This window comes from Mycobacterium sp. E796 (assembly GCF_001672815.1).
Classification (GTDB): domain Bacteria; phylum Actinomycetota; class Actinomycetes; order Mycobacteriales; family Mycobacteriaceae; genus Mycobacterium.
In genome coordinates this window covers 1-56,818 of sequence record NZ_LZKK01000165.1, presented here as the reverse complement: position 1 = coordinate 56,818, position 56,818 = coordinate 1, and the positions used below count along the sequence as shown (strand labels likewise).

53 protein-coding genes (1 of these 53 cut by a window edge) are annotated in these 56,818 nt (G+C 69.5%); 24 read left to right on the top strand and 29 right to left on the bottom strand.

The window, feature by feature from the left end; all coding sequences use genetic code 11:
* A protein-coding gene (gene otsB, locus A5706_RS12215) for a trehalose-phosphatase (RefSeq protein WP_068130745.1) crosses the window boundary here: on the bottom strand, positions 1-1,979 show its 5' portion. 1,717 nt of this gene lie to the left of the window's left edge; only the first 1,979 of its 3,696 coding nucleotides appear in the window; its start codon is at positions 1,977-1,979; the stop codon falls past the left edge of the window.
* Between the two features lie 102 nt (positions 1,980-2,081).
* Between otsB and A5706_RS12210 the strand changes: the two genes are divergently transcribed.
* The 5 genes from A5706_RS12210 to A5706_RS12190 all read left to right on the top strand — a co-directional run bounded on the left by A5706_RS12210 (position 2,082) and on the right by A5706_RS12190 (position 7,576).
* Complete coding sequence (locus A5706_RS12210; RefSeq protein ID WP_068130791.1) at positions 2,082-2,969, top strand: universal stress protein; 888 nt, start codon at positions 2,082-2,084, stop codon at positions 2,967-2,969.
* A 38-nt stretch (positions 2,970-3,007) separates the two neighbouring features.
* Positions 3,008-4,480 carry a bifunctional aminoglycoside phosphotransferase/ATP-binding protein gene (locus A5706_RS12205; protein ID WP_231985223.1) on the top strand — a complete coding sequence of 491 codons (1,473 nt, stop codon included), beginning with the start codon at positions 3,008-3,010 and terminating at the stop codon, positions 4,478-4,480.
* 110 nt (positions 4,481-4,590) lie between these two features.
* The gene (locus A5706_RS12200; protein ID WP_068130742.1) at positions 4,591-5,595 is read left to right on the top strand and encodes an NAD(P)H nitroreductase; all 1,005 of its coding nucleotides are present in this window, start codon (positions 4,591-4,593) and stop codon (positions 5,593-5,595) included.
* A 15-nt stretch (positions 5,596-5,610) separates the two neighbouring features.
* A complete protein-coding gene (locus A5706_RS12195) occupies positions 5,611-6,714 on the top strand; it encodes a 3-oxoacyl-ACP synthase III family protein (RefSeq protein ID WP_068130786.1) in 1,104 nt (367 codons plus the stop codon).
* Positions 6,698-7,576: a 3-oxoacyl-[acyl-carrier-protein] synthase III C-terminal domain-containing protein gene (locus A5706_RS12190; RefSeq protein ID WP_068130739.1), complete on the top strand. Its 879-nt coding sequence runs from the start codon at positions 6,698-6,700 to the stop codon at positions 7,574-7,576. Before A5706_RS12195 ends, A5706_RS12190 begins: the two co-directional genes overlap by 17 nt.
* A 61-nt stretch (positions 7,577-7,637) precedes the next feature.
* On the opposite strand, the gene ppsA is transcribed toward A5706_RS12190, so the two are convergent.
* Positions 7,638-10,034, bottom strand: coding sequence for a phosphoenolpyruvate synthase (ppsA, locus tag A5706_RS12185; protein WP_068130736.1), 2,397 nt, complete (start codon positions 10,032-10,034; stop codon positions 7,638-7,640).
* 108 nt (positions 10,035-10,142) lie between these two features.
* On the opposite strand from ppsA, the gene A5706_RS12180 reads away from it, so the two are divergent.
* A complete protein-coding gene (locus tag A5706_RS12180) occupies positions 10,143-11,525 on the top strand; it encodes a wax ester/triacylglycerol synthase family O-acyltransferase (protein ID WP_068130735.1) in 1,383 nt (460 codons plus the stop codon).
* Here the strand turns inward: A5706_RS12180 and A5706_RS12175 are convergent.
* A complete protein-coding gene (locus A5706_RS12175) occupies positions 11,515-12,198 on the bottom strand; it encodes a PAS and ANTAR domain-containing protein (RefSeq protein WP_068130732.1) in 684 nt (227 codons plus the stop codon). The two genes, A5706_RS12180 and A5706_RS12175, sit on opposite strands and share 11 nt — an antisense overlap.
* A gap of 71 nt (positions 12,199-12,269) precedes the next feature.
* On the bottom strand, positions 12,270-12,719 hold the full coding sequence (locus A5706_RS12170) for an Hsp20/alpha crystallin family protein (RefSeq protein ID WP_068130782.1): 450 nt from the start codon (positions 12,717-12,719) through the stop codon (positions 12,270-12,272).
* A gap of 153 nt (positions 12,720-12,872) precedes the next feature.
* On the opposite strand from A5706_RS12170, the gene A5706_RS12165 reads away from it, so the two are divergent.
* From A5706_RS12165 to A5706_RS12145, 5 genes are all read left to right on the top strand, one after another.
* Entirely contained in the window at positions 12,873-13,250 is a 378-nt protein-coding gene (locus A5706_RS12165) for a helix-turn-helix transcriptional regulator (RefSeq protein WP_068130730.1), read from the top strand.
* Between the two features lie 172 nt (positions 13,251-13,422).
* Positions 13,423-14,142 carry a GAF and ANTAR domain-containing protein gene (locus A5706_RS12160; protein ID WP_068130727.1) on the top strand — a complete coding sequence of 240 codons (720 nt, stop codon included), beginning with the start codon at positions 13,423-13,425 and terminating at the stop codon, positions 14,140-14,142.
* Between the two features lie 48 nt (positions 14,143-14,190).
* Positions 14,191-15,372 (top strand): zinc-dependent alcohol dehydrogenase, encoded by a 1,182-nt coding sequence (locus tag A5706_RS12155; protein ID WP_068130724.1) that lies wholly within the window; start codon positions 14,191-14,193, stop codon positions 15,370-15,372.
* A gap of 69 nt (positions 15,373-15,441) precedes the next feature.
* The gene (gene glgX, locus A5706_RS12150; RefSeq protein WP_068130780.1) at positions 15,442-17,592 is read left to right on the top strand and encodes a glycogen debranching protein GlgX; all 2,151 of its coding nucleotides are present in this window, start codon (positions 15,442-15,444) and stop codon (positions 17,590-17,592) included.
* 104 nt (positions 17,593-17,696) lie between these two features.
* Complete coding sequence (locus tag A5706_RS12145) at positions 17,697-18,464, top strand: SDR family oxidoreductase (RefSeq protein ID WP_082964324.1); 768 nt, start codon at positions 17,697-17,699, stop codon at positions 18,462-18,464.
* Here A5706_RS12145 and A5706_RS12140 read toward each other — a convergent pair.
* The 3 genes from A5706_RS12140 to A5706_RS12130 all read right to left on the bottom strand — a co-directional run bounded on the left by A5706_RS12140 (position 18,461) and on the right by A5706_RS12130 (position 21,184).
* Entirely contained in the window at positions 18,461-19,429 is a 969-nt protein-coding gene (locus A5706_RS12140; RefSeq protein ID WP_068130716.1) for an aldo/keto reductase, read from the bottom strand. The genes A5706_RS12145 and A5706_RS12140 overlap by 4 nt on opposite strands.
* 89 nt (positions 19,430-19,518) lie before the next feature.
* Positions 19,519-20,457: a sensor domain-containing protein gene (locus tag A5706_RS12135; protein ID WP_068130777.1), complete on the bottom strand. Its 939-nt coding sequence runs from the start codon at positions 20,455-20,457 to the stop codon at positions 19,519-19,521.
* A 364-nt stretch (positions 20,458-20,821) separates the two neighbouring features.
* Positions 20,822-21,184 carry a hypothetical protein gene (locus A5706_RS12130; protein ID WP_068130713.1) on the bottom strand — a complete coding sequence of 121 codons (363 nt, stop codon included), beginning with the start codon at positions 21,182-21,184 and terminating at the stop codon, positions 20,822-20,824.
* 145 nt (positions 21,185-21,329) lie between these two features.
* On the opposite strand from A5706_RS12130, the gene A5706_RS12125 reads away from it, so the two are divergent.
* Positions 21,330-21,890, top strand: a complete 561-nt coding sequence (locus tag A5706_RS12125) for a hemerythrin domain-containing protein (RefSeq protein WP_068130712.1) — start codon at positions 21,330-21,332, stop codon at positions 21,888-21,890.
* 14 nt (positions 21,891-21,904) lie between these two features.
* Positions 21,905-22,558: a UdgX family uracil-DNA binding protein gene (locus A5706_RS12120; protein WP_068130709.1), complete on the top strand. Its 654-nt coding sequence runs from the start codon at positions 21,905-21,907 to the stop codon at positions 22,556-22,558.
* 14 nt (positions 22,559-22,572) lie between these two features.
* On the opposite strand, the gene A5706_RS12115 is transcribed toward A5706_RS12120, so the two are convergent.
* From A5706_RS12115 to A5706_RS12075, 9 genes are all read right to left on the bottom strand, one after another.
* Positions 22,573-24,366 carry a thiamine pyrophosphate-requiring protein gene (locus tag A5706_RS12115; protein WP_068130706.1) on the bottom strand — a complete coding sequence of 598 codons (1,794 nt, stop codon included), beginning with the start codon at positions 24,364-24,366 and terminating at the stop codon, positions 22,573-22,575.
* 214 nt (positions 24,367-24,580) lie between these two features.
* Positions 24,581-25,516, bottom strand: a complete 936-nt coding sequence (locus A5706_RS12110) for a glycosyltransferase family 9 protein (RefSeq protein WP_068130773.1) — start codon at positions 25,514-25,516, stop codon at positions 24,581-24,583.
* A gap of 32 nt (positions 25,517-25,548) precedes the next feature.
* Complete coding sequence (locus A5706_RS12105) at positions 25,549-26,259, bottom strand: SDR family oxidoreductase (protein ID WP_068130771.1); 711 nt, start codon at positions 26,257-26,259, stop codon at positions 25,549-25,551.
* Positions 26,255-27,697, bottom strand: coding sequence for a PfkB family carbohydrate kinase (locus A5706_RS33610; RefSeq protein ID WP_068130703.1), 1,443 nt, complete (start codon positions 27,695-27,697; stop codon positions 26,255-26,257). Before A5706_RS33610 ends, A5706_RS12105 begins: the two co-directional genes overlap by 5 nt.
* A complete protein-coding gene (locus A5706_RS33605; RefSeq protein ID WP_068130700.1) occupies positions 27,694-28,263 on the bottom strand; it encodes an SIS domain-containing protein in 570 nt (189 codons plus the stop codon). Before A5706_RS33605 ends, A5706_RS33610 begins: the two co-directional genes overlap by 4 nt.
* Positions 28,260-29,288, bottom strand: coding sequence for a glycosyltransferase family 9 protein (locus tag A5706_RS33600; RefSeq protein WP_231985219.1), 1,029 nt, complete (start codon positions 29,286-29,288; stop codon positions 28,260-28,262). Before A5706_RS33600 ends, A5706_RS33605 begins: the two co-directional genes overlap by 4 nt.
* Positions 29,285-30,799, bottom strand: coding sequence for an HAD-IIIA family hydrolase (locus A5706_RS12085; protein WP_068130698.1), 1,515 nt, complete (start codon positions 30,797-30,799; stop codon positions 29,285-29,287). The genes A5706_RS33600 and A5706_RS12085 overlap by 4 nt, the downstream gene beginning before the upstream one ends.
* Positions 30,796-32,436 carry a carbamoyltransferase C-terminal domain-containing protein gene (locus A5706_RS12080; protein ID WP_068130694.1) on the bottom strand — a complete coding sequence of 547 codons (1,641 nt, stop codon included), beginning with the start codon at positions 32,434-32,436 and terminating at the stop codon, positions 30,796-30,798. The genes A5706_RS12085 and A5706_RS12080 overlap by 4 nt, the downstream gene beginning before the upstream one ends.
* 8 nt (positions 32,437-32,444) lie before the next feature.
* Entirely contained in the window at positions 32,445-33,515 is a 1,071-nt protein-coding gene (locus A5706_RS12075) for an NAD-dependent epimerase/dehydratase family protein (protein ID WP_082964323.1), read from the bottom strand.
* Here A5706_RS12075 and A5706_RS12070 point away from each other — a divergent pair.
* Positions 33,514-34,404: a glycosyltransferase family 2 protein gene (locus A5706_RS12070; protein ID WP_068130689.1), complete on the top strand. Its 891-nt coding sequence runs from the start codon at positions 33,514-33,516 to the stop codon at positions 34,402-34,404. The two genes, A5706_RS12075 and A5706_RS12070, sit on opposite strands and share 2 nt — an antisense overlap.
* Positions 34,405-34,413: 9 nt before the next feature.
* Here A5706_RS12070 and A5706_RS12065 read toward each other — a convergent pair whose 3' ends face one another.
* The 5 genes from A5706_RS12065 to A5706_RS12045 all read right to left on the bottom strand — a co-directional run bounded on the left by A5706_RS12065 (position 34,414) and on the right by A5706_RS12045 (position 39,622).
* Positions 34,414-35,634: a glycosyltransferase gene (locus A5706_RS12065; protein ID WP_068130686.1), complete on the bottom strand. Its 1,221-nt coding sequence runs from the start codon at positions 35,632-35,634 to the stop codon at positions 34,414-34,416.
* Positions 35,631-36,620 carry a glycosyltransferase gene (locus A5706_RS12060; RefSeq protein ID WP_068130684.1) on the bottom strand — a complete coding sequence of 330 codons (990 nt, stop codon included), beginning with the start codon at positions 36,618-36,620 and terminating at the stop codon, positions 35,631-35,633. The genes A5706_RS12065 and A5706_RS12060 overlap by 4 nt, the downstream gene beginning before the upstream one ends.
* 316 nt (positions 36,621-36,936) lie before the next feature.
* Positions 36,937-37,992, bottom strand: a complete 1,056-nt coding sequence (locus A5706_RS12055) for a DNA topoisomerase IB (RefSeq protein ID WP_068130681.1) — start codon at positions 37,990-37,992, stop codon at positions 36,937-36,939.
* Positions 37,993-38,111: 119 nt separating this feature from the next.
* Positions 38,112-38,510 carry a heme-binding protein gene (locus A5706_RS12050; RefSeq protein WP_068130679.1) on the bottom strand — a complete coding sequence of 133 codons (399 nt, stop codon included), beginning with the start codon at positions 38,508-38,510 and terminating at the stop codon, positions 38,112-38,114.
* A gap of 269 nt (positions 38,511-38,779) precedes the next feature.
* Positions 38,780-39,622, bottom strand: coding sequence for an SDR family oxidoreductase (locus A5706_RS12045; RefSeq protein WP_068130676.1), 843 nt, complete (start codon positions 39,620-39,622; stop codon positions 38,780-38,782).
* A 157-nt stretch (positions 39,623-39,779) separates the two neighbouring features.
* Between A5706_RS12045 and A5706_RS12040 the strand changes: the two genes are divergently transcribed.
* Both A5706_RS12040 and A5706_RS12035 read left to right on the top strand, forming a co-directional pair.
* The gene (locus tag A5706_RS12040) at positions 39,780-40,016 is read left to right on the top strand and encodes a general stress protein CsbD (RefSeq protein WP_068130674.1); all 237 of its coding nucleotides are present in this window, start codon (positions 39,780-39,782) and stop codon (positions 40,014-40,016) included.
* A 113-nt stretch (positions 40,017-40,129) separates the two neighbouring features.
* The gene (locus tag A5706_RS12035) at positions 40,130-40,411 is read left to right on the top strand and encodes a DUF3349 domain-containing protein (protein WP_068130671.1); all 282 of its coding nucleotides are present in this window, start codon (positions 40,130-40,132) and stop codon (positions 40,409-40,411) included.
* A gap of 4 nt (positions 40,412-40,415) precedes the next feature.
* Here A5706_RS12035 and A5706_RS12030 read toward each other — a convergent pair whose 3' ends face one another.
* From A5706_RS12030 to A5706_RS12015, 4 genes are read right to left on the bottom strand one after another with little or no spacing between them, the layout of a single operon-like run.
* On the bottom strand, positions 40,416-41,180 hold the full coding sequence (locus A5706_RS12030) for an endonuclease/exonuclease/phosphatase family protein (RefSeq protein ID WP_068130669.1): 765 nt from the start codon (positions 41,178-41,180) through the stop codon (positions 40,416-40,418).
* Positions 41,181-41,235: 55 nt separating this feature from the next.
* Complete coding sequence (locus tag A5706_RS12025) at positions 41,236-41,793, bottom strand: class I SAM-dependent methyltransferase (protein WP_068130666.1); 558 nt, start codon at positions 41,791-41,793, stop codon at positions 41,236-41,238.
* Complete coding sequence (locus A5706_RS12020) at positions 41,790-42,563, bottom strand: PIG-L deacetylase family protein (RefSeq protein WP_068130663.1); 774 nt, start codon at positions 42,561-42,563, stop codon at positions 41,790-41,792. The genes A5706_RS12025 and A5706_RS12020 overlap by 4 nt, the downstream gene beginning before the upstream one ends.
* Positions 42,564-42,573: 10 nt before the next feature.
* Positions 42,574-43,518 carry an acyl-CoA dehydrogenase family protein gene (locus tag A5706_RS12015; RefSeq protein WP_068130660.1) on the bottom strand — a complete coding sequence of 315 codons (945 nt, stop codon included), beginning with the start codon at positions 43,516-43,518 and terminating at the stop codon, positions 42,574-42,576.
* Between the two features lie 167 nt (positions 43,519-43,685).
* On the opposite strand from A5706_RS12015, the gene A5706_RS12010 reads away from it, so the two are divergent.
* Positions 43,686-44,255: a nucleotidyltransferase gene (locus A5706_RS12010; protein WP_068130657.1), complete on the top strand. Its 570-nt coding sequence runs from the start codon at positions 43,686-43,688 to the stop codon at positions 44,253-44,255.
* A 127-nt stretch (positions 44,256-44,382) separates the two neighbouring features.
* Here A5706_RS12010 and A5706_RS12005 read toward each other — a convergent pair whose 3' ends face one another.
* On the bottom strand, positions 44,383-44,640 hold the full coding sequence (locus tag A5706_RS12005; RefSeq protein ID WP_068130653.1) for a Rho termination factor N-terminal domain-containing protein: 258 nt from the start codon (positions 44,638-44,640) through the stop codon (positions 44,383-44,385).
* A gap of 19 nt (positions 44,641-44,659) precedes the next feature.
* The gene (locus A5706_RS12000; protein WP_068130651.1) at positions 44,660-46,789 is read right to left on the bottom strand and encodes a catalase; all 2,130 of its coding nucleotides are present in this window, start codon (positions 46,787-46,789) and stop codon (positions 44,660-44,662) included.
* Between the two features lie 97 nt (positions 46,790-46,886).
* On the opposite strand from A5706_RS12000, the gene A5706_RS11995 reads away from it, so the two are divergent.
* The 3 genes from A5706_RS11995 to A5706_RS11985 are packed head-to-tail and all read left to right on the top strand — an operon-like array spanning position 46,887 to position 50,557.
* On the top strand, positions 46,887-47,906 hold the full coding sequence (locus tag A5706_RS11995; protein ID WP_068130648.1) for a chemotaxis protein CheB: 1,020 nt from the start codon (positions 46,887-46,889) through the stop codon (positions 47,904-47,906).
* Positions 47,899-48,657: an STAS domain-containing protein gene (locus A5706_RS11990; protein ID WP_068130644.1), complete on the top strand. Its 759-nt coding sequence runs from the start codon at positions 47,899-47,901 to the stop codon at positions 48,655-48,657. The genes A5706_RS11995 and A5706_RS11990 overlap by 8 nt, the downstream gene beginning before the upstream one ends.
* A 52-nt stretch (positions 48,658-48,709) precedes the next feature.
* Positions 48,710-50,557, top strand: coding sequence for a CheR family methyltransferase (locus A5706_RS11985; RefSeq protein WP_068130760.1), 1,848 nt, complete (start codon positions 48,710-48,712; stop codon positions 50,555-50,557).
* A gap of 13 nt (positions 50,558-50,570) precedes the next feature.
* On the opposite strand, the gene A5706_RS11980 is transcribed toward A5706_RS11985, so the two are convergent.
* Positions 50,571-51,464 (bottom strand): chemotaxis protein CheB, encoded by an 894-nt coding sequence (locus A5706_RS11980; protein ID WP_068130641.1) that lies wholly within the window; start codon positions 51,462-51,464, stop codon positions 50,571-50,573.
* A 157-nt stretch (positions 51,465-51,621) separates the two neighbouring features.
* Between A5706_RS11980 and A5706_RS11975 the strand changes: the two genes are divergently transcribed.
* Genes A5706_RS11975 through A5706_RS11965 form a run of 3 tightly spaced genes read left to right on the top strand, consistent with a single transcriptional unit; the run spans position 51,622 to position 54,361 of the window.
* Entirely contained in the window at positions 51,622-52,779 is a 1,158-nt protein-coding gene (locus A5706_RS11975; protein ID WP_068130756.1) for a glycosyltransferase, read from the top strand.
* Positions 52,761-53,846 carry a helix-turn-helix transcriptional regulator gene (locus tag A5706_RS11970; RefSeq protein ID WP_369831852.1) on the top strand — a complete coding sequence of 362 codons (1,086 nt, stop codon included), beginning with the start codon at positions 52,761-52,763 and terminating at the stop codon, positions 53,844-53,846. The genes A5706_RS11975 and A5706_RS11970 overlap by 19 nt, the downstream gene beginning before the upstream one ends.
* A 47-nt stretch (positions 53,847-53,893) precedes the next feature.
* Positions 53,894-54,361 (top strand): SRPBCC family protein, encoded by a 468-nt coding sequence (locus A5706_RS11965; RefSeq protein ID WP_068130753.1) that lies wholly within the window; start codon positions 53,894-53,896, stop codon positions 54,359-54,361.
* A gap of 6 nt (positions 54,362-54,367) precedes the next feature.
* Here the strand turns inward: A5706_RS11965 and A5706_RS11960 are convergent, their stop codons facing one another.
* A complete protein-coding gene (locus tag A5706_RS11960) occupies positions 54,368-55,714 on the bottom strand; it encodes a flavin monoamine oxidase family protein (RefSeq protein WP_068130750.1) in 1,347 nt (448 codons plus the stop codon).
* 158 nt (positions 55,715-55,872) lie between these two features.
* Between A5706_RS11960 and A5706_RS11955 the strand changes: the two genes are divergently transcribed.
* A partial coding sequence (locus A5706_RS11955) for an alpha/beta fold hydrolase (protein ID WP_197517813.1) occupies positions 55,873-56,818 on the top strand: 946 nt, incomplete at its 3' end.

The window sequence follows — 56,818 nt, the reverse complement described above, 5'->3', positions numbered from 1 at the left end:
GCCTGGGTGTCTCTGACGTCGTTGCGCCACAAGGCGGTCCGTGCCGCCACGGCGATTGAGATGCGAGACTGCGATGTTTCGGTCCGCAATAGCACGGAGCCGGGCGCTGTTTCGTCCACGACCAACCCGGTGAGGTGGGCGCCGGACAATGACCGGTAGCGCTCCACCATCGTATTTTGGACGCCTGCGTCCAGCAGAGATCTGAACTCGACAGTGCCCGACCAGTTCTCGGCGAGGAGCGTGGTCTGCATGGCGAGCAGGTGAGGTTGGTGCATGGATGCGAAACGCTGCTGGGTCAGTGTCGTGATCTGGCCCGCGCCGTCCCGGAACCGCAGGCTGCGGGTCAACGTCGCATTCCGTAGGTCGAATGTCTGCCGATAGAACAGCAATTCGGTGTCGTCGACGTGGAACCAGGCCCCGCCGTTGATCCGGAATGTCAGCGGGAGCCAGTTCGGCAGGTTCACGAGGCTTTCGTTCTCGATGGTGCGGCCCGCGACCCGGTCGGCCAGCGTGTTGTACACGCCGGTGGCGTAAGTGCCCGGGTAATGAGTTTCGGATGCGGCCGCCTCCGGTGCGCACCCGCGGGTGGCGATGTAGCCGTTGCCGACGACGCAAAGCGCCTCGCGCAGTCGCTCATACGTCGGGTCGTAGCCCTCGTAAACCAGTTCCCACGCGTCGTCCGGCGTCGTCGCCGCCTGTTGTAGGTCCTGGGCCAGCTGACTGACGAAGTCGGTTACCACGGAGGGGTTTTCGAGGCTGAACAGTGCGGCAGAATCGCGATCACCGTCCTCGTCGTGGCGCACGACGATCCCTACCCCGTCGAATTGGACAGCGTCGAAGGCGTCCTCGTCGGTGATGTCGTCGCCGACATAGATCGGCAAGACCGTACCGGGATCGGCGCCGTAGCTGCCCAGAATGCGCCGGAGGAGCCAATTGAGCGTCGCACCCGCGTCCCAGCCCAAGTTTGGACGGAGCGCGATGACTTTGCGGCCGGGGGTGACCCGCAGGCCCTCGGTGCGGCCGACATCACGGGCCGCCACGAACAGCCGGTCGACGTCGTGGGGATTGGCGTTGCGATAGTGGACCGCAACGGAAAAGCGCTTGTGCTCCACCACAATTCCGGGGACATCGCTCAGCGCCTCGGCCAGGCGGCCGGCGGCGCGCGCCAGGGTGTCGGCGACGCCGGCGGATGCCGCGTTCTCATAGTAGGTGCCGTCCGGCGCCACCAATTCGAGACCGTGGTTGCCCGCGTACCACACGCCGTCGACCTTGGCCCGCTCGCGGACGTCGGCCACGTCGCGGCCGCTGACCACCGTCACGGGACACCGCGTGGCCAGGGCTCGCAACGCCTCTTCGGCACCCTCGACGAGCCTCGCCGAGTCCGGGTGCTCGACGATCTCTGACAGCGTGCCGTCGAAGTCGAGGAAGACGGCCGGTTGGCGCGTCGCCACCAGTTCCCTGACTTGGCTGTAGGCCTGCAGAGCGTCGGCAATGCGGGACATGGGCCAACCGCCGCTTCGAACCGAGATCTCGGCCAGGTCGGCGATTACGGTGTCCGCCCCGCACGAAAGCAACTCGTCCACACGCCCGTTGCGGGCTAGACCGATGACGAGGCCGAAGCCGGACTCCCTGCCGGCCTTGACGCCGGCCGGATCGCGCTCGATAACCACGCAACGGGCCGGGCGCACCTTTAGGCGGTTTGCCGTTTCGGTCAGGTGGCTGTCCACCTCACCCACCAGGTCGTCGATACCCGCGGCGCGCAGGACTTGCGCGCAGTCCCGGCGTTGCGAGTAGACGGCCGTCGCAACGCCGACATCGCGCAGTCGCCGCAGCAACGGAACTGTCGAATCACGAGGCTCGACACCGTCGTGCGGAATCTCGGTGGCGACGCTGTCCAGGCCGAGAATCACCGCATCGTGGTAGCGCCGGTCAACGGTGGCGGGCCATTCGGTCACTCCTGTGACGATGCCACTCCGCAGGCCCCATCAACGGGGCCTCATGTCCACGGGTTTGGGGACTAAAGCCTCATGATCGACGAGGGTTCGGCCAATAGCGTTTTCTCCGGACAAAGGGAGAAAAAGATGTCTACACCCACGAACCGCCACGGCATCGTCGCCGGAGTCGACGGGTCGCCCGCATCGAACGCCGCCGTCTGCTGGGCGGCCCGCGACGCGGCGATGCGGAACGTCCCGTTGACCTTGGTGCACATGTACAGCACGTACGTGCCGACGTTCCCGCAGATACCGCTTCCGGCCGGAGTCGCGGTTTGGCAGGAGGAGGACGGACAGCAGGTCCTCGAGCAGGCGATCAAGATCGCCCAAGACGCGGTCAAGGGCGACCAAAAGATCGCAATCACCGGCGAACTGAAGTGCTCGCCACCGGTTCCGACGCTGATCGACCTGTCCGAAGAGGCCGAGATGATCGTGGTCGGCAGCAACGGGCGTGGAGCACTGGGCCGGGCGCTGCTGGGTTCGGTCAGTTCGAGCGTCGTGCGGCACGCGAAGTGCCCGGTCGCCGTCGTGCGAGACGAAGACCCGTTGATGCCGCACCCACAGCAGGCTCCCGTGCTGCTGGGCATCGACGGCTCACCCGCCTCCGAGCTCGCGACGGAGATCGCGTTCGATGAGGCCTCCCGCCGCGGGGTGGACCTGCATGCGCTGCACGCGTGGAGCGACGTTCAGGTGCTCGAGCTGCCCGGATTCGATTGGGCCGTGGTCAAGGCGGAAGCCGAGCGCAGCCTTGCCGAAGGGCTGGCCGGCTGGGAGGAACGCTATCCGGACGTAACGGTGCAGCGACTCCTCGTGTGTGATCAGCCGGCCCGCCAGTTGATCGAGAAATCGGAGTCCGCCCAACTGGTCGTCGTCGGCAGCCACGGCCGGGGCGGCCTCGCCCGGACGCTGCTGGGTTCGGTCAGCAACGCCGTCGTGCACTCGGTCCGGATGCCGGTGATCGTCGCGCGGCCCACTTAAGACTTGGCACGGGGGTCCGCGGCGGCGAGGCTTAGGCGGTGACCAACACCCCGGCGCCGTATGTCCCCTACGTCGATGTGCACGAAACCCACACGGGCGTAGTCGTGCTCGCCGGTGACCGGGCGTTCAAGGCCAAGAAGCCGGTGCTGACCGACTTTCTCGACTTTCGCACGCCGGAGCGGCGCGAGCTCGCGTGCCGCCGCGAGGTCGAGCTCAACCGCCGGCTGTCGCCCGATAGCTACCTCGGGGTCGCCCAGCTGTCCGATCCGGGCGGCGGCCCGGCCGAACCGATCGTCGTCATGCGCCGCTACCGCGACGAGGACCGGCTGGCGTCCATCGCGCGCCGCGACACCGACGGCTCGGTGGGAGGGCTGCTCGACACGATCGCCGCGGTGCTGGCCCGCTTTCACGAGCGCGCCGAGCGCGGCCCGGCGATCGACGCGCAGGGCGAGTCGGCCGCGATCGAGAAGCGCTGGCGCGACAACCTGGTGGAACTGGACCGCTACACGGACACGCTGCCCGCCGAGGTGCTGTCGCGAATCCGGCGGCTCGCAACCGAATTCATCGCGGGCCGCGAACCCCTGTTCCGGCGCCGCGTCGAGGATAGGCTGATCGTCGACGGCCACGGCGATCTGCTCGCCGACGACATCTTCTGCGGCCAGGACGAGCCGGCGCTGCTCGATTGCCTGGAGTTCGACGACAAACTTCGCTACGTCGACTGCGTCGACGACGCCGCCTTCCTCGCCATGGACCTCGAGTTCCTCGGCCGCGAGGACCTGGGCAAGCATTTCCTGCGACGCTATGCCGCCCATGCGGCGCGGGAGGCGCCGCCGGCGCTCGCGCACTTCTATGTCGCCTACCGCGCGGTGGTGCGGGCGAAGACCGACTGCGTGCGACTGTCCCAGGGCAAGCGGGAGGCCGCCGACGACGCCGCCCGGCACCTCGCGATCGCCGACGAGCACCTACGCAGCGGCGCGGTGCGCTTGGTTCTGGTCGGCGGAAACCCCGGCACTGGCAAATCGACCGTCGCCCGCGCGCTCGCCGAACGGACTGGGGCCCGGGTCATCTCGACCGATGACGTGCGCCGCGAACTGCGGGACTCCGGCACCATCGAGGGGGAAGCCGGCGTCCTGGATCAGGGACTCTACAGTCCGGACAACGTCGCGGTGGTGTACGAGACCGCGCTGCGACGGGCGCGATCGTTGCTGGGCGACGGGCAATCGGTGATCGTCGACGGCACCTGGCGGAACCCGGAGCTGCGCGCGCGGGCCCACCGCCTCGCGTCCGAAACGCACTCGGCGACGGTCGAACTCATGTGCTCGTCGACCCTCGACACGGCGGCCGGGCGAATCACCACCCGGCGGCCGGGCAATTCCGAGGTGACTCCGGAGATCGCCGCGGCGATGGCCGCCGAGCGCGCCGGTTGGGACACCGCGCGCCGCATCGACACCTCAGGGGCCGTCGAGGACTCGGCGCGCGAGGCCGTCGACGCCTGGCGCCGAGCGGTTTAGGCCCCGATCCCAGGAGTCGAACGCCCCGGTCGTAGGGGACCAACGGCCCTGTCAGCAATGCGAACCACGTCCCTATGGTCAGTTCGAGAGACTTGAGCGGAGTGGTTGAGATGCTGTTGAAAGCGCCGGATTCCGACGTCATCCGGGACGCCGTGATGCTGGCGAGCCGGGCGCCTTCGCTGCACAACAGCCAGCCCTGGAAGTGGGTGGTCGAGGGCGCGCGGCTGCAGCTGTGGGCCGACCCCGGTCGGATGATGCACGCCACCGACCGCACCGGCCGGGAGCTGACGTTGAGCTGCGGCGCGGTGCTCGACCACCTCCGGGTCGCGATGGCCGCGGCCGGCTGGGACAGCACCACCGAGCGGTTCCCGGACCCCAGCGAGCCGGCCCACCTCGCCACGATCGAGTTCCGGCCCGCCGACGGCGTGACGGAGGCGCAGCAGCTGCGCGCCGAGGCGATCCGCCGCCGCCGCACCGACCGGCTGCCGTTCGCCGCCCCCACCGGTTGGCCGGTGGTGGAGGCGGCGCTGCGCCTCGCGGTCCATCCGCACGACGTGCTGCTCGACGTGGTGCCCGACGACGCGCGGCCAACCCTGGCGGAGGCGTCCGCGCTCACCGAGCAGCTGCGGCGCCACGACACCGCCTATCTGTCCGAATTGCGTTGGTGGACGTCACCGTTCGAGTCGGACGCCAGCCACGTGCCGGAAAGCTCGCTGGTGTCCAGCACGGAGGCCGCCCAGGTCGACGTGGCCCGGACGTTCCCGCCGGCGGGCGGGGGCCACCGCGGCGCCGGCGTGGACCACGACCACTCGAAGATCGTCGTGCTGTCCACCCATCACGGCGACACCCAGCAGGACGTGCTGCACTGCGGCGAGGCGCTGTCGGCGGTGTTGCTCGAGTGCACGCTGGCCGACCTGGCCACCTGCACGCTGACCCACATGACCGAGATGGCGATGAGCCGCCACATCATCGCGCAGATCACCGGGTCCGCCGGCCAGCCACAGCTGCTGATCCGGGTCGGCAAGCCCGCTCCGAACGGCCACCACGTCGAGCCGACCGCCCGGCGGCTGGTGACCGAGGTCCTCAAGTTTCGAAGCGACCCGCGAGGGGACTGAAAGGAGGTGGCGCCGATGGCTCGGCACTGGCTGGTGATGGAGACCGCCGGGGAGGGCGTTTCGGCGCCGTTCGTCGCCCGGCTGGCTGGCGCCGGGCGACAGCTGCCCGAAACCCGGCTCACCACCGACGAATTGATGGCGACCACCCGCCACCGCACCCACATCGACCTGGAACGGCTCACCGGGATCCACGAGCGCCGGGTATCGGTGGGCGACGAGGATTCCTACAGCCTGGCCACGTCGGCGGCGCTGAACGCTCTGGCCACCGCCCGACAGGACCCCGCCGCGCTCGACGTGGTGATCAGCTGCAGCATCACGAAGTTTCGCGGCGGCCTGACCCAGTGGCTCGAGCCGACCATGAGCAGCGCGGTGGCCCGCGCGATCGGTGCGTCCCAGGCGATGACCTTCGACGTCTCCAACGCGTGCGCCGGGATGCTCACCGGGGTAACCATTTTGAACAATTGGATCCGGCAGGGCATCATCGAGCGCGGGCTGGTCGTCAGCGGTGAGTACATCTCACAACTGAGCCACAACGCCGCCCGCCACATCCGCAACATCATGAGCAAGGAACTCGCCTGCCTGACCCTGGGCGACGCCGGTGCGGCCCTCCTGCTGGAGCGGGCCCCGGCGGGCTCCGCGGGCATCGGCCTGGCCGGGTTCACCACCGTGGCCGACTACAGCCGGCTGTGCCTGGCCTATCCGGAGGGGCACGACCCGGGCGCGCGGATGTTCACCAACTCCCGCGCCATCCAGAAGGCCGCGATCTCGAACACCCCGCTGCTGTTGAGCGAAGTGCTTGACGCGGTGGGCCTTTCGATTCACGATATCGATCACGTGATCACCCACCAGACCTCGGCGCGGGCCATCCGCAAGGGAATGAAGCGCATGTCGGAGGCGTTCGGCGACAGTCCGCGCCACGACGCGGTGATCACCGTCGACCGGTACGGCAACACGGCGTCGACGACCCACACCGTGGCGCTCGTCGAGGAACTCGAGGCCGGAAACATCCGGCCCGGCGAGCGGGTCGCGTTGCTCGCGCTGGCCTCCGGATTGGAGATCGGCGTCGTCCTGCTCACCCTGGATGAGGATTTGGTGAATCGCTATGGGCACGGTCATTGATCGAGTAGACGTCGCACGCCCGCACCTGCGTGGCCGCCACAGCGCGCTGCACCTCGCGGTGACCGCCGCCAAGGACTGCCTGCACCGGGCCGGGTGCGGTCCCGACGAGCTGGATCTCGTTGTCAATGCGGGGATCTACCGGGATCGCAACCTGGGGGAGCCGGCGCTGGCCGCGCTGATTCAGGACGACATCGGGGCCAATCCGGAGGATCCCCACGCCGGGGCGCACGGCACCTTCTCGTTCGACATCGCCAACGGGGCGTGCGGGGTCCTGACCGGACTGCAGATCGTCGACGGGTTCTTGCGGTCACGCAGCATCGACCGCGCGCTCGTGGTGGCCAGCGACGCCGACCCTGGTCACGGGATGAGCGAGCACTTTCCGTTCTCAGCCGCCGGTGCGGCCCTGCTGTGCCGCTGGACCGACGACGACTACGGGTTGAGCCGCGTGTCCTGGGTCAATACCGAGGACGCAGAGGCTTTCTCGGCGACGGTCGGGTTCGCCGACGCGCGAAATGTGTTGCGCTTCAACCACTGCGCCGACATGGACGACCGGTTCGCCGCGGCGGCCGCCGCGGCCGTGCGCGCGTGCCTGGACGCGCAAGCCACGCGGTTGGACGACGTCGAGCTGATCGTCGCCGCCCCGGCCCGGCCCGAGTACCGCGCGGCGCTGAGCCAGCTGCTCGGGGTGCCGCGCGAAAAGGTCTGCGTCGCAGCCGATCACCGCATGCACACGGCCGCCCTGGCCGCCGCGTTCGAACCGGCGGCCGAAAACTTCCCGGCCGGTGCCCGGGTGCTTTTCGTCGCCGCCGGCGCGGGCGTCACCGCCGGTGCGGCGCTGTATCGCCAGCCGCCGCTGCGGTAATCACATCACCACGAGCGTCGCGCCAGCGTGGCGCTCGGCTTACGGAGATCTCGGCGAAAAGTCACTGCAGCGGCACCGCCTGGCGCTCCAGCTCGAGGATCTGATGGGTGGTCTTCACCACCACGTCTGGGTTCAGGCTGATCGAGTCGATGCCGATGCGGACCAGGAACTCGGCCATGTCCGGGTAGTCCGACGGCGCCTGCCCGCACAGCCCCGAGTGGATTCCGTTGCGGCGGCAGCCTTCCACGGCCAGGCGGATCATCTCCTTGACTCCCTCGTCGCGCTCGTCGTAGTCGAAGGCCACGATCTCGCTGTCGCGGTCGACGCCGAGGGTGAGCTGGGTCAGGTCGTTCGAACCGATGGAGAAGCCGTCGAAGCGTTTGGCGAACTGATCGAGCAGGATCACGTTGTTCGGGATCTCACACATCGCGTACACCTGGAGCCCGTTCTGGCCGCGCTGCAGGCCGAGGTCGGCCATGGTCTGCAGCACCAGGTCCGCCTCGGTTACCCGGCGCACGAACGGGAGCATGATGATGACGTTCGTCAGGCCCATGTCCTCGCGCACCCGTTTCATCGCGCGACATTCCAGCGCGAAACCCTCGGCGTAGGCCGGGTGGGCGTAGCGCGAGGCCCCGCGGAACCCGATCATCGGATTGCTCTCGATCGGCTCGAACGCGCTGCCCCCGATCAGGCTGGCGTATTCGTTGGTCTTGAAGTCCGACATCCGGACCACGACGGGCTTGGGCCAGAACGCGGCCGCGATGGTGCCGATTCCCTCGGAGAGGCGCTCCACGAAGAATGCGCCGCCGTCGGGGTAGCCGCGGGTGAGTCGTTCGATCGTGCGCAAAGCCTCGGCGTCGCCGACCTTTTCGGGGTGCAGCAGCGCCAGCGGGTGCACCTTGATGTATTCGCTGACGATGAACTCCATCCGCGCAAGTCCCACACCGTCATTCGGCAAGAACGACGTCTTGAACGCGAGGTCGGGGTTGCCGAGGTTGACCATGATCTGGGTCCGCGGACGCGCCAGGCCGGCCACTTCGGTGCGATCGACGTGGAAACCCACCTCGCCGCGGTACACGCGCCCGGTGTCGCCCTCGACGCAGGACACCGTGACCACTTCACCGTTCGGGATGCTCGTGGTGGCGTCGCCCGCGCCGACCACGGCCGGGATGCCCAGTTCGCGCGCGATGATCGCGGCGTGGCAGGTGCGCCCGCCGCGGTTGGTGACGATCGCGGCGGCGATCTTCATCACCGGCTCCCAGTCCGGTGTGGTGGTGTCGGCGACCAGCACCTGGCCGGGCTGGAAGTCGGACAGGTGCTCGAGGTTGTCGATCAGCTTGGTCGTGCCCGACGCGACCTTCTCGCCGACGGAGCGGCCCTCGGTAAGGATCTCGCCCCTTCCCTCGAGCACATAGGTCTCCACCATCGTCGAACTGCGTTGGGAGGCCGCCGTTTCGGGGCGGGCCTGGACGATGTAGAGCCGCCCGTCGAGGCCGTCCTTGGCCCACTCGATGTCCATCGGGCGCCCGTAGTGCCGCTCGATGGTGCAGGCGTAGCCGGCCAGCTCGAGGACGTCGTCATCGGTGACGCAGAAGCGGGTGCGGTCGGCCTTCGGCGTGGGGATGTTGCGGGTGGTCTGCTTGGTGCCGCCCTCGACGAAGACCATCTTCACCGCCTTGTCGCCGACCAGGCGGCGCAGCACGGCGCGGTGGCCGGCCTGATAGGTCGGCTTGTGGACGTAGAACTCGTCGGGGTCGACGGCCCCCTGGACCACGTTCTCGCCCAGACCGTAGGCGCCCGTCACGAAAACGACGTCGTTGAAGCCCGATTCGGTGTCGATGGTGAACATCACGCCCGACGAGGCGAGGTCGGAGCGCACCATCTTCATGATGCCGATCGACAGCGAGACCTTGAAGTGGTCGAAGCCCTGGTCGATGCGGTAGTGGATGGCCCGGTCGGTGAACAGGCTGGCGAAGCAGCGGCGGCACGCGTCGAGCAGGCTCTCGGCGCCGGTGATGTTCAGGAACGTCTCCTGCTGGCCGGCGAAGCTGGCCGTCGGCAGGTCCTCGGCGGTCGCCGAGCTTCGCACCGCGAGGCTGACGTCCTCGCCGTACTCCTGTTGAAGCAGGCGGTAGGCGGCCACGATCTCGGCGGCCAGGTCTTCCGGAAGCCCTGCGCCGTAGACGATTTCACGGGCCCGCTTGCCCCGGCGCGCCAACTCGGCGACGTCGTCGGGGTCGAGGTCGTCGAGCTCGGCGTGCAGCGCGTCCCAGGCGCCGGCGCGGTCCAACATGTGTCGGTAGGCGGCCGAGGTGGTGGCGAATCCGTGCGGGACGCGGACGCCCTGCCCGGAGAGCTTCTGGAACATCTCGCCGAGCGAGGCGTTCTTGCCGCCGACCAGCGGCACGTCGTCGATGCCGATCTCTTCGAAGAAGCGAACGTAGTTGAACCTGCTCATGGGCCTCACGATATGGCCGCATTTGCCGCGGCACAGCCGGCATTAGGCCCCGAAAGTTGGGGACTTCTGACTCTGACTCCACGGGCGCGCAGGGCGGAAAGTAGCGGGATGGAGCAGTTAAGCGCCTTCGACGCCACGTTCCTCGAAGTGGAAGACGCCGATCCGCACGTGAGCCTGGCGGTCGGCGGCGTGTCGATCATCGAGGGGCCCGCTCCCGACTACGACGAGTTCGTCGCCGCGTTCGCCGACCGCGCGCCGACCATCCCGCGCTGCACCCAGGTGCTGCGGACGCGCCCGCTGGATCTCGGCGCGCCCGAATGGGTCGACGACCCGCACTTCGACATCGCGCGCCACCTGCACCGGCTCGCGCTACCGCACCCCGGCGGGGACGCCGAACTGTTCGAGACCATCGCCAACGTCATGGAGCGGCGGCTCGACCGCGAGCGTCCGCTGTGGGAGTGCTATCTCATCGAGGGCCTGAGCGACGACCGCTGGGCCGTGTTGACCAAGGTTCACCACTGCATCGCCGACGGCATCGCGACCACGCAGATGCTGGCGAGGTTCAGCGACGACGCGGCCGACCGCGGTGGCACTTTCGCCACCGACATCCGCGCCGCCAGGGAACCGGAGCGGCCGGCGCCGAGCCTGCCCAGGTTCAGCCTCAACCCGCTGAGCTGGGTGAGCGGCCTCGGGCGAAGCGCGCTCGCCGCGGCGGCGACCGTCGAACAGGTCGCGGTGGGCGCCGCCGAACTGACGGCCAGCGTGTTCAGCCCCGCGCCGGCATCGTCGCTGAACGGGCCCGTCACGGCGATGCGCCGGTTCAGCGTGGCCCGGGTCCGCCTGGCCGACCTGCAGGAGGTGGCCGCGGCGTTCGGTGTGACCCTCAACGACGTGGCGCTGGCGGCCATCACCGACAGCTACCGCAAGATGCTGATCGATCGCGGTGAACAGCCCGCACGCAACTCGTTGCGCACGCTCGTCCCGGTCTCGGTGCGCCCGACCAACCACTTCGACATGACCGACAATCAGGTCTCGGCGATGCTGCCGTTGCTGCCGGTCGACGAGGGCGAACCGGTCGAGCAGCTGCGGCTGGTGCACGCCCGGCTCACCCGGGCCAAAGCCAGCGGCCAGCGCGAGGGCGGCAGCGCGTTGGTGGCTGCCGCCAAGAACGTCCCGTTTGTGTTCTCCGCGTGGGCGATTCGCCTGTTGGCGCGGCTTCCCCAGCGGGCGGTGGTCGCCTTGGCGACGAACGTTCCGGGTCCACGCAAACAGCAGAAACTGATGGGCCGGCGGGTGCTGGAGATCATCCCCATCCCGCCAATCGCCCTGCAAGTGCGCACCGGCATCGCGATGCTCAGCTACGCCGACGCTTTCATCTTCGGCATCACCGCCGACTACGACACCGCGCCCGACATCGAGGCGCTCGCCGCCGGGATCGAAAAGGGCGTCGCGCAGCTGGTGCAGGCCGCCCGCGACTCTGTCAGCCCTTGACGCGTCGGCTGTTCTCGAGGCGGACGCGCTGATGCGCGGTCAGCAGAATATGGTCGAATTCCTGCGAGTTGAGCGGCACGCCGGCGCCGAGGAAGTCTTCGATGATCTGCTCGGCCAACAGCCGCAGTTTGACGTTTGCCTCCTGGGACAGCCACTTGAGTAGGTTGAACGCGGCGTCGTCGGTGATTCGGTAGACCAGCATCAGCATGCCCTTGGCTTGTTCGATGCCGGCGCGATTCTCCTTGATCTCCGCCAGCCGCGCGGTGACCAGATCCTCCTGGGCGCTTTCGGGGGAGGCGTCGACGTAGAACCCGTGTGTCCCGATCACCTCGCCCTGATCGTCGACGAGCTGATCACCGACGACGATGATGTGGCGCACGTTGCCGGCGGTGTCGATGATGCGGTGGCGGGTGCTGAAGGCCTCGTGGGTGTTGAGGATCTGGTCGATGGTCGCCGCGACCTGCCCGCGGTCGTCAGGGTGCTTGTGCGCGAGCACCAGGTCGGTGGTCGGGGTGACGCTGCCGGGTTCGTAGCCGTGCATCCGCTGCACCTGGTCCGACCACTCCCAGCGCTGGTCGGCGAAGTAGAACCGGAACCAGCCCACCCGCTGCGGGACGCCCCCGGCCAGTGCCTCTTCGATGTTGGGCGTCTCGCCGTTTAGATGCCATTCCATGGCCTCGCCTCCGTTGGCGCCTCCCTGGGCGAATGGTGGGGCGGCGAGAACCGCCGCCCCACCGCCGGTCGTCAGGCGTCGATCACCTCGCGCTTGTTGGCTTCCTCGTTGATGGCCTTGTGGCCGTTGCCGTGACTGACGGAAATCTTGCGCGGCTTGGCCTTCTCGGCCACCGGGATGCGCAGGCGCAGAACGCCCTCGGAGTAGGACGCGTCGATCCTATCGGTGTCCAGGTTTTCGCCGAGCACGAGCTGGCGGCTGAACACCCCGCGCGGCCGTTCGGTGGCCAGCATCTCGCGGTTGGGGTCGACGCCCGGGCGCTCGGCGCGCACGGTCACGACGTTGCGCTCGATGTCGATGTCGAGCGTGTCGGCGTTGATGCCCGGCAGGTCGAACTCGACGACGAACTGTTCTCCCTCGCGCCACGCGTCCATCGGCATCACCGCCGGCCGGGCGGCCGTGCCGAGCACTTGCTGGGCGAATCGGTCGAGGTCACGGAAGGGGTCGGTACGCATCAGCATGGCGGTCACCTTTCACTCCAATCTGCGGCTCTGAAGTGGTCAATTCCCGTGTCTTTCTATGTCAGAAGACATAGATTTCATATATCACTATCGACAGAAGAACGCAAGTGTGGTAAACAGGTTTTCTGACTGAGATCGCGGAGGGGACGGCCGATGACCGACAGCATTGGGGACGTGGGCGCGCCGCCGTCGGATCGCGGCGTGTACGGAATCTCCGTGGCCGCCGAGCTTTCCGGCATCCCGGTGCAGTCGCTGCGGCTCTACGAACGGCACGGACTCGTGAGTCCTGCCCGCAGCGACGGGGGAACGCGGCGCTACAGCGCCGACGACCTGGCCCGGCTGCAGCGCATCAGCGCCCTGATCGAGGCCGGCGTCAACCTCGCCGGCATCGCCCGCATCCTGAGCCTGGAAGACCACAACGCCGAGCTCTCGGCGGTCAACACCGATCTGCGCTCCAGCAACCGCACGTTGCGGAACGCGGCCAAGGACACCGGGCCGAAGAAGAACGCACTCCGACGCGAAAGTCGTTGACCACCAACGTTGTTACCTGGCCGCCCGACGACCGGGCGCGCGGGCGCCGTCCGGGCCGTCCCGTTGAGCTGTTTGCACTTCGTTGTTTGGCCCGTACGCTTCGTTTTATGCGTCCAATCGTTGGATGCGCGACCGCCGACGCCCGGCCGGAAACCCTCAAGGGGGCGATGCCATGCGGACCGACAAGAACTCGGTTGTCGGCGAGTTGACCGAACTGATGGCCAACCTGGACCGCCAGGGTACGGAAACGGCGGCCGGCCTGCGCGAACTCGTCGAGAATGGCGTTCGGCACATGCCGGGCTGCCAGTACGCCGGGATCACCCTTGCGGAGCGGGGCAACGCGGTCACCAGCGTGGTCGCCACCCACCGCTACGCGGCGGTCCTGGACACGATCCAGAACCGGCGCGGGGAGGGTCCGTGCCTGTCGGCCGCGTGGCGCCACCACATGACATACGTCGACGACCTGAACGTCGACCAGCGCTGGCCGCAGTATCAGCGCGACGCGCTCGAGGCCACCCCGATCCGCTCGATCGCGTCGTACGAGTTGTTCGACGACGAGAAGAGCATGGCCGCGCTCAACTTCTACGCCGACCACCCGCACGCGTTCGGCGACGAATCCTTGGAAATCGGCGGCATTTTCGCCACCCACGTGGCCCTGGCCTGGTCGATGATGCGCCGACAGGACCAGTTCCGCAGCGCGTTGGCGTCACGCGACACGATCGGTCAGGCCAAGGGCGTCATCATGGAGCGCTTCAACCTCGACGCCGTCGAGGCGTTCGAACTCCTCGCCCGGCTGTCCCAGCAGTCCAACACCAAGCTGATCGACATCGCCAAAGGGCTGATCGACAGCGAACACCCGCTCAAGCCACGGCATCGCGGCCGGCGCGGGTAGCCGCGCGCCGGCGTTTCGGCCGGCGCGACACGGGTATGTGCCATCCACATGAAAGCCGTCACCTGGCAGGGCAAGCGCGACGTTCGCGTGGAGTCGGTGCCCGATCCCAAGATCGAGCAGCCGACCGACGCCATCGTCGAAGTCACCTCCACCAACATCTGCGGTTCGGACCTGCACCTCTACGAAATTCTCGGGGCCTTCATGAACCCTGGCGACATCCTCGGGCACGAGCCGATGGGGATCGTCCGCGAGGTCGGCGGCCAGACAGGCGATCTGCGGGTCGGCGACCGGGTCGTCGTCCCGTTCCAGATCTCCTGCGGCCGTTGCCACATGTGCGACATGCAGCTCTACACCCAGTGCGAGACCACCCAGGTGCGCGACCAGGGGATGGGCGCGGCGCTGTTCGGCTACTCGGAGCTCTACGGCGAGATTCCCGGTGGGCAAGCCGAACTGCTGCGCGTGCCGCAAGCCCAGTTCACGCACATCAAAGTCCCTGAGGGGCCGCCGGATTCGCGTTTCGTGTACCTGTCCGACGTGTTGCCGACCGCCTGGCAGGCGGTGGCCTACGCCGACATCCCGGACGGGGGCTCGGTGGCGGTGCTCGGCCTGGGGCCCATCGGGGACATGGCCGCGCGCATCGCCGACCATCTCGGGTACCGGGTCATCGCCGTCGACCTGGTGCCCGAACGCCTGGCCCGCGCCGCCGGGCGCGGCATCCACACCATCGATCTGAGCCGGCTCGATTCGTCTCTCGGCGACGCGATCCGCGACCTGACCGACGGCCGCGGCGCCGACTCCGTCATCGACGCGGTGGGCATGGAGTCGCACGGATCTCCGGCCGCCCGGCTGGCCCAGCAGGCCAGCGGGATGTTGCCGGATTTCATCGGGAAGCGGGTCATGCAGACCGCCGGCGTGGACCGGCTCCACGCCCTGTACTCCGCCATCGACATCGTGCGGCGCGGGGGAACCATCTCGCTGATCGGCGTCTACGGGGGAATGGCCGACCCACTGCCGATGCTCACCCTGTTCGACAAGCAGGTCACCCTGCGCATGGGGCAGGCCAACGTGAAGAGGTGGGTCGACGACATCATGCCCCTGCTGACCGACGACGATCCCCTGGGAGTGGACACCTTCGCCACTCACGTGCTGCCCCTCGACCAGGCGCCGCACGGGTATGAGATCTTCCAGAAGAAGCGGGACGGGGCGGTAAAGGTCATGTTAAGACCCTGAAAACCGCTCTGCTGCAAGCCTTTCCGGACCACCGTTTGGAGTAGGCCCGGGTAGGGTATGGAAAGCGCCATGACATCCGCAGAAAACCTCGCGCCCACCCCCACCGGTGAGGTGTGGCCGGGTCGGGCCTATCCGCTCGGCGCGACGTACGACGGCGCGGGCACCAACTTCGCGGTGTTCAGCGAGGTGGCCGAGCGGGTGGAGCTGTGCCTGTTCGACGCCGCCGGGACGGAGAGCCGGGTCGCGCTGCCCGAGGTCGACGGGTTCGTCTGGCACGCCTACATCCCCGGCATCGAACCCGGACAGCGTTACGGCTACCGGGTGCACGGCCCGTACGAGCCGGAGAACGGCCTGCGGTGCAACGCGAACAAGCTGCTGGTGGACCCGTATTCGAAGGCCATCGACGGCACCTTCGAGTGGAACCAGTCGCTGTTCAGCTACAACTTCGGCGACCCCGACAGCCGCAACGACGAGGACTCCGCGCCCAGCATGCCCAAGTCGGTGGTGATCAGCCCCTACTTCGACTGGGGCAACGACCGGCCGCCGGACCACCAGTACGCCGACACCGTCATCTACGAGGCGCACGTCAAGGGCCTGACGCAGACCCACCCCGACATCCCCGAACAGCTGCGCGGCACCTACTCGGCCGTGGCGCACCCGGTGATCATCGAGCACCTCAAGAGCCTCGGCGTCACCGCCATCGAGCTGATGCCGGTGCATCACTTCGCCAACGACTCGACCCTGGTCGACAAGGGCTTGTCAAATTACTGGGGCTACAACACGATCGGGTTCTTCGCCCCCGACTTCAAGTACTCCAGCGCGACCTCCCCGGGCGGACAGGTGCAGGAGTTCAAGGCGATGGTGCGGGCCTTGCACGAGGCCGGCATCGAGGTCATCCTCGACGTCGTCTACAACCACACGGCGGAGGGCAACCACCTGGGCCCCACGTTGTCGATGCGGGGAATCGACAACGCCGCCTACTACCGGCTGGTCGACGACGACAAGCGCTACTACATGGACTACACCGGCACGGGCAACAGCCTCAACGCCGGGCATCCGCACGCGCTGCAGCTGATCATGGACTCGCTGCGCTACTGGGTGCTCGAGATGCACGTCGACGGCTTCCGCTTCGACCTGGCCGCCACGCTGGCCCGCGAGTTCTACGACGTCGACCGGCTGGCGACGTTTTTCGAACTGGTGCAACAGGATCCGACGATCAGCCAGGTCAAGCTCATCGCCGAACCGTGGGACGTCGGCCCCGGTGGCTACCAGGTGGGCAACTTCCCCCCGCAGTGGACCGAATGGAACGGCAAGTACCGCGACACCGTCCGGGACTTCTGGCGCGGCGAGCCCGCCACGCTCGATGAGTTCGCCTACCGCCTGACCGGGTCGGCCGACCTCTACGAGCACACCGCGCGCCGGCCGGTGGCGTCGATCAACTTCGTCGTTGCGCACGACGGGTTCACGCTGCGTGACCTGGTGTCCTACAACGAGAAACACAACGAGGCCAACGGCGAGGACAACAACGACGGGGAGAGCCACAACCGGTCGTGGAACTGCGGGGTGGAGGGGCCGACCGACGACCCGGAGGTCAACGCGCTGCGCGCCCGCCAGCAGCGCAACTTCCTCACCACGCTGCTGCTCTCCCAGGGTGTGCCGATGATCTGCCACGGCGACGAACTCGGCCGCACCCAGAACGGCAACAACAACGGCTACTGCCAGGACAACGAGCTCACCTGGATCAACTGGGCAAAAGCCGACAACGGCCTGCTGGAGTTCACCCGCGTCGTGTCGGCGCTGCGCGCCCACCACCCGGTGTTCCGCCGGCGCCGGTTCTTTTCCGGCAAGCCGCTCGGCCGCCGCGGCCAGGACGGGCTGCCGGACATCGCCTGGTTCACGCCCGAAGGCACCGAGATGACCGACGAGGACTGGGGCGCGGGATTCGCCAAGTCCGTCGCGGTGTTCCTCAACGGCCACGGCATCCCCGACCGGGACGCGCGGGGGCAGCGGGTGTTCGACGACTCGTTCCTGTTGTGCTTCAACGCCCACCACGAGCCAATCGAATTCACCCTTCCGCCAAAGGAATTCGGCGCGGCGTGGCAGCTCGTGGTGTTCACCGGACCCGATGAGGAGACGCCCGCCGAGGAGGTGCCCGGGGGAGGCACCCTCACGGTGGACGCCCACACCGCCGTGGTGCTGCAGGCCCCCGACGGGGCATGACCGGGTTGACACAAATCCGCCCGAACGTCACCTAGCCGCTCCTCGATCGATACGCTGTGCCTGCAGCGTGCTCGTTACAGGAGAGGGCGAATATGTCAAGGACAGTGGTGGTTGGCGCCTCGAGCGGGCTGGGGCGCTGCATCGGCGTCGGCCTGGCGCAGCGCGGCGATCAGGTGGCGCTGCTCGCCCGTCGCCGCGAGCGCATCGAGGCCGCGGCGAAGGAGGCCGGGCCCGGCGCGATCGCCGTCGAATGCGACGTCACCGACGAGGCGTCCTGCCGGTCGGCGATCGGCGCCGCCGCGGACGCGTTCGGTGGGATCGACAACCTCGTGTACACCCCCGCCATCGGCCCGCTGGTCCGCATGGTCGACACCGATGCCGAGACGTGGCGGCGCGTCTTCGACACCAACGTGATCGGCGCCGCGCTCGTCACCGCGGCCGCGGTGCCGCACCTGACCGAGTCGGCGGGCAAGGTGGTGTACCTGGCCTCCGACGCGGGCACCTACGGTCCGCCCTGGCCGGGTCTGGGGGCGTACGGCGTCAGCAAGGCGGCCCTCGAGCGGCTCGTCGAGGCCTGGCGCGCCGAACACCCCGACATCGGCTTCACCAACCTGATCGTGGGCGAGTGCGGGGGCGGCGAGGGCGACGCGGCGACGGGCATGACCACCGGCTGGGACATGGACCTCGCCATGAAGGCCGCCCCGCTGTGGGCCTCCCGCGGCTGCATGCCCGGCAAGCTGATGCCGGTCGAGGACCTCATCGACGTGGTGCACACGATCCTGCGCACCAACGCGACGACGTCGATGCCGCTGGTGGTCGCGCGCGGCGCCCCGGCCAGCCCGCCGGCGTTCGCGGACACGGCGCAGTCTTAGACGCCCAACTTCTCGCGGGCCTTGTCGAGAAGGAATCGCCCGTTTGACACCGGCCGGAACGCGCGGGCCGCGTCGGTGAGGGCGTCGCGGGAATCCGCCGGCAGCTCGATGTCGGCGGCGGCGACGTTGAACTCGAGCTGCTCGAGGCTGGAGGCGCCGGGGATGGCCACGACACCCGGCAGGCTGATCAGCCAGGCCAGCGCCACCTGCGCCGGCTTGGCGCCGACCTGAGCCGCGACGTCGCGCAACGTCTGCAGCAGCGGCTCGATGCGACGCAGGTTCTCGGTGCCGAAGTACCGGTTCACCGCTCGAATGCCGCCGGGACGGTTGTCCACGCCGTATTTGCCGCCCAGCAGGCCCTGCTCGAGCGGGCTCCAGGCGATCACGATGCGGTTCTCGCGTTCGGCGAAGGGCACCAGATCCTCCAGCGCGCCGGAGTGGGCGAGCGAGAAGTGGACCTGGTTGCTGATCACCGGCCGCCCGAGCGCGGCGTCGGCCTTTCGCCACCGCTCCAGCGAGTAGTTGGAGACGCCGGCCGCGCCGATCTTGCCCTCGTCGAGCAGGTCGCGCATGCCGGGCATGATCACCGAGTCGGGGACCACCGGGTTGGGCTGGTGGATCTGGTAGAGCGGGATGCGCTCGAGCCCCAGCCGCCGCGCGCTCGCCTGCTCGCGCTGCTTGATGACGACGGGGAAGGGGGCCACGGGCATGATCTTGCTGGCCACCGCGACCTCGGCGCGCTTGTCGCCGAGCGCCTCGCCCAGGATCCGCTCGCTCTTGCCCAGCCCGTACACCTCGGCGGTGTCGAACAGCGTCACGCCCAGGGCGCGGGCGCGCTGCACGATGTCGCGCGCGGCCCCGGAGGCGTAGCCCTCCCCGTAGCCCCACTCGCGCGACCCGAACTGCCACGTGCCCAGGCCGATTCGGCTGACCCGTCCGACCCCGTCGACGTCGAGATATTTCATGCCGCCCACCCTACTGCGGCACCGAGTGTGGGCCCTGGGTACGGGATCCGCTTCCAATTCGTCCGTAGGCCCCACACTCGGCGGCGCCGCTACCCCGGGATCTTGTTCAGCGCGGTGGTGGCGATGCTCACGGCCGATTGCCGCGCGCGAGCGCCGTCGGTGGTGCCGCTGTACGACACGTACAGGTCGACCACGACGTTGGCCTTGGCCGCGACGGCGCGGGCGGAGCGCACCTGCAGGCCCTTGGGCGTCAGGTCCAACGCGGTGATGCCGTTGCCGGCGTCGGTGGGCTCGCCCAGGGCGAACGGAATGGCCCCCGCTTCGGGGATCGTCACGCTCACCGTCGTGCCGCCGCACCGGCGCCATCCGTCTAAAAGCTTCGCCAGCTGCGATTGCGCGGCCGGCGCATCGCGAAACGCCGCGACGGCCTCGATGACCTGGACCGACTTGAGCAGGGTGCGGGTGTCGGAGAATTCCGCTGCGCGGTAGCCGAAGATGGCGTCGACGTTGTAGGCGTCCGGGGTCCCGGGGGCGATGCTTCCCCAGCACTCCGGACGGTCGATGGTTCCCTCCCGATCGGACCTGCTGGGATGGTCCCACGTCTGGCCCGTCTCGAGGTTCTGGTCGTCGGTGATGGTCTCCAGGTCGCCGAGGCTGGGCAGGACCGTGGCGATGGCGTCCGGCGCGACGGTCGGGCCCGCGGGCGCCGCGGCGGTGGCGGCCGGTGTCGCCGGGCGGTTCGGGGTGGACGGCAGCGCGGCCAGTGTGGCCCAGGCGACCAGGCCGAGGACCGCGAGGCCGATGATCGCGTAGGACAGCGCCAGCGCGGCCAGCGCGCGGTTTCGGCCGAGCTCGCCCGTGCGGCGGATCTGGGCCAGCGCCAGGTGTCCCAGCACCGCGCCGACGGGCGGGGACGCGAAGGCGAACACCAGCGACTGGGTGGCGATCGCGTTGACCGGCGGGCGGTACGGCTCCGGGGGTGGCGGTGGCAAGACCGGCGGTTGCACCGGCGGGGCGGCGGGGGGCATGCGACCGAGCGGGTCGTAACTCAGCGGGCCGTATCCGTACCGATCCTGAGGATTCACGCCAGTGGCCTCCTTAGCCCGGCATCCTGACCCGAATGTAGCCGACCGGCCCCGCGCCGTCGAAGCGGCAATTCTTATGAGTCCGTGTTTGAGAAACCGGCGCCCGGGTACGTGCGCAACGTGGGTTTTCTCGTCGAGACGTGGCCAGAAAGCTGGCACCGCAGCCGGGTGTTTCGAGTCCTCAGCCTCGGCGGGTACGTCGCCGGGCGGTGGGATTTCGCGCCGGCATCGTTCGCGTTCGCCGGCGCCTTCCTGGCACTGCATGTGTCGGCGCGGGGCGCAATCGGCTTGTCCGCTAAGGACTTTCTCAGTGAAGGATCCGGGGAGGGAGGCGCTTCGCCGTCACGGGCGGGGTCTCTGTGAAGTTCGGTTGCGCGAGCCGGAATCGATCAATCAGATGTGACAGTGCGCGCAGCTCGTTGCGCAACGCGTCAAGCGTGCGCTCACCCGCATCGTCGAGCCTGCCCAGCGAGCTGTAGTGCACCAGCCGTCGTAGGCGGCCGGTCAGCACCGTCCCCCACCTGATGCTGAAGTCGTAGCGCTGCTCTTCGCCGATCGGCGCTTCGTCGTCCTGCTTCGCGAGGTCCTTGAGCGCTCTGATTTGCCCGGTGATCAATGCGACGTCGTTGCCGATGTCGACCGCTCTTGCGGGATTTCGCGTTGCGCCCATCGGTTTCTCCCCTGCGTCACGGTCTGGACCAAGAAGTACCCGAACGTGAGCCATTCACACGCCGTTTGTTGCCCGCGTGCCTCGGGTAGCCGCTAGGGAGCGCGCAACAGCCCGCGCGCTTAAAAGTGAGAATGGGAGGGACATCATGGCAGAGCACGCCATCAAGTCGCGCTCCGACGTCGTCGACTTTCTGGTCGGTCAGCACGAGCTGATCAAGTCGATGTTCGCCGAAACGTTGTCGGCCTCGGGGAAAGAGCGGGAGAAGGCCTTCGTCGGGCTCCGGCGACTGCTCGCGGTGCACGAGACCGCGGAGGAGGAGATCGTTCACCCGCGCGCCAAGCGAAAGATCGCCGATGGCGCCGCGGTGGTGGAGAAGCGCCTGGAGGAGGAGCACGAGGCCAAGACGGTCTTGCAGAAGCTCGAGAAGCTCGACGTCGACAGCGAGGAATTCACCCGTCACCTGACGGAACTGCGTGACGCCGTGATCGATCACGCCGAGCACGAGGAGAAAGACGAGTTCGCCAAGCTGAGCGAGGAATTGAGCGAGGACGAGTTGGCCAGGATGGGCCGCGCCGCCAAGCTCGCCGAGGCGATCGCGCCCACCCGGCCGCACGCCGGCGTCGAGTCCCAGGCGGCCAACCTGACCGCGGGCCCCTTCGCGGCGATGATGGACCGGGCCCGTGACGCCATCATGGGCAAGGGCTGATCATGGCCTGAATCATGGCCGCACCTAAGACCAGCGCCGCGCGCTACCTGCCGCAGGACCGCGGGCTGGATTCGCTGAAAACCGCGGCCGAGCGCTGCCACGGCTGCCCGTTGTTCGCCGACGCCACCCAGACGGTGTTCGGCCACGGGCACCGTGGCGCGCCCATCATGCTGGTCGGAGAGCAACCGGGGGACCAGGAGGACCGCGCCGGCCTGCCGTTCGTCGGGCCCGCGGGGCGGTTGCTCGCCCGCGCCCTCGACGACGCCGGGATCGATCCGACGCTGACGTACCAGACCAACGCCGTCAAGCACTTCAAGTTCACCCGCAAGGGCGGCAAGCGCCGCATACACCAGAAACCGAGCCGCACCGAGGTGGTCGCGTGCCGCCCCTGGCTCATCGCCGAGATCGAGGCGGTGGGCCCGCGGGTGATCGTCTGCCTCGGCGCGACGGCCGCGCAATCGCTTCTGGGACCGAGCTTTCGGGTGTCCGCCCAGCGCGGCGAGGTCATCCACCTGCCCGCCGCGGTCGAGGTTGACCTGACGCCCGAGCCGATCGTGGTCGCGACTGTGCACCCATCGTCGGTGCTGCGCGACCGCAGCGACTCCCACGACGAGGCCTACACGCTATTCGTCGACGACCTGCGCAGCGCGTGCTCGGGGCTGGGCTAGGGGCGGCCCGTCCCTCAATTCTTCTTGTGCGGCAAGAATTCCTGCGCCTTCGTTTTCAGGCCCACCTTGACGAAGCCGACGCGGTCCTCGTCGTCGGACAGCACCGCGGCGGTCGCCGCCTTGAACTGGTCCCAGGTGGCGTGCGGCGGGATCGGCGGCATGTCGGGGTCGGTGTAGACGTCCAGCACGGTCGGGCGGTCCGCGGACAAGGCGTTGCGCCAGGCGTCCGCCAGCTCGTCGCCGTCCTTGATGGCCATCGCATTCAGGCCCAGGCTGGCGGCGAACCCGGCGAAGTCGATGTCCGGAAGGTTCTGCGATTCCGCGAATTTCGGCGCACCGGCCATCGCCCGCATCTCCCAGGTGACCTGGTTCAGGTCGTTGTTGTGCAGGATCGCGACGATCAGGCGCGGGTCGCCCCACTCCTGCCAGTACCGCTTGATCGTGATGAGTTCTGCCATGCCGTTCATCTGCATGGCGCCGTCACCGCTGAACACGATGACCGGTCGTTGTGGGTGCGCGAATTTCGCGCCGATCCCGTATGGCACGCCGGGGCCCATGGTCGCCAGGGTGCCCGACAGCGAGCCGCGAATGTTGCCACGGAATCGCAGGTTTCGCGCGTACCAGTTGGCGGCCGAACCGGAGTCGGCGGTGACGATGGCGTCGTCGGGAAGTTGCGGGGACAGCTCGGAGAACAACCGCATCGGGTTGATCGGGTCGGCGCTGACCTTCGCCTCCATGTCCATGGTCTCCCACCAGCGCGACACGTTGGCCTCGACGGTTTCGCGCCAGCTGCGGTCCTCTTTGCGGCGCAGGTGCGGAATCAGGGCCCGCAGCGCGGCCTTCGCGTCCGAGATCAGGTTGACCTCGTAGGGGTAGCGCATGCCGATGAACCGGCCGTCGATATCGATCTGCACGGCGCGGCACTGCCCGAACTCGGGCAAGAACTGCGTGTACGGGAAACTGGACCCCACGGTCAGCAGCGTGTCGCAGTCGCGCATCAGCTCGTAGCTCGGCCGCGTGCCCAGCAACCCGATCGAGCCGGTGACCCAAGGCAATTCGTCGCTCAACACGTCCTTGCCCAGCAGCGCCTTGGCCGCCCCGGCCCCGAGCAGGTCGGCAACCTCGGCCAGCTCCTCGCGCGCCCCGCGGGCGCCGTTGCCGACAAGCATGGCGACCCGTTTTCCGGCGTTGAGCACGTCGGCCGCGCGGCGGATCGCCGCGTCGTCGGGGGAGACGGCCGGCCACTCGATGCCCAGGCTCGACGGCACCATCTTGAAGGCGTGCGTGGGCGGCGAGTACGGCAGCTCCTGCACGTCGGACGGGATGATCAGCGCTGTCGGCGCCCGCTGCGCCATGGCCACCCGGATCGCGCGGTCCAGCACGTTGGGCAATTGCTCTGGGACGGTGACCATTTGGACGTAGTCGCTGGCCACGTCCTTGAACAGGCTGAGCAGGTCGACCTCCTGCTGATAGGACCCGCCAATCGCGCTGCGGTTGGTCTGACCGACGATGGCCACCACCGGAACGTGGTCGAGCTTGGCGTCGTAGAGGCCGTTGAGCAGATGGATGGCGCCGGGGCCCGAGGTGGCCATGCATATCCCGACGCGGTCGGTGAACTTGGCGTACCCCACCGCCTCGAACGCGCTCATCTCCTCGTGCCGCGACTGGATGAACATTGGCCGATTGTCGGCGCGTCCGAACGCGGCGAGGATCCCGTTGATGCCGTCGCCGGGATAGCCGAACACGTGCTCGACACCCCACGTCCGCAGCCGCTCCAGTAAATAGTCCGAAACCTCTTGCTTAGACATTCAATGCCCTCCTCGACAGACGTTGGGGTGTCGTTGGGCGCGCGAGAATCTTTGCCCGCGTCGGCTTGTTCGCCGCGCCGAACGAAACCGGATCGCCATGGGTTCGACTTTCCGGGCGGCTTTCCGAGCAGCACCTTCGGGCGTGCTCCGGCGCACAAATCAGCGCATACCCGAATTGGCAGCCCTTATTCCTGGGTGCTCGCTGGGAGTTTGTTCACAGCGTCTCCCTTAGGATTTGGCGGGCGGCCGCCAGCACCCTGTCCACTGTGATCATGAGCAGCCCTTCGTGCGACGCGTCGGCGTGCGGATCGCCGACGCCGCCGGCCCACAGCGCGAGATGGCGGGCGGGGCCGCGCGGCCCCCAGCGGCCGGGCGCGGTAGGACCGAACAGCACCACCGACGCCGTGCCGGTCGCGGCGGCCAGATGGGCGACGCCGGTGTCGCCGCAGATCACCATGCGGCTGTCGCATATCAGCGCGGTCAACGCGGTCAGGTCCAGCAGCCCGGCTACCACCGAGGTCCGCGGCAGGCGAGCCGCCCGGGCGACTTCGTGGGCGAGGCCGAATTCGCTCGCCGATCCGGTGACCACGATTTCGCGTCCCTCGTCGCGCAGCGCGGCCGCGACCGCGGCGAACCGCTCCGGTGGCCATTGCCGCGCCCGCGCGGAGGCCCCCGGATGGATTACCACCGCGCCGATCCGGTCGGGATCCACCGGGGGCCGCGACAGGGTCACATCGCCCGACTCGCAACGGATTCCGGCCCACTCCAGGAGCGCGCACCAGCGATGCACCTCGTGGACCTCGGCGCGCCACGGCGGGCCGCCCAGGGCGGGATGGCGCAGATGGCCGTGCGTGAGCACGTTCCGGGGCCGCCAGGTGAGCAGGTGATCGATGCTTTGCGGGCCGCAGCCGTGCAGGTTGATCGCCAGCTCGGGCGGCCGCTCCAGCGGGTGTAGGTCGCCCAGGCAGGCGGTGGGCACCAGGTCGTCGATCGCGCCGGTGAGCAGCGCGAGCTCGCGGTAGCGGGTGGGTGCGGCGAGCATCACCCGGGCATCGGGGTAGTGCCGACGCAGCCCCCGCAGCGCGGGCACCGCCGTCAGTAGGTCGCCGAGCCCGAGGGCGCGCAGCACCACGATGGTGTCGGAATCCATGGAGGTTCGGGTCTGCGCGCCCGCGTCGCGGCCTAAGGCCACGACGACTCCGTGGAGGCACAGACCACCATCTCGCGCACCTCGCATCCGGCGGGCTGGGAGAGCGCGAAAAGCACCGTCTCCGCGACGTCTTCGGGCCGGTTGAGCTTGGCGTCGGCCGGCGGCTTGTACTGGTCGGGCCGCCCGTCGAAGAACGGGGTGTGCATGCCGCCGGGGACGAGCAGCGTCACACCGACCTCGCCGGCGAGTTCGGCCGCGAGAGCGCGCGTGAAGCCGACGACCCCGAACTTGGACGCGCAGTAGGCGGTGGCGTCGCCGACCGCCTTGATGCCCAGCGTGGAGGCGCAGGTGACGATGCGCCCGCCGGTGGCCTTCAGATACGGCAGCGCGGCGCGGATGACGGCGGCGGTGCCGATCAGGTTGACGGCGACGACCTGCTCCCATTCCTTGGCGGGCACCTGTTCGAGCGTGCCGCAGGAGTCGATGCCCGCCGCGGTGAAGACACCGGTGATCCGGCCGCCCACTCGTTCGGCCAGCGACTCCACGGCGGCAGCGACGGCACTGGTGTCGGCCAGATCGCAGGCGGCGTAGGGCACATCTGAGATTCCTGTGGCCGGCGGGTTCTTGTCGAGGACCAGCGGCACACCACCGCGCCGGGCCACCGCCGCCACGGTGGCCGCGCCGAGGCCGGAGGATCCGCCGGAGATCAGTACGCCTTCGAGCGATTCTGCCGTCGTGTCAATGCCTTTCACTAAGCGGCCTTTCACTAAGCGGCCTTTCGATTAGCGTCGCCGCGGCGATCAAACGGGAGGAGGAGTAGCCGGCCACGGTGGGCAGGATGGTCACGGTGCCGCCGTGACGTTGCACCGTTTCGGCTTCGGGAAGCTCGGCGGCCACGTAGTCGCCGCCCTTAACCCAGATGCTGGGACGCAGGGTGTCCAGCAGCCGCTCGGGGGTCGGCCCGTCGAATATCGCGACGGCGTCGACGCACGCAAGCGCGGCCAGGACGCGCGCCCGGTCGACGTCGCGCATCACCGGCCGGCCGGCACCCTTGAGCGCGCGCACCGACGCGTCGGAATTGATGAGGACGATCAGCGCGTCGCCGAGCTCGCGGGCCTGCCGAAGCAGCCGGACGTGCCCGGTGTGCAACAGGTCGAAGCACCCGCCGGTGGCCACCACGGTCCGTCCGTCGCGGCGCAGCCGTTCGGCCAGGGCGATCGCGTCGACCGCGGCGGTGTCCTCGAGTTGCACTGGGCCGCAGAACATGTCGACGCCGGTGCGGGAGACCGGGGTCGAGACCGCCGCCGCACCGCCGGCGGCGACGAAGCGGGCGGCGTCGGCGACCGCCGCTTCGACGGCGGCGACCGGGTCGGCCCCCGCGCCCAGGGCGACCGCCGCCGCGACGGCAAACCGGTCCCCGGCCCCGCAGACGTCGGCCGCGCCCCTGGCTGCCTGGGAGGCCTTCTCCGGCACGCCGACGTGGTGGGCCTGCAGCCGGCGCCCGTGCACGCGCGCGCCCTGGGCGCCGCGGGTGATGCACACCGCGCCGGCGGCCCACTTGTCCAGCAGCACTTCTCCCGCGTCGCCGCCGCGGTCGCCGCAAAACTGGCGTGCCTCTTCGTCATTCGGGGTTACCAGGGCGCACCCCGGCACCGGCGGCGCGCCCCGCGGATGCGGATCCCAGACCACGGGGACACGGGATGCCACGCCGGACAACGCCTCGCGGACGGCGGGCAGGGCCGTCACGCCCGCGCCGTAGTCGGCGACGCAGATCGCGCGGGCTCCCGCGAGAGCCTCGCTCACCCCGACCGGGAGCGGTCGGTTCAAGGGGGCGGCGTCGCCCCGATCGAGCCGAAGCATCGACTGACCCCGCGCCCGGATCCTCGTCTTGGTCACGGTCGTCCCGGTCATCGGCAGCGCAAGCACGTTGACGCCCGCGGCCGTGAGCAGCCCGCGCAACTGCCGACCGGCGTCGTCGGGAGCGATGCCGGTGATCAACGCCACGCCGGTCTCGGTTCTGGCGGCGAGCAGGGCCGCCAGCCCGGCGCCGCCCGGCCGTTGCACGAGCCGTTCGGCGTCGACCACCGGCACCGGGGCCTCGGGGCTCAGCCGGGTCGCCGAGCCCAGGACGTCGATGTCGAGTATCGAGTCACCAATGATGACAAGCGGTTTGGCCGTCATGACGGCGCCTCCGGCAGCAGCACATCGTCAAGGGCCATGCACAATCCGTGAATCAGCATCAAGTGGATCTCCTGCACGGTGGCCGTGGTCGGGGCGTCGACGCAGATCGCCTCGTCGCACATCGCGGCCAGCACGTTGGGCTCCGGCCCGGTCAGCGCCCACGTCACCATCCCGATGCCCTGCGCCGCCTTCGTTGCGGCCAGCACGTTGGGGCTGGTGCCGCTGGTGGACAGGGACACCAGCACGTCGCCGGGCCGGCCGTGCGCCCGTACGCCGCGCGCGAACATCTCTTCGGTGCCGTAGTCGTTGGTTATCGCGGTCAGCGCCGACGTGTCGGCGTGTAATGCAATGGCGGACAGCGGTATTCGCTCCGCACGAAAGCGTCCGACGATTTCGGCGGTGAGGTGCTGCGCCTCCGCCGCGCTGCCGCCGTTGCCGCAGGCGAGCAGTCGGCCCCCGTTCGTCAGCACCCACGCCAGCTGCCGGCCCCAGCTGCGCAGCCGGTCCGCCTCGGAGCAGGTGCGGCCCACCGCCTCGCGCAGCGCATCGAAGTGCACCTCGATCATCGCCTACCTCCCTCCTGCAATACCGCGTCGAGCAGTTCGGCGTCGCTGATGTGGTCCAGGCACGGGTGGCCCGGCACCGGACAGACCCGGGCGCGGCTGGCCCGGCACGGCGCGAACTGGTCGCCCAGCACCCGCACCCGGCGGCCGAAGGGGCGCCATTGCGCGGCCGGCACCACGGGTGCGAACAGCGACACCACCGGCGCCCCGACGGCCGCGGCCAGGTGCGCGGGCCCGGTGTTCGGGACGACGACGACGTCCGCGGCGGCGAATACGGCCGCGAGTTCGGCGAGGGTGGTCCGGCCGCCGAGGTCGATCGCGACATCGCCGGCGACGGCGGCGGTGAGTTCCGCCTCGTCCGGGCCGCCGGTGACGACGACGCGGTAGCCGGCGCCGGCGAGCGCCGCCACCATGGCCGCGCTGCGCGCCTGGCTCGGCCGCCGCGCCGGCACCGCGGCCCCCGGATGGAAGACCACGAACGGTCCGGCCGGGATCCGCCGCGGCGGATCGCAGGCGCGGATCCGCAGCGCGCCGTCGTCGCCGGCCGGCAACCGGCAGCCGGCCGCCTCGGCGAGCGACAGCGCCCGTCGCGGCTCGGGGATGCCCGCGGGCGCGTGGTGCCGCAGATCCAGCAGGGTGCCGGGATAGTCGGTGCATATCGCGCCCACCCAGGGCACCGACGCCATCCGGCACAACAGCGCCAGCGGCAGCGGCGACTGGTGAAACGACGTGAAGATGTAGACCCGGCGGGGCGCGATGTCGCGCAGCTGCTTGATCAGCGCCCCGACATGGTCGCCGGTCAACTCGGGGGAGTCGAAATCCACCCACGGCGCCTGCCATTCGACGATCTCGTCGACCCCGACGAGCAGCTCGGCGGCGTCGCGGCCGCGCGGGCCGACCAGCATCACCACCCGGTCGTGGGAGTTGGCCACCGCGCGGATCGCCGGGCCGGTGATCAGCACGTCGCCGGCACTGTCCAGGCGGGCCACCAGTGCGGTGTTCGAAGCGGTGTCCGGCGGGGTGTTCACCGGCACTCCCGCAACACCAAAGACGCAGCGTGGCAGAGGGTTTCGGCGACCCGGGCGTGGGCTTGGGCGTGCTGGATTTCGGCGGGTAGCGTGCGCGCGGTGGGCACCAGCACGGCCGCCGCGTCGGCCGCCAGCGCGGCCTGGACGTCGCCCCCGGTATCGCCGATCAGCACGCACCGCTCGGGCGGCACTCCCAGCGCTTCGGCCGCCGCCAGGACCATCCCCGGCTCGGGTTTGCGGCACCGGCACCCGTCGCCCTCCCCGTGCACGCACACCTGCCAGGCGTCGAACGGGCCGAGGACCTCGTCGACCCGGGCGTTGACGGCGCTGAGCTGCTCCGGGCTGATCAGGCCGCGCGCCACGCCGGACTGGTTGGTCACGACCGCCAGCAGCAGGCCCCGCCGGCGCAGGCGGGCCAGGGCCCGGTCGGCGCCATGGGTGGGCAGCACGCCCGCCGGGTCGTTGAGATAGGGCTCGTCGACGATCAGGGTGTCGTCGCGGTCGAGCAGCACGGCCAGCGGAGGGTCGCGCCGGGCCCGGCGAAACTTCCATTCGCCGGCCAGCCGGTGCGCGACGGCGGCCGGGGGGATCGCGGCGCTGGTAGCCGAAAGCCGAAGCGCCTCAACGAAAGACCGTGGCCCGACGCGCCACCGCCGCGCCGTGAATTCGGTCGTGAGCGCCAGCCACGACGCCGCCGCCGCGCCGGCGAGTGGGCCGCGGCGCGCGAGGGCGGCGGCGACCGCGACGCCGCCGGCCGCGGTAGTGGCGAGGTGCGCCGGCATCCGGCCCGGCCCCTCGCCGATCTTGGCGCGCCAGGACCTTCCGTGCTTGCGGCGCATCAGGGCGTTGTCGCGGTTGCCGACCTGCGCGCGCACGCTCGACCGCCAGGTGCTCCGGGCGACGGGATGGGTGCAGCGACGCTCGCCGCGCACGATCCGTGCGCCGGCCTCGGTGATCCGCAGCGCCAGGTCGGAATCCTCGCGGTAGGCGCGCGGGAACCGCTCGTCGAATCCACCCACCGCGACCAGCATGTCGCGGCGGAACGCCATGTCGGCGGTGATCCACCGCGCCTCGGCCAGCCGGAGGGTGCGGCGCTCGTCGTCGGTGGGCGGCCGCGAGGCCGGTGTCGGCACCTCGATCACCGCCTGAGAGCCCGCCGCGCCGGCCGCCTCGGCGGCCCGCAGGTCGGCGGCCACCGCCGAGGTCCACCGCGCGTCGGGCAGCACGTCGTCGTCGAGGAAGCACACCCAGCGTGCGCCGGTGGCGCGCCACCCGGTGTTGCGGGCGGCCGCCGGCCCGCGCCCGCCGCTGCGCAACACCCGCACCGGCAGGCCGGCGGTGATCCGAAGGTCGGTGGTCGGGCCGGGCCGGTCGTCGACCAGCACCACCTCCGCGGGTGCCGGACCGGTTCCGCGCGCAAGCGCAACCAGCAAGCGGTGCAAGGATTCTCGGCCCACCGTCGGCACCACGATGGCGTAGTCGATGGCGTGGTCGGGCTCCGCTGTCGTCATCGCTGCCGCCAGACCAGGTAGGGGCCGATGGCCAGCACGTCGATCGGGGAACTGCCGAAGACCTCGAGCGCGTCGCGCGGGGTGTCGACCATCGGGCGCCCGGCGGTGTTGAAGCTGGTGTTGACCACCACCGGAACCCCGGTGCGCTCGGCGAAGCGGCTGATCGTCGCGTGCAGGCGCGGGTTCGCGTCCGCATCGACGGTTTGGATACGCGCGGTGCCGTCGACGTGGGTGACCGCGGGGATGCGGTCTCGCCAGTCGGCGGCGACGTCGTGCACGAACAGCATGTAAGGGCTGGGAAGCGGCCCGCGAGAAAAGATTTCGCCGGCCCGCTCGGCGAGCACCATCGGGGCGACCGGACGGAATTGCTCGCGACCCTTGACCGCGTTGAGGCGCTCCAGGTTGGCGGCCTGCCGCGGATCGGCCAGCAGCGAGCGGCCGCCGAGGGCCCGCGGCCCGAATTCGGCGCGCCCCTGGAACCATCCGACCAATCGATTGTCGGCCAGCGCGTCGCCGATCGCCGCGGCCAGATCGATGGGGCGCTGGTAGGCGACGGCCGCGTCGTCGAGCGTCGCCCGGATCTGCTCGTCGGACCACCCCCGGCCCAGCTGCGCCGTCGGCATCGGGGCGATCGGCTCGCCGAACGCGGCGGCCAGGCTGAGCGCGGCTCCCAGCGCCGTCCCGGAATCGCCGGCGGCCGGCTGAACCCAGACGCGCTGGAAGCCAGACCCCGCGTAGATGCGAGTGTTGGCAACGCAATTCAGCGCCACCCCGCCGGCCAGGCACAGCGCGTCGCCGTCGGTGCGGCCGCGCAGCCAGGCCACCAGGTCGAGCAGCACGTCTTCGACGACGCGCTGCACGCTGCAGGCCAGATCGGCGTGGACGGGGTCGAGCTCCGGTTCGTGGGGGCGGCGCGCCGGGGCGAGCCGCTCCCAGTCGATCGGCTCGGTGCGAAACCCGCCGTCGGCACAGGCGTACACCCGCTCGCGCAGCGCGTCGGCGAATCGCGGGCTGCCGTAGGAGGCCATCGCCATCACCTTGTATTCGTCGCTGGAACGCGCGAAACCCAAGTGCTCCGTGAGGCTTTCGTAAAGCAAACCCAACGAGTGCGGCAGCGCCTGGGAGGCCAGCACATCGAGCTTGTGGTCGCGGTACGCCCCGGCGAGCATCGAGGTGCGTTCGCCGCGGCCGTCGACCACCAGCACCGCCGTGTCCGGATGCGGCGAGGCCAGCGCGGTCGACGCCGCGTGCGCGACGTGATGGCGGACGTGGCAGACCGCGGCGGGGTTGAGCCCGGGCACCGCGGTCGCCAGGAAGCGCGGCGCGCGTTCGGCATACATGGTGCGCAGGTGCTCCCAGTCCCGGTCGAGCCCGGCGGGATCGATCGGCTGCTCGTGCATCAGGGCCGGGTCGTAGGAGTATCCGACCGCGTCGATCTCCTCCGGCGCCAGGCCGCCGGACTCGAGGCACCAGCGGATGGCCGAGATCGGCAGCTCCCAGGTGGCGAACGGCACGGCCTGCTTGCCGTGCTTGCGCCGTGAGAACCGCTCCTCTTCGGCGGCCGCCACCACTTCGCCGTCGACCACCAGGGCGGCGGCCGAATCGTGAAATACCGCATTGACACCGAGAATTCGCACGAAACCCCCTACTGCGCCAGTCGCTCGGGTTCCGGGACCCCCCACTGCGGGTCGTCGGCGGTGACGCGGAACCATTGGACGGTGGTGCGCAGCCCGGTGCGGTAGTCGATCCGCGGCTCCCAGCCCAATTCCCGGCGCGCCAGGGTGATGTCCGGGCATCGGCGTTGCGGGTCGTCCACGGCCGCCGGGGTGAGTTGGATCGTGGAGGTGCTGCCCGCCAGCCCGCGGATCAGCTCCGCCACCGCGCGCACCGTCAGTTCGATGGGATTGCCGATGTTGACCGGCCCGCTGAAATCGCTGCGCGCCAGCGCGATGAGGCCGGCCACGGTGTCGTCGGCGTAGCACAGCGAGCGGGTCTGCAGCCCCGTGCCTGACACCGTGAGCGGTTCCCCGCGCAGCGCCTGACGGCAGAACGTCGGAACCATCCGGCCGTCATCGGTGCGCATGCCCGGCCCGTAGGTGTTGAAGATGCGAGCGACGCCGACGTCGGCGCGCCGCAGGCGGTGGTAGGCGAACGTCAACGCCTCCGCGTAGCGCTTGGCCTCGTCGTACATGCTGCGCGGTCCCACCGGATTCACGTTGCCCCAATAGCTTTCGCGCTGTGGATGCAATTCGGGATCACCATAGACCTCGCTGGTGGACGCCAGCACGAACCGGGCCCCCGCGCGTTCGGCGATCTCCAGCGCCGTCGCCGTGCCCGCCGACCCGGCGAGCAGCGTGGCGATGGGCATCCGCTGATAGTCGATCGGCGACGCGGGCGACGCCAGATGGAACACGGTGTCGAACGACGCACCGAGGACGTCGACGGCACCGGGATCGCAAATGTCCTGCCGCACAAACTCATAGCCGGTCCGCCCGGCCAGCCGCTGCGCCGCCCCCGGCGGGCTCGTGGACAGGTTGTCCACGCTGACGACTTCCACGCCGGTTCCGAGGAGCTGCTCGCACAAGTGGACGCCCAGAAAGCCGGCACCCCCGGTGACGAGCACACGCGATAATGGCCGCACCGCGTTCTCGTACCCCGCGGTTGTCCTATGAAACGGGGTTTCGGCGACCGATTCCCGGGTAGCCGCAGCGGTCATGGCCGCCTCAGCTGGAAACGAGCCCCGAACCTCCTTCGTCATCGCGACGCGTGACCGCGCGCAAGAGCTTCGCGACGTGCTGCATCGACTGCTCGATACGACCGGTTGCCCGATTCTCGTGGTGGACAACGCATCCCGTGACGGATCGGTGGCGACGGCCGCTGGGATCGCGGGCCGCTCCGGCGGCCGGGTGACGGTCATCCCGCTGAGCCGCAACGACGGCGCCGTCGCTCGCAACGTCGGGGTGGCGCGGGCCGCCACGCCGTATATCGCGTTCTGTGACGACGACTCATGGTGGGAGCCAACGGCTCCCGCGCTTGCCGAGGAGATTTTTGACCGGCATCCCACCGTCGCGCTGCTGGCCGCCCGCACCGTGATCTGGCCGCAGCGACGCGACGACCCGCTGGTGGCCGAATTCGCCGCCAGTCCGCTCGGTCGTGATCCGGGCCTACCGGGCCCGTCGATCCTCGGTTTCCAGTCCTGCTCGGCGATGGTGCGCAAGGCCGCGTTCGAGGCGGCCGGCGGTTTCAGCCCCATCCTGCACTTCCGCGGCGAAGAGGACTTGCTCGCTTGGGATCTTGCCGCCGACGGCTGGAACCTGTGCTTCTCCTCCGAGCTGGTGGCGTACCACCAGCCTTCGACGGTTCGATCGGCGAGCCGGGTCCAACAAGCGCGCGTCCGGCGCAACGCGTTGCTGAGCGCGTTCCTGCGCCGCCCGCCGCGGCGCTGCGCCAGGACCGCGGCCGCCCTCGCGTGGGCCGCCAGCCACGACCGCGCCCACGCGATCGCGTTGCTCGAGGCCGTGGCCGCACTGCCGGCCGCGCTGCGCGCCCGGCGCCGACTGCCCGACCCGGTGGAGCGATCGGTGCGCCTGCTCGAAACACGTTGAACCATCGCGCTATCCGGAACGGGTGTTGAGGGTGCTGACCTCGCGCCGCGCCCGCGCCAGCTTTTCGTAGACGCGTTCGGTGTCGGTCCCGATGCGGTCCCAGGTGTAGCGCGCGCGGGCGCGGTCCCGCCCCGCGCGGCCCATGGCGGCGCGCCGCCGGCCGTCGTCCAGGAGCGGGTTGATCGCCTTGGCCAGGGCGGCGGGATCCTTCGGCGGCACCAGGCGACCGGTCACGTCGTCGACAACGGTGTCGCGTATGCCGCCGACCGCACTGGCCACCACGGGCACCCCGCAGGCCATCGCTTCCAGTGGCACGATCCCGAAGGGCTCGTACCACGGGGTGCAGGCCACCAGGTCGGCCGAGCGCAGCACGGCCGGCATCTCGCCGCGTGTGATCCCGCCGAGCAGCCGCACCCGGTCGGCCACACCGAGCTGATCGGCCAGCCGGTGCAACCGCCGTGCCTCGTGGTCGCCGGGCAGGGCCGCGCGCGCCGGGCCGCCGACGATGACGAGCTCGGCGCCGGGGATGCGCGGCATGGCCCGGATGAGCGTCTCAAAACCCTTGCGCGGCACCAGGCGTCCGACCGAAACGATCCGCTTGCGGGCGCCGCGCGGGGCGGCGGGCCCGTCCGGGCGGAACGCGTCGATGTCGACACCGCAGGGCACCACCGACGTGTGCGAGCGGGCGCGTCCCATGCGGACGAGCTCGAAGACCTCGTCGGTGCTGGTGGCCGCCACCCAGTCGGCACCGCGCGCGACGAGGGCCTCCAGCCCGATGCGGCAATCCGGGCTGGTGTCGTCGGCGCCCTGGTGGTACCGCTTGACGAGGCCCAGCGCGTGGAACGTCTGCACGGTGGGGATCCGGTGCTCTCGCCCCGCCCGCTGGGTGGCCAGCCCCGACATCCAGAAGTGCGCGTGAGCCACGTCGGGTGGTCGGGCCCGCCAATGCCCCGCCAGGAAATGGGCGAAGCCGTACATGTATTGCAACAGTTGATCTTTGGGCAGCGCGCAAGCCGGGCCCGCGGGTACGTGCACCACCGAGTAGCCGTGCTCCGTCTCGACGCACTCGGGCTGCTGGGGGTCGTCGCGGCGGGTGAACACCACCACGTCGTGGCCCCGCCGCGCCAGCGCGGCCGACAGCTCGGCGACATGCACGTTCTGCCCGCCGGCATCCACGTCCCCCAGGTGGGCCAGCGGGCTGGCGTGTTCGGAGATCATCGCAATCCTCATGCGGGCTCCCTTCTGAATTCGCTGCACTGTTCGGAAATCACTTCGTCCCATTCGGCGAGAAACCGGTCCAGCCCGAAGCGGGCGGTGGCGAATTCGCGCGCGGCCTTACCCGCGGCCACCGCCGCCGCGTGGTCGTTCATGAAATCCCGCAGTCCGCCGCCCAGGGTGGTGACGTCGGCGGCGACGACGCCCGCCTCGCCGGGCACCACCAGGGGCGCCATCGTCGTTCCCACGGCCACCACCGGCATCCCGAGGAACATCGCCTCGATGAGCGAAAGTCCCAACGACGTCCAGCGGGCGGTGTGCAGGTACACGCGGTGCCGCGCGATCTGGTCCCACAGCTGTGGAGCCGAAACGTCACCGCGCCCGGTGACGCCGCCGCGGTTCGCGTAGAGCGACTCCGTGCCGATGCCCCACACGTCGATCGGCGCGTATGCCGACAACGGTTCGAGCAGGTCGGCTCCCACGGTGCGCCCGCGCCGCTGTGGCTCGTTGATCATCGCGGCCGCCCTCGGCACGTCGCCTGTGTAACGCGGGCCCGGATCGGCCATGCCGTGATCGATCACCCGCGTCGGGGCTCGGCCGTTGTCCCACATCAGCCGGTTGAAATCGGTGACATGAACGAGCGGGATGTCGCGGCGGTCCGCGACCTGATGCCGGCTGCGATCGGCGAACGGGCGCGGTGCGTTGTGCTCGACGTACACCCCGGGCACGTCGGCACCCACCCGGCGTCCGGCCCACCGGGCCACCAGCGCGGCCTCGTGCGGACGCTGCAACACCACCAGATCGATGTGCTGGCGCGCCAGTTCGCCGAGCGCGATCTCGCGCGCGTTGGGCCACTTTCGCCCGGCCAGTCCGATGCCGTCGGCGCCGCCGTCGGCGGCCACCGGAATCAAATACCGGTGTCGGCCCGCTACGAACGCCTGCGTCCAGGACCCATGGACGTGCCACAGCAGCACGTTCTTCGCGGAGCCTGAATTGAGCATGGCGAGCGAAATACCCTATAGGTCATTACATAAACGGCGTTTCTCCCGCCGTCTCCTCCCGCGGGAAACGCGTCCCCCGGCGCATTCAGACACCAGTTGCTTTGTCGTGCAATCGATTTCAATTGGAGGGGCTGCGGCCCGAGCGCCGCAGCGCGCCCCGCAGCCGTCCACGGTGCGAAATCGGCGGAGACATCGGTCGCGTGCGCGCGGCCTGCGCTGGCCGGTTGTGCTGGCACGTTGGTAGTTGGCCGCCTCGTCGCGGGAGAAACACTTCGCAATCTGGATATCGCCGCGCCGGCTGCCGCGACGCCCCGGTTCACGCGGTTTTGGGCAGTTGGGATGCTCCGGATGAGCTGTGGCCCTTGGCAACTCGGCGAATGAGCATGCGGGTCGCCTTCTCCAGAATCTCTTGTCTGGCCTCGGGTCGGCGGGCGCGTTCGGCCCGACGCGCCGCCGTGTCGACCGTCAGGCCCTGCTCGTAGCCGCTGACGACGCGCGGGTCGACATACGATCCGCGAGCCACCGCGGGGGTGTTGCCGAGTTCCTCGGCAACCTCCTTCATGACCGCGGACTCGACGCGCTTGACCACCCGCTGCGACACGGGCGGGTCCGCGTCCGCGAACGCGGCCGCGGCCAGCACCGTGCCGTGCCAGGTGCGCAGATCCTTGACCGTGTACTGGTCGCCCACCATCTCCTTGAACCGCGCGTTGAGGTCGTCGGACCGGATGTCGACCCACCCGGATCCGGTACGGCACACCAGCAGTCGGTCGGTGCGCTGCGGGCGCCGCATCAGGGCGCGCACCGCGCGAACGATTTCGGCGTCCTCGATTTCCACCGTGCGCCGCACCCCGCTCTTGGCGGGAAAGTCGAATGCGACCGCGTGGCTGCGCACCGTCACGTGGCTGCACAGCAGGGTGGCCAAGCCGTAGGACTCGTGCTCCTCGGCGTACTGCTCACCGCCGGCGCGGAAATAGCCGCGGTCGAGCAGGCGCAGCGCGACGGCCAGCACCCGCTCACGCGTCAAGCCGCGGCACGCCAGATCTTTGGCGATGCGCGCCCGCCACATCGGCAACTGCACCGACAGCTCCAGCACGCGGTCGAACTTCTCCTCGGCCCGCTCCTGCTGCCAGGCCACGTGATAGAGGTACTGCCGGCGGCCGGCCGCGTCCGTGCCGACGGCCTGGATGTGGCCCTTCGGATCGGGCGATATCCACACCTTCTTCCATGCGGGCGGAATGACAAGGTCCTTGATGCGCGCCAGAGTGTCCGGATCGGACAGCCGGTTGCCCTCGGGGTCGTAGTAGGCGAAGCCTTTCCCCCGGCGTTTGCGTGCGATCCCCGGCTTGCCCAGATCGCTGCGACGCAGCCGCATCGTTGCCTCCAGTCCGATTGGCTCCCATTGGCTGACTGCACAAGTACCCGCTCAATACCCGCCGGCGGTGCACGCGAAACGACCCGCCACGGCGTTGTGGCGGGTCGTCTCTCGGCGGGTCAGCCGGCCATGAACTCCTGATAGGCCGACTCCAGGAACGGCGGCAGGGCCGTGACGTTGCACTGCCGTTCGGTGTCCCCGATCGGCGCCAGGATGCCGCGCAGGTCGTAGTACTGCTGCGGATGCGAGGTGAAGTAACCGCGCAGGTTCGACTCGGCCTCCGGCCGCGGCTGCCCGTAGGCGGCCGTGACCACCTGATTGGCGTCCGGGTGGGCGGCCAGGTACTGCTGCGCCGCGCCCTGGACCGACGACACGGTGGCGTTCACCCCGCCGGGGCTGCAGTCGGGCGCTGCGGCCGCGGACGGGGCGCCGATGATGCCCACGGTCAATCCCCCGAGCAGGAAGCCCGCGCTGATGCCGGCAACTCGCCGGCGCGCGACGATACTGCGGTTTTTCATGATCAGTCTTGTCCTTCGAAATTGATCAATTGATTTCTTCTCAGAGAGGCTCCCGATCCTCGAAAACCAAGGTAGCGGAAGCCAAAAGGGGCCGTTTCGCCGTAAGAAGAACACCGCGAACCACGCGTGGCCCGATCGCCCCACGAGCCCCATTTTCGCTAAGTGAGCAAATAAATACGACCGCCAATGTTGAGAATTCTTAGAGAACGGGCCCGGTTCTTAACCAATCGTGACACCGATCGTGACGCAACCGTGACGTTGCTCGGGGTCTAACGGCTGGTGTGGGAAAGGTCCCGCGTTCGCAGCCTCGTCGGGGCAGCGCCGCCGTCGGCGGCCGACTCGCCGTCCGTGCCGGGGGACGAGAGGGAGCGCAGCCACGTGTCTAGGTCGGGGCCGACGACGATGGCGCCGTCGGACGCCAACAGCGCGCCGGTGCCGAGCGCACCGAGCGCGGGCGGCACGGCGCGCACGCGGCGATTGTCGCCGCGCCGGGCGAGCACTTTCGACGTCAGTTCTGGCAGGCGAACCGCCTCCGGGCCGGCGATCGTGCGTGGCCGGTGCGTCTGCCCCAGGGCCGCCTCGACCAGCACGTCGGCGACGGTGTCGGCGGCGATGGGCTGGATCAGCCAGTCCTGGACGGCCACCTCGCCGTCGCGGGAACTCACCGCGGCGGGGTTGGTGGCGAACTCGTACCACTGGGTGGACTTCACCAGGGTCACCGGCACCGGCCCGTCGAGCGCGATCTCCTTGGCCGCGCGTTTGGCCTCGTAATAGGGAAAGCCGTCGAACGAGGGATCTTCGATCCCGGCGACCGTCAACACCACCAGGCGCTGGACGTCGCGTGCGGCGCACGCTCCCACGACGTTGCGGGTCGCGGTGGCCACCGTCTGGGTGATGTTCGACCGGCCGTCCGCGGGCATCGGGTTGGACACGTCGATCACGACGTCGACCCCCGCCAGCGCCTGGAACAACCCCCGTCCCGAGATCACGTCGACGCCGTGTGCGCGGGAGATCTCGACAACCTCGACGTCGCGAGCCCGCAGCCGGGCGACGACGCGGGACCCGGCCGTGCCGGTCGCCCCTAAGACAGCAATGGTGCTCAGTGACTCCACCCCCTTGAACAGTCGGGGGCAGTAACTACCCGGAAATATCGCTTTCAAACGAACGAGTTCGCTCGGACCGCAATCGGGCGCGGGTGTTTGGCCCCGCGCCGGGCGGGAAGCCGGTAGATGCGAATCGAGACGTAATCACCGAGAGGGAGGTCGACCGATGGGCGATCAGAAGAGCGGACCACAAGAGGCCGTCAGGGGCACCGTCGAAGGCGTCAAGGGCAAGGTCAAGGAGGTTGGCGGGACCGTCACCGGCCGCGACGACCTCGTCGAAGAGGGCCAGGCTCAGCAGGACAAGGCGGACGCCCAGCGCGATGCGGGTAAGAAGGAAGCCGAAGCCGATTCGGCGCGCGCCGGCGCCAAGGCCGCCGAAGAGCGCCAGAAGGAACACCAGTAAGCGATTTCCAAAGGGGCCCGGTCCGGCAGTCGGACCGGGCCCCTTTGGTTTCAAACCGGCACGCCGGGTTATTCCTGGCAAGAACCGCCCGGCGTGGCGGCGGGAGGTCAGGAATGGTCCTACGCGACACGGTGTCGAGCATCATCGCGTTTCTGCGCGCCGGTTATCCCACCGGCGCGCCGCCCTTCGGCTACGCGCCGCTGTTGGCGCTGTTGCCGCGGCGAGTGTGCGACGACGAGGTCACCGCGATCGCGACAACCCTCACCGGGCGGGAGCGCCGGTCGATCGACAACGCCGACGTCGGCGCGGAGATCCTCCGGGTCACCGACGAGATGCCCGCCCCGGACGATGTCAACCGGGTCCAACGGCGACTCGACGCGATGGGCCGGGCCTGAGCGCTCACGCGTGCTCCAGGTCGACCGCCAGCGGCCGGTGATCGGAGATCGGCATCACTTCGGACTGAACGGCGCCGCCGCGCAGGCCGGGGTCGTCGGTCAAGATGTGGTCGAGCTGCCGGTTGGGGATGTGCGCGGGAAAGGTTGCGGCCGCGGCCAGGGGCCGCATGCCCGACCACCGGCGCACCGCGTCGGGCGTCATGTTGAGGTCACCGGTGAGCAGCCGCGGCCCCGGAAAGCCGCGCAGGTCGTGGATCAGCCGGCGCAGCTGGCGCCGATTCCAGCCGGGCACGAATGACAGGTGCGTGTTGGCCACCGTGAGCCCGCCCAACGGGGTGTGCAGCTGGGCGATCACCGCCGCGCGCGGTTCCTCGTCGACGACCATCACCCGGTTCGGCCCGGGCAGGTACATGGGAAACCGCATGGGGATACGGGGCAATCGCACCACCTGCCAGCTGGCCACGGGATACCGGGACAGCAGCGCGATCCCGTAGGCCGCCGTACCGGGTTGTTCCTCGCCCGTGGCGGCCATCCAGGTCGCGCCCGGCGTACCGGAGATCGCGGCGACGAACCGATGCTCCACCGCGCCCATGGCTTCCGCCGCGACCGCCGTGAGGTCGGCGCGGGACGAGCGCGGTTGTTCGCAGTCGACCTCCTGCAACCCGAGGATGTCCGGATTCAACCGGCGCACGCAGTCACGCAGCCGCGCAGGATCCACCCCGTTTCCGACGGTGCGGCCGTGCAGGATGTTGAAGGTCGCTACGCGCATACCCTCTTCGATACCCACTCCCGGGCTGCGGTCACCAATTCGCGGCCAACCGCCGTCACCGGTGTTCGAACACCTCGATGACGAGGTCGCGGTCCCCATAGCGGGCGATGGACGTCAGCCCGGGCGTCTCCGCGATGACGGCGTGGGCCGCGTCGCCGGTGAGGGGGTGGTCGGCCACGGGGTGGCGCCAGTGTGCGGCAACGACTTTCGCCCCCGGCCGCAGCCGCGGGCATTCGCGGGCCAACAACGCGGCCAGCGCGTCGGCCACCAGGTCGCAGGCGACCTCGCTGAGCATCAGCAGGTCGAAGGGCCCGGGCGGCCACGCCGCGTCCCGGGGTGACAGGTACAGCGTCACCCGATCCCGGCTGCCCGCCCGCCGCAGTCGCGCGTCCGCGCTGCGCAGCGCCCCATCTTCCACGTCCATCGCGGTCACCCGATCGCATCGCGCCGCCAGTTGGGCGGTCAGCGTCCCGGTCGAGCAGCCCGGCTGCAAGGCGTGCCGATACCGGCGGTCGGGCAGCACCGCCAGGGTGATCGCGTCCCTGCGCTGTTGGTACCACGCCTTCGGTAGCGGCCGGGAATCCTCGATGCCGGCATACGCCGCGGTGGTCACCGGAATACCACCTCGCCCACCGCGAGCAGCCGTTGCAGCACGAACGGCGGGACGGCGGGGGCGGCCCCGCCGACGGCCGGCTGGAGCTGGCTGCGAAAACAGTGCGCGGCGAGGCGTTTGCGGGCGAGCGCCCGAGTGGGCACGGGCACCGAGCGGGCGCGGTGCCAGGGCACCGTCGGGTCGGCCGGGCTGGCCCAGTGCCACATCCACACCGGATATTCCAGCAGCACGGCGCCGGTGCGCCGGCACGCCTCGGTGGCCGCACGCCCCACGGCCTCGTGGTCGGGGTGCCCGTCGCCGCGCCAGGTGGCGGCGCACCACGTCCCCGCCGCGGCGGCGCCGAGGATGCGGGCGAGGAGGTCGGTGACTTCGTCCTCGTGGTCGGCCAGCCGCCCGTCGGGCAGCCCCAGCGACACCGGCTCCGGGATACCCAAAATGCTTGCCGCCCGGCAAAGCTCGTACCTGCGGGTGATCTCCCAACGCGCCCGCTCCCACGCCGTCGCACCCGGGCGGGAAGCGCCGCCGTCGGTGAGCGAAATCACCTGCACGTCGACGCCCGAGGCGACCAGTTGGGCGGTGGTCGCGCCGAGTCCCAGCGTCTCGTCGTCGGGATGGGCGGCGACGACGACCAGCCCGGGACACGCGCTCAGGTCCAGTGCCGGCAGCGGTTCGGAGTGCAGGGCGGCCAGCCACACCGGCGTCGGGGTGCCGCCGCGGGTGAGCGGCTTGGCCGCAAACTTGGCGCAATTGCTTGCCCGCAGGGTTTTCATGGCCCGGCTTTCATGACCGTCGCCCGGCGAGGCGCCCGAGTTCGGCCAGGTCCCGCTCGGCGTGGCTTTGCCGGATGTAGATGGTCAGGTCGGCGACGCGCTGGGCGTGTCGCCCGTCCTGACACAGCGGGCCTGGCCCCAGGGCGCGACCGGTGCGCGTGATGGCCTCGTCGACGGCGTGTTCCACGACCGTGCGCGCGCGACGGGCCAGCAGCTGGGCGGTGTTGGACCGGTCGAAGGGATCGGCGTCGATCTGCATCGCCGCCGCGGTCAGGATGGCGTCGCCGGCGGCCAGCGCGGCGTCCACCGCACCCAGGTGCGCCAGGGTGTAGGCGTCCGCCGATTCACTTGTGGCGCAGCGATATAACGGCTCTGCGACCCGTCGCGCACCGCCGAGCCAGCAGGCGGCGACGCCGGTGGCGCCGTGCCAGAACCCGGGCCGGGTCAGGTAGTCGTCGGGGTCACCCACCGCGACGGCGCGCGCGTTGGTGAATTGCACGGCCCTGGTGTCGCTTCCGGCCATCCCGACGTTCCACCAGGTGGTCGGCAGCGCCTTGACGGCGGGTTCGGTGACCGGCACCGCGAACAGCCCGCACCGTCCGTCGTCGAGCCGGGCGGTCACCAGCGCGTGCGTGCAGAACCCGGCGCCCGAGCACCACACCTTGGTGCCGTTGAGGATGATCGCGCCGCCACGGATCCTGGTCGCAATCAGCGCGTCGTCGGACGATTCGGCCGCCCACACGCCCCACAGCTGGTCGGAATCGGGCGGCTTGCCGCCGAGCTCGTGCAGGATCGCGACGGCGTCGGCGTGGGCCTCCGCGATCCGGGCCGCCACGATGTCCTCCTCGGCCAGCCGGGCCAGGCGTTGCCAGCGCTCGGCGGTGCGTCCGGAGGCGGGCAGCGGCAGCTCGAGCCGTCCCGACTCGAGCCAGTGCTTCACCAATCCCGCCGTCACGGGCGATCACCTACGACCACGACGGCAGCCCCGTCGCACACGCGCAACACTGGGGCTGACATAACACAAGACTTGCCAATGCGACGGCCGCTTAAACGGACGACGAACCATGTCACGCGAATCCCGCACAGGTTGCCCGGCCGACAGGCGGGTATCACCTATGCACGATGACAGCCGCCCAGACGCCTTCGGATGTGTCCTGCAATGAGCTGCGGGAGGCGTTGCGTGGTGCGGCGTCGGCGCTCAAGGAACATGGGCCGCGCTTCGCGTTGGCGGGCACCTATGCGTTGTGGGCCTTCGGCGCGCCCGAACCCAGCCACGACGTGGATCTCGTCGTGGCCGAGACCGATGTGGCGAGCGCCGAGGCCACCCTCGCCGGCGCCGGATTCGTGATCGAGCACCCCCCGGAGGACTGGTTGTTCAAGGCGCGCACCGGCGACACCGTCGTCGACGTCCTGCACCGCATCAACGGCGAGTGCGTCGAGCCGGCGACGCTGGACTGCGCCGAGCAGCGCGACGTGTTGGCGATCGCGATGCCCGTGCTGCCGCCGACCATGGTGGTCGTCCAGAAGCTGCGCTCCCTGAACGAGCATCACTGCGACTTCGCCAAGCTGCTGCCGCCGGTGCGGGCGGTCCGCGAAAGGCTGGACTGGGAGCACATCCGGTCGCGGACCGCCGACAACGACTACGCGGTCGCTTTTTTGGTGCTGGCCGACCGGCTGGGGCTCACCGGCTAGTTGAGTGTGCGCTGGCGGTTTTCCGTGTGCATCCACGGTGGGATTCCGGCGATTCTTCCGCCCAGGATTCACACGCAAGGACCACACTTCACACTCAACGTCCAAGGCCCCGGCTGGGCAGCGCAGCTCAGTGGTTGCGCAGCTTGGCGATCAGCTTGTCCTTGGTCAGGCCCGAATAGCCGGACATGCCAAGCTCTTTGGCCTTCTTCTTCAACTGCGGGACCGTCCAGTCGGCATAGGATCCCGCCTTGCCGCCCTTGCGGCCCACGGACGACTTGCCCAGGCCCGCGGCCGCATTGGAGATCCGCGCGGCCTTTTCCTTCGAATCACCCTTCTTGCGCAGATCCTGATACATCTTTTCGTTCTTGATCGACGATCGCGGCACGATTGATCCTCCTTTACGGTTACGCGGGCACCGGGTCGGTCTGGCGTTCCCAGCAGCGGTGGCGGGCCAGGGCGGCGGCGAACTCCTCGACGAATTGGTCGGGGAGATCGTCGGCGGCCGCGGTCGTGGTCACGACGGACCGGTCGCTCACCACGTCGGTGGCCGAGTCGCTATCGGAGGCGAGGCGGGTGTCGATGTGCGCGGCGCGCAGCAAGTCGATCCCCTTGCCGTACGCACCGATCGGCTTGAGGTGCTTGTAGGCCTCGACGACGAAGTGCACGGCGTAACCGTCGCCCGAAAGCGTGGCCACCGAATCCGGCCCGCACGCCACCACCACCGCGTCGTAGAGGACCGACGCCATCGTCGTGAACGCCCGGTCCACGGGAAGCTCGCCGCCCGACCCGCCGCGCAGGGTTCCGCCGGCGACGGGCGCCAGAACCTCGACCGTCGCGCCGCGCTCGGCCATCAACTCCTTGAAACGTTGCGTCCCAACCACATCCACGCCGTCCGCGGCCAGGACGGCTATCTTGCGCGACTCGATGGTGTCCCCGGAATTGGCTGCACCGATTTGGGACAGTGCCGGCGACGAGGCAACCTCCCCGTCGACCGCTTCGTCGGGCGGCGCGGGCAGCCCCAGCTTCGCGGCCACCTTGGTGGCCAGCCCGTGGTCGACGCGGGCGAGCTGCGCCACCACCGCCGAGCGGATGTCGGGCACTTCGACCTTGCCCAATTCGAAGGCGAACGCGGCGACGATGTGTTCGGCCTCGACCGCCGACATGCTCTTCCAGAACATTCGCGCCTGGCTGTAGTGATTCTCGAAGGACTTCGCGCGCTTGCGCATCGCTACGCCGTCGATCCGCTGCGTGTAGTGGCGGAACACGTCGTCGTTGGCAAGCGCCGGACACCCGCTGCCGAGGGTGTTCTTGTAGTAGCTGGTCCGACCCTGCGGGATGGCGTGCTGCGAGTAGCCGTCCTGCTGGTTGTTGCGGACGTCGGCCACCGGCCGGTTGACCGGCAGCTGCGCGAAGTTGGGCCCGCCCAGGCGGATCAACTGCGTGTCCAGGTAGGAGAAGTTGCGGAACTGCAGCAGCGGGTCGTTGGTGAAGTCGATTCCCGGTACCACGTTGGCGGTGTGAAAGGCGACCTGCTCGGTCTCGGCGAAGAAGTTGTCCGGGTTGCGGTTCAGCACCATCTTGCCGACCGGACGGACCGGAACCTGTTCCTCGGGAATGATCTTCGTGGCGTCGAGGAGGTCGAAATCGAAGTTGAACTCATCGGCCTCGGCCACGAGCTGCACCCCGAGCTCCCACTCGGGATACTGGCCGGCCTCGATGGCCTCCCACAGGTCGCGCCGGTTGTAGTCGGGGTCCTTGCCGGCGATCTTTTGGCATTCGTCCCAGATCAGCGAGTGCACGCCGAGGCGGGGCTTCCAGTGGAACTTCACGAAAGTCCCTTCGCCGCTGGCGTTTACCAGGCGGAAGGTGTGCACACCGAACCCCTGCATCATGCGGTAGCTGCGCGGCAGCGCGCGGTCCGACATCAGCCACATGATGGTGTGCAGCGTCTCGGGCTGCAGGGACACGAAGTCCCACAGCGTGTCGTGCGCCGAGGCCGCCTGCGGAATCTCGTTGTGCGGCTCGGGTTTCACCGCGTGAACGAAGTCGGGGAACTTGATCCCGTCCTGGATGAAGAAGACCGGGAAGTTGTTGCCCACCAGGTCGTAGTTGCCCTGCTCGGTGTAGAACTTGGTGGCAAAGCCACGCACGTCGCGGACGGTGTCGGCCGAGCCGCGCGATCCGGCCACCGTGGAGAACCGCACGAACACCGGGGTCCGGGTGCCCGGCGTGGTCAGGAATTTCGCCGCGGTGTACTCGGCCAGCCAGTCGTCGTACGGTTCGAAGACGCCGTAGGCGCCGGCGCCGCGCGCGTGAACGACGCGCTCCGGGATCCGCTCATGGTCGAAGTGGGTGATCTTTTCCCGGGCGTGAAAGTCCTCCAGCAGGGTGGGTCCCCGCTCGCCGGCGGTCAGCGAATCGTCGGTGTGATCGACGCGGACCCCCTGCTGAGTGGTCAGGTATCCGGTGTCGCGGCGCACGCGCGACGGCTCTAGGTCGCGCTGTTTTGGATCAGGTGTGTCGTTGGCTCCCATGAGGCTCGGTTACCACGGTTGGCGGGTCATAAACGGGCCCGCGTTTTCCCTGTCTAACGACCGCCCGGTTACGTAGGCTTGATGCGGGTAGCCGAGGGTGGTGATTGACGCGACCAAGCAAAACGATGGGCTGCGCGGAGTGGTCGCGATCGGCGCCTCGGCCGGGGGAGTCGAAGCGCTCTCACGCCTGGCCGCCGGTCTGTCGCCGGATTTGCCGTACGCCTACTTGATCGTGCTGCACATGCCCGCCGGTGCGCCCAGCGTGCTGGCCCGGATCGTCGACCGCAGTGGACCGCTGCCGGCGGTCACCGCCGAGGACGACGCCCCGCTGCTGCCCGGACACATCTACGTCGGCAGCCCGGACCGTCACCTGCTGGTCGCCGACCATCGCGTAGTCCTGTCACAGGGCCCCACCGAGAACGGGCATCGGCCCGCCATCAACGCACTATTCCGCTCGGTCGCCGTGGCGTTCGGGGCGCGCGCGATCGGGGTGTTGCTGTCGGGCGTGCTCGACGACGGGGTGCTGGGGCTCGCCGCGATCCGCTCGCGCGGCGGCACAACCATCGGTCAGGCACCGCAGGACGCGCTGTTCGGGGCGCTGCCGGCCAACGCGCGTGACGCCGGCGTGCTGGATCGACAGGCCGTGGCGGCCGAAATCGGCGCCGTCCTCAAAGAGCTGGCCCAAGAGGAAACAGAGGACCCGAGCATGGAGCCCGACGCGGCGCTGGACCTGGAGAACCGTATCGCGATGACCTCCCGGTTCTCGACCAACTTCGACACGCAAGACCTGGGCGCGCCGTCGGGCTACACCTGCCCCGACTGCCATGGATCGTTGATCGCGATCAGCGAGGGCCACTTTCGCTGTCACGTCGGGCACGCCTGGACGGCCGACGCCTTGCTGGCCGCGCGGGATGACGAAGTCGAGGGTGCGCTGTGGGTCGCCCTGCGCAGCCTGCAGGAGAAAGCCAAATTGGCCCGGCGAATGGCCGACAAGGCGGGCCCCGGTCCGGTTGCCCGGCACTACAACACGCTCGCCGAGGAGAGCGAAAGGGCGCTGACCGTGCTCGGCGGCCGGCTGGCCGCTAACGCTCCTGATCGCGGGGATCCCGGTGACTGAAGCTTGGCCGGCCGTCCGGATCGATGCCTCGACTCAGCGGGATGTGCCGATCCTGGTGATGGATGGGGTGCTGGACAGCTCCACGTATCGGACCGTCCGTGACACCGTGATCAAGGCCGCGCTCGACGAGCCGCGCGCCGTGATCGTCGACGTCAACCGCCTGTCCGCGCCGTCCGCGTCGGCGTGGACCGTGTTCACCAGCGCCCGCTGGCACGTCAGTGTGTGGCCGGACGTGCCCATCCTGCTGGTGTGCGAGCAGCCGCGGGTCCGGCGGTCGATCGCCGCCGGCGGCGTGACCCGGTACGTGCCGGTGCATCCCACCCGGATGTCCGCGCTGGACGCCGTGCACGGCCAGCCCCTGGCCGTCCGGCGGCGGGCGCGAAGCGAGCTGCCGGCGGACGGGCAAAGCGTCGGCCTGGCCCGCGCCGTGATCACCGACTGGCTCACCCAATGGGACAAGCCCGACCTGATCCCGGTCGCTGCAACGGTCGGCACCGTGTTCGTCGAAAATGTCCTCGACCACACCGAGAGCGCGCCGGTGCTCATCGTGGAGAGCCATCGGGACACCGTCACCGTCGCGGTGGAGGATTGCAGCGACCGCCTCCCCGGGAGGCACGAAGACGGCGATCGCGGAGCCGAAATCGTCTCCGGGCTGGCGATCGTGTCCGCGTTGTGCCGCTCGTGGGGCGCCACTCCGACGTCGTCGGGCAAGACGGTGTGGGCACTGGTCGGGCGCGAAAATCTGCTGTGACGTCGGAGTAGTGTTCGAGTCCGACGACGAACGCTCTTGCGACGGGACCTTGATGGACGGCACGACGGACGAGGCCTTCGAGGCTTTGTTGCGCTACATGCGCGATTCCCGCGGCTTCGACTTCACGGGCTACAAGCGCACGTCGCTGATGCGCCGGGTCCGGCATCGCATGGACCAGGCGGGATACACCACATTCGAGGAATACCTGGACGTGCTGCAGGCCAGCTCCGACGAATTCGCCTCGTTGTTCAACACCATCCTGATCAACGTCACCGCCTTCTTCCGGGACCCCGAGGCCTGGGAATTCGTCAGCGCGGAGGTGGTCCCGCGGATGCTGGCCGAGCGCGGGCCCGGTGACCCGATCAGGGTGTGGAGCGCGGGGTGCGCCTCCGGGCAGGAGGCCTACACGCTGGCCATGCTGCTGGCCGAGGCGATGGGACCAGATGAGTTCCGGCAGCGGGTCAAGATTTACGCGACCGATATCGACGAGGAGGCGCTCGCCGAGGCGCGCACGGCATCCTACGACGCCAAGGCCGTCGAGTCGGTGCCGCCGGACCTGTTGCCGCGCTACTTCGAACAGGTCAACGGCCGCTACGTCTTCCACAAGGATCTGCGCCGCGCGGTCATCTTCGGGCGCAACGACTTGGTCAAAGACGCACCGATCTCGCGCGTCGATCTGCTGGTGTGCCGCAACACCCTGATGTATCTCAACGCCGAGACACAGCGAAACGTGGTGGGGCGCTTGCATTTCGCGTTGGCTCCGCAGGGAACGTTGTTTCTCGGGCACGCCGAGATGCTGTTGAGCCACAGCGACCGCTTCGCTCCGTTGAACCTCAAGAACCGGATCTTCCGCAAGGTCGCCGGGACCCAGATCGCGGGGGATCGCTATGACCCCGCCGCCGCGTTCTACGAACGTCACGGCGAGCTGCCGGGCTTGACGACGGTGCGCGACTTGGCTTTTCGCGCCAGCCCCGTGGCCCAGATCGTGATCACCGGCGAGGATACGGTCGCGATGATCAACCAGCAGGCCGAGAACGTCTTCGGGCTCTCGGCCCGCGACATCGGCCGGTTGCTGCGCGACCTCGAGGTGTCTTACCGCCCGGTAGAGCTGCGCGCCTACCTCGAGCAGGCGAAAGTCGAGCGGCGGTCGGCGCGGATCCCAGACGTCAAGTGGCAACGGCCCGGCACCGAGACCGTGTGGTTCGAGATCCACGTCAATCCGCTCGTCGACGCCGAGAACGGCCTGCTCGGTGTGTCGATCGTGTTCTTCGACGTCACGGCGACGCGCGCCTTGCTCGACAAGGTGGTGCAGACCAACCGCCAGCTCGAGGCGGCGTACGAGGAGCTGCAGTCCACCAACGAGGAACTCGAGACGACCAACGAGGAATTGCAGTCCACGGTGGAGGAGCTCGAGACGACCAACGAGGAGCTGCAGTCCACCAACGAAGAGCTCGAGACGATGAACGAGGAGCTGCAGTCCACGAACGACGAGCTGCACACCATCAACGAAACGCTGCGCGAACGCAGCGTGGAGCTGGACGACGCCACGAACTTCCTGGATTCGCTGATCAATTCGGTGCGTCTGGGGATGGTGGTCGTCGACCGGGAAATGCGGGTGGTGGTGTGGAACCGGGGCTGCGAGGACCTGTGGGGACTGCGGGCGGACGAGACGACGGGCTCGAGGTTGACCGCGCTGGACATCGGATTGCCACTCGATAGCGTGCGGCCGCTGATCGGCAACGCGTTCGTCGATCCGGAAAGTTCCGGTGAAACGGTGGTGGACGCCGTCAACCGGCGCGGCCGCCCGGCACGGGTGCGGGTGGTTTGCACACCGTTTCGATCGGGCGACGCGAGCGTCGGCGGCGCGCTGCTGCTGATGGAGGTCGTGAGCCAGTCGTAACGTGGCGCGGCGGTCAGTGTCCCCACCGCGCGGCCGCCTCCGAGGCCGCTTGGTGCGCCAATTGCGCGCGGCGCAGCGACTCCTGGGCCCTGCGCCGCGCGATCGACACAGTCTGCTCGGTCGCCCCGAAACCCTTGGACAGCTCCTGGCGCCTGCGCCGCAACTCGGCCGCGCGCAGTCGCGCCTGCTCAGCGCGGGCGGCCGCGCTGTTGGGGGCGGGCTCCATCGGTCGGTCCGTCGAAGCCGGCGCCGGCGGCCTCGGTGGTATGGCGGACCGGCCCTTTTCGGGTAGCGGGTCGGACAGGGGGCCGGGCAGGGGGTTGGGCAGCGGTGCGCCTCCGACGATGTCCGCCAGGACCCGCCCGATTTCATGAATCGGCAGCACGAAATCGGCTCCGGCGCGCGCGGCGGCGAGCGGCAGCGACGGGTACTGCGCGGTTTCCGGGCTCTGGGCGATCACGATCGCGCCGGCCTGCTTCATCGCCACGGTGCCGACGGCGCCGTCCCGCCCGGAGCCCGACAACAGCACCGCCACACCGCGTGCTCCGTACGACTTGGCCACCGACGCCAGCAGCACGTCGAAACGCCGCTCGAGCAGCGCGGCCATCTTGCGAAGGCGAGAGCGACCGTCGGGCATCATTTCCAGATGCATCCCCGGCGGGCAGACCACGACCTGCCCCGGCAGGACCGGCCCACCATCCTTTGCCCAGGTCACCCGGTGGAGCGTCTGTCGGCCCAGGATCGTCGGAAGCACGCTGGCCAGGCCGCCGAGATGCTGTTGCACGACGACCGCGGCCGCAAATTCCGTCGGTAAATCGTGAAGGACGATGGACAACGCGTCCAACCCGCCGGCCGACGCCAGCAGTACCACCAGCTCGACCCGCGGACGCGCCTCAGCCGTCGTCATGCTCCCAGTGTTCCCCCTCGGAAGGCTCCTTCCCAGCCATATCCGCGACGCGAAACACCGGCCCCGGGAGCGAAGGGCGCGAAGTCCGGCGTTTCGCCGGCCGTAAGCCGGGTAGCTCTCTTGGGTTGGGCGCAGCGCGGGCGGGAGGCTAGGCGTGGTGAAGATTGCAATCGTCACCGGCGACGACATCGTCGGCGACGACCCAGAGCAACTTTCCGCGGCGCTCGCGGCCCGGGGCCACGCTGCGACGGCCTATGTCCGGGGTCGGGGTGCTATCCACGTGGGTCCGGCCGAGCCGGCGCCCGCCGAGGCGGTCCTGCCCTACGTCGGTGACTGGGCGGGGGTCCTCGAGCGCCTGTGGTCGGCCGACCGGCCGGACGTCGTACACGCGTACGGCTGGCTGGGCGGGTTGGCCGCCCAGTTGGCCGCGCGACGCCATCACATACCGACCGTGCAGAGCTTCCAGGGGCTGGCCGTGACGTCACGCTCCAACGGTGCCGCCGAGAAGCGCGGGCGCGAACGCGAACGCATCGAGCCGTTGCTTGCGCGTGGCGCGACGTGGGTGACGGGTGAGTGCAGCGCCGACGCCGATGTGCTGGCCCGGCTACGGCACGGGCGGGCTCGAGCGTCCGTCCTGTGCAGCGGCGTCGATGTGGAGCGATATAGCCCGGTGGGCCCCGCGATCGACCGCGACGCGCGTCACCGGATTCTCTGCTTGGCGCCGAATCCGTTGTCGGATAACGGCTTCGACGTCGCCATTCGGGCGCTGCCCAAGGTCGTGGGTGCGGAGTTGGTGATCGCCGAAACCGCCGCTCGCGAGTCCGGCCACGACCGGGCGCGCGCCGAGCTGAAACGTTTCGCCGCCGAGTGCGGCGTCGCCGACCGGGTCCGCTTCGCGGGGGCCGTCGACGACGACGACCTGCCGTCGCTGCTGCGATCCGCCGACGTGGTCGCGTGCACGCCGCGGCGACCACCGCGGGCGACACCGGTATTGCAGGCCATGGCCAGCGGAGTGGCGGTGGTCGCGCTACCGGTAGGCGTCCTGACCGATGCCGTGGTGGACGGCGTCACCGGGTTGCTGCTGCCGCGACGCAGCCCCGCCGCGGTCGCTGCGGCGTTGAGAAGCCTTCTGGCCCAAAGCTTTCAGTGTGACAGCATGGGCGCGGCGGGGCGAAGCCGCGCCGTCTCACGTTTCTCCTGGGACCGGATCGCGCTCGACGCGCTGAACATTTATCGACAACTGGCCTCGCGAACGTCGGGTCCCGCCGTCGCCACGGACGGCGCGACGGTGCGGCGATCGGCCGCGCGGTCATGACGACCACCGCCGTCGGCGCCGTCGGTGTGGCGGGCGAACCCGACGAGATCCAGGTCGACCTGCGCCCCGCCCGCCCCGCCGTCGCGCGCGACCCGGCGTCGACCCAAAGCGCGGCGGCGGTCCGCTACGAGCAGTTCCGCACCGTCCAGCCCGACGCCATGCGCCGGTTCTTCGCCGGCGTGTACAGCCCGGGCTGGCGCGTCAGCGGCCTCACGACCCGTTCGGCCGTCACCCACCGGCGCTGCGCGGCGGCTTCGATGGCGATCGACGAGGTGCTGATCCACGGCCCGGCGATCTTCGAAATCCCGCCCGCCGAAAACCCTGCGGAAAACATTGTCGTGATTCAGCCCCGGGCCGGATCGCTGACCCTGACGGGCGGACCGTTCCCGAATGTCGACTGTCCCGTCCTGGTCGCCCACGGCATGTCGTGTGCGCTGCAGGTGAACGGCGCGCGGTTCGATGTGGTGACCATCGCGCCCGACGCGTTGCACAAGATCACCGTGGACTGGCGCTCGGCGCCCTCGCAGCGCATCCGGTTCCTCAACTGGCGCCCACGGTCAAGGGGTGCCGTGCGCGCGTGGCATCGGGCACTTGATTACGTGACCGCCGCGTTGGCCGCGCCCGACACCGCCCAGCAGCCGATGATCGTGGCCGCGATGGCCCCCCTGCTGGCCGGCGCGCTGCTCGAGTGCTACCCGTCCAACGCCACCGAACAGGACCTGGCGGGTGACCCCTCGCTGCCCGAGACGCTGAAGGAGGCGGTCGCCTTCATCCACCGGCATGCCGCCGGCGACGTGAGCATCAACGACATCGCCGGGGCGGTGCACCTGACACCCAGGGCGGTCCAATACCTGTTCCGGCGCCAGCTCGACACCACTCCCACCGAATACGTGCGCCGCGTGCGCCTGCATCGCGCGCACCAGGAGCTGCTCGCCGGCGAGCGCGCCGGCACCACCGTCACCGAGATCGCGCAGCGTTGGGGCTTCGCGCACACCGGGCGGTTTGCGGTGCTGTATCGACAGACCTACGGCCAGAGCCCGCATACCACGCTCAAACAGGTCAGATAACGGCTCTACCGGCCACCGGGTTCTGAGCGGCGCATAGCATGGGCCGAATGGTCGAGATTCACGTCGAACGAACGATCGCCGCACCCGTGGGACAGGTCTTCGACTGGCTGGCCGACCCCGCGAATCTGGCCGCCGCTCCGCTGGTTCTCAGGGCCGGTTATGCGAAGGATTCGCCCGGCCACGGCGCGGGCGCGGTGCGCGAGGTGGTCGGCATCGGCACGTGGTTCCGGGAGGAGATCACGGCCTACGATCGGCCGGGCGGCTATTCATATCTCATCGTTCGGTCGTTTCCGCCGTTCAACCACGAGGGCGGCACACTGACATTCACCGGGTCGACGTTCACCGGGTCGAAATTCACCGGCTCGGGGGACGGCACCCACGTGGACTGGCTGAGCAACTACACCCATCCCGCTCTGGCTGGGGGCAAGCTGCTGGAGGTGGTCAGCTATCGGCTGCTGCGCTCGAGTTTCCTTGCCATCCTCGATGCCTGCGCGAATGCGCTCGAGACCGAATAACCGCCCTCACCCGCTCAGCCGGTGCATCACTTGGCCCGCGGCGTATCGGCCACTGACCATGGCGCCGGTCACGGTGGCCGGATTGTTGACGCCGACGGCCTCACCCGCCAAGTACAGCCGGTCGCCGATCGGCTCGGCCAGCCGGCGCCGATCGGCGAGACCGGAACCGGGCGCGTGGAACGAATACGAGCCCAGCGCGTAGGGGTCGACTGACCAATTCGACGTCCGCACGTCGACCGCGGCGCCGTCGCCGCCGAACAGCTGGCGCGCGATCGGCAGCGAACTGGCGATCAGGTCGCCCGGCGCGGCCGACTCCGCCCACCGGCCGCGCTCACCGGCGTTGAACGCCAACACGATTGGGCCCGCCCCGCTCGGCAGCGTGAACCATTGTGACCACGCGCCCGGCTCGCTGCCGATGTACTGGTAGAAGGCGTTCTCTACGTCCCACGTTCGCCGGGGGAAGCGAAAGTAGCTCTTGGACAACACGCCGAATCCCAACGCCTGCACGGCCTTTCGATGTTCGTCCGGAAGGGGCGGTTCGAAGGCGATCGCCCCGGATTTGAGCACCCCCAGAGGCACGGTGACGATCGCGGCGGGCCCCTCGAACGACCGGCCGCCGGCCCGCACAATGACGGAGCTGTTGCGGCGCGCGATCGCGGTGACCGGCGTCTTGAGCTGGATCGGCAGACCCTCGGCAAGCAGCCGGGGCAGGGCGTCGTAGCCGTTGGTGATCACGTCCTGGTCGCCGTCGGCGTACTCGCCGCGGTCGAAGGTCGTGGCGGACAACTGATCCACGCCGGCGGCGTATTCGTTCTCGATCTCGGAGGTCAGGTAAAAGGCCAATTGGGCGCGGTCGGAATCGGCAAGCTCGGCGCGGGTTGCCGCGGCGTCGACGGCGGCGCCGAGACTCCCGTCGTCGACGCGGCCGCGCGCCCGTTTCACGAAGGTGCGCCAGGTCTGCGGGTCGTAGGCCAGCGGCGGGAGCCGCGGATCGACGGCCAGCTTCGCCCATCCGTAGTAGTCGGTGGGAGCCAGCTGTGCGCGCGCCTTCTGCGCCAGCTCCACCAGTGGATTGTCCGTCGTGCCATGGATCCAGGACGCGCCCATCTCGAGCGGTGTGCCCCAGTCCCGGTCCGTGTACACCCGGCCGCCGATGCGGTCGCGGGCCTCGATGACGCGCACCGGCCATCCGGCATCGGCCAGGCTGCGGGCGGCGGACAGGCCGGCCATGCCGGCGCCGACGACCAACACCGCCTTGCTGTCCGGCGCGGGCGGCGGGCCCGAGCCGCAGCCGGCCGTCAGCCCGCCGCCCACGAGGCTGGTCGTGGCCACGAAGAACTCCCGACGGGACATCGGGTACACGGCTGTCAGCGTCTCACAAGTTGTTGCACGATCGTGCCCGAAATCGACGCGTGTAATGGGCCGTTTTCACCAGTTCGTCGTTGACGTAGGGCTACACTTCGCCTACATCCGGAACTGGCGAAGGGGCCGTGTTCGAAGGGGGAACGGCGATGAGTGCCGAGCTGCCACCAAGCCGCACCCTGACCGTGCGAGCGCCCGACGGGACCGCGCTGCACGCCGAGGTTTTCGGGCCGCCCGACGGCTATCCGATCGTCTTTACGCACGGGATCACCTGCGCGATCCGCGCCTGGGCCCACCAGATCGCCGACCTGTCGACCGAATACCGGGTCATCGCGTTCGACCATCGCGGCCACGGGCGCAGCGGCATTCCCCGGCGCGGCGGCTACAGCCTCGAACACCTTGCGGCCGACCTGGATTCGGTGCTCGAGGCGACACTGGCGCCGCGCGAGCGGGCGGTGCTGGCCGGGCATTCGATGGGCGGCATCGCCATCGCCGCGTGGTCGTCCCACTACCGCGACAAGGTCCGCCGGCGCGCCGACGCCGTCGCGCTGATCAACACCACCACCGGGGATCTGGTGCGCCAGGTGAAACTGCTGTCGGTGCCGCGTGAACTCTCGCTGGCACGCGTCCTCGCGGCCCGCGGCCTGATCACCGCTTTCGGCGGGTTCCCCCTGCCGGCCGCGGCCCGGATTCCGAGCCGCTACGTGGTCGCGATGCTGGCCGTCGCCAGGGACGCCGACCCGGACGCCGCGCGGGTAGTCTACGAGCTGTTCGCGCAGACCTCTGCCGCCGGGCGCGGCGGCTGCGCCAAGATGCTCGTCGATGCGCTGGGATCGCGCCATCTCGAATTGGACGGGCTGACGGTGCCGACCCTGGTGATCGGCAGCGAGCGCGACCGCCTGACACCAATCGGCCAGTCCCGCAGGTGGCGGTTCACCTCGCGCGGCTGTTCGAGCATCGAGCAGTGGCCACCGGGCAGCTCGACCAGGCCGACGACGTTGGGCGCGGTTCGAGCGATCCTGCGGGACTGGCCGATTGGTGTCAGGCGGTCGCGCTCGCTGCCGATCACCAGGGTCGGCACCGTCAGCCCGTCCA

Bases quoted from the DNA above. Each gene is read 5' to 3' on its own strand.
- A5706_RS12210 (WP_068130791.1), top strand. From the start codon at position 2,082: ATGTCTACACCCACGAACCGCCACGGCATCGTCGCCGGAGTCGACGGG.
- A5706_RS12200 (WP_068130742.1), top strand. From the start codon at position 4,591: ATGCTGTTGAAAGCGCCGGATTCCGACGTCATCCGGGACGCCGTGATG.
- A5706_RS12195 (WP_068130786.1), top strand. From the start codon at position 5,611: ATGGCTCGGCACTGGCTGGTGATGGAGACCGCCGGGGAGGGCGTTTCG.
- A5706_RS12190 (WP_068130739.1), top strand. From the start codon at position 6,698: ATGGGCACGGTCATTGATCGAGTAGACGTCGCACGCCCGCACCTGCGT.
- ppsA (WP_068130736.1), bottom strand. From the start codon at position 10,034: ATGAGCAGGTTCAACTACGTTCGCTTCTTCGAAGAGATCGGCATCGAC.
- A5706_RS12180 (WP_068130735.1), top strand. From the start codon at position 10,143: ATGGAGCAGTTAAGCGCCTTCGACGCCACGTTCCTCGAAGTGGAAGAC.
- A5706_RS12175 (WP_068130732.1), bottom strand. From the start codon at position 12,198: ATGGAATGGCATCTAAACGGCGAGACGCCCAACATCGAAGAGGCACTG.
- A5706_RS12170 (WP_068130782.1), bottom strand. From the start codon at position 12,719: ATGCTGATGCGTACCGACCCCTTCCGTGACCTCGACCGATTCGCCCAG.
- A5706_RS12165 (WP_068130730.1), top strand. From the start codon at position 12,873: ATGACCGACAGCATTGGGGACGTGGGCGCGCCGCCGTCGGATCGCGGC.
- A5706_RS12160 (WP_068130727.1), top strand. From the start codon at position 13,423: ATGCGGACCGACAAGAACTCGGTTGTCGGCGAGTTGACCGAACTGATG.
- A5706_RS12155 (WP_068130724.1), top strand. From the start codon at position 14,191: ATGAAAGCCGTCACCTGGCAGGGCAAGCGCGACGTTCGCGTGGAGTCG.
- glgX (WP_068130780.1), top strand. From the start codon at position 15,442: ATGACATCCGCAGAAAACCTCGCGCCCACCCCCACCGGTGAGGTGTGG.
- A5706_RS12140 (WP_068130716.1), bottom strand. From the start codon at position 19,429: ATGAAATATCTCGACGTCGACGGGGTCGGACGGGTCAGCCGAATCGGC.
- A5706_RS12135 (WP_068130777.1), bottom strand. From the start codon at position 20,457: ATGCCCCCCGCCGCCCCGCCGGTGCAACCGCCGGTCTTGCCACCGCCA.
- A5706_RS12130 (WP_068130713.1), bottom strand. From the start codon at position 21,184: ATGGGCGCAACGCGAAATCCCGCAAGAGCGGTCGACATCGGCAACGAC.
- A5706_RS12125 (WP_068130712.1), top strand. From the start codon at position 21,330: ATGGCAGAGCACGCCATCAAGTCGCGCTCCGACGTCGTCGACTTTCTG.
- A5706_RS12120 (WP_068130709.1), top strand. From the start codon at position 21,905: ATGGCCGCACCTAAGACCAGCGCCGCGCGCTACCTGCCGCAGGACCGC.
- A5706_RS12115 (WP_068130706.1), bottom strand. From the start codon at position 24,366: ATGTCTAAGCAAGAGGTTTCGGACTATTTACTGGAGCGGCTGCGGACG.
- A5706_RS12110 (WP_068130773.1), bottom strand. From the start codon at position 25,516: ATGGATTCCGACACCATCGTGGTGCTGCGCGCCCTCGGGCTCGGCGAC.
- A5706_RS33610 (WP_068130703.1), bottom strand. From the start codon at position 27,697: ATGACGGCCAAACCGCTTGTCATCATTGGTGACTCGATACTCGACATC.
- A5706_RS33605 (WP_068130700.1), bottom strand. From the start codon at position 28,263: ATGATCGAGGTGCACTTCGATGCGCTGCGCGAGGCGGTGGGCCGCACC.
- A5706_RS12085 (WP_068130698.1), bottom strand. From the start codon at position 30,799: ATGACGACAGCGGAGCCCGACCACGCCATCGACTACGCCATCGTGGTG.
- A5706_RS12070 (WP_068130689.1), top strand. From the start codon at position 33,514: ATGGCCGCCTCAGCTGGAAACGAGCCCCGAACCTCCTTCGTCATCGCG.
- A5706_RS12075 (WP_082964323.1), bottom strand. From the start codon at position 33,515: ATGACCGCTGCGGCTACCCGGGAATCGGTCGCCGAAACCCCGTTTCAT.
- A5706_RS12065 (WP_068130686.1), bottom strand. From the start codon at position 35,634: ATGAGGATTGCGATGATCTCCGAACACGCCAGCCCGCTGGCCCACCTG.
- A5706_RS12060 (WP_068130684.1), bottom strand. From the start codon at position 36,620: ATGCTCAATTCAGGCTCCGCGAAGAACGTGCTGCTGTGGCACGTCCAT.
- A5706_RS12055 (WP_068130681.1), bottom strand. From the start codon at position 37,992: ATGCGGCTGCGTCGCAGCGATCTGGGCAAGCCGGGGATCGCACGCAAA.
- A5706_RS12050 (WP_068130679.1), bottom strand. From the start codon at position 38,510: ATGAAAAACCGCAGTATCGTCGCGCGCCGGCGAGTTGCCGGCATCAGC.
- A5706_RS12040 (WP_068130674.1), top strand. From the start codon at position 39,780: ATGGGCGATCAGAAGAGCGGACCACAAGAGGCCGTCAGGGGCACCGTC.
- A5706_RS12035 (WP_068130671.1), top strand. From the start codon at position 40,130: ATGGTCCTACGCGACACGGTGTCGAGCATCATCGCGTTTCTGCGCGCC.
- A5706_RS12030 (WP_068130669.1), bottom strand. From the start codon at position 41,180: ATGCGCGTAGCGACCTTCAACATCCTGCACGGCCGCACCGTCGGAAAC.
- A5706_RS12020 (WP_068130663.1), bottom strand. From the start codon at position 42,563: ATGAAAACCCTGCGGGCAAGCAATTGCGCCAAGTTTGCGGCCAAGCCG.
- A5706_RS12010 (WP_068130657.1), top strand. From the start codon at position 43,686: ATGACAGCCGCCCAGACGCCTTCGGATGTGTCCTGCAATGAGCTGCGG.
- A5706_RS12000 (WP_068130651.1), bottom strand. From the start codon at position 46,789: ATGGGAGCCAACGACACACCTGATCCAAAACAGCGCGACCTAGAGCCG.
- A5706_RS11985 (WP_068130760.1), top strand. From the start codon at position 48,710: ATGGACGGCACGACGGACGAGGCCTTCGAGGCTTTGTTGCGCTACATG.
- A5706_RS11980 (WP_068130641.1), bottom strand. From the start codon at position 51,464: ATGACGACGGCTGAGGCGCGTCCGCGGGTCGAGCTGGTGGTACTGCTG.
- A5706_RS11965 (WP_068130753.1), top strand. From the start codon at position 53,894: ATGGTCGAGATTCACGTCGAACGAACGATCGCCGCACCCGTGGGACAG.
- A5706_RS11960 (WP_068130750.1), bottom strand. From the start codon at position 55,714: ATGTCCCGTCGGGAGTTCTTCGTGGCCACGACCAGCCTCGTGGGCGGC.